Here is a 57,671-nt window from a genome sequence, read left to right as displayed (position 1 = left end):
AAAGGAAAAGCGCCTCAAGAAACAATAACGAAATGAGGCATTTAATAACATAGAAGCCGTTTTGGCCTTTGCTTTATTTTATTACTTTTGGGCTTTAACTTTCTGTTAACGCATGATCCATCATTTAAAGGGGCAGCTTATTGAAAAAAATCCTACCCATGTCGTTATTGAATGCGGCGGGGTGGGCTATTTTGTTCATATTTCCCTACATACATTTTCGCTTATTCAGGATAATGAAGCCATAAGCCTTTTTACCCATTTGCAGGTAAAGGAAGATTCCCATACCCTTTTCGGCTTTAAGGAAAAATCTGAAAGGCAAATTTTTCGTCTTCTCATATCAGTTTCCGGTGTTGGGGCCAGTACGGCCAGGACCATGCTGTCCTCCCTGGAGCCAGGCCAGATAAAGGATGCTATTGCTACGGGAGATGCGGCCACTATACAAAGCATTAAGGGAATAGGGGCCAAAACCGCGCAAAGGGTAATTTTAGACCTTAAAGATAAAATTCTTAAAGTTTTTGGCGAGGACGAAGTTTTTGTATCTGCAAACAATACTCACAAGGAAGAAGCGTTATCTGCACTGGAAACCCTTGGTTTTGCCCGAAAACAAGCTGAAAAGGTCATCGATAAAATTTTGAAGGAGAACCACGCCCCAACCGTTGAGTCTCTGATAAAACAGGCGCTTAAAAATCTATAACTACTTTGAAGAACAATTACTTGCAATTGCCAACATCGGGATGGTCTACCTTAGTGTTGCTATTGGTAATTTCTTTTAACCTCTCTGCCCAGGAAGAGGAGCAAACTCCGCAGGATAGTACGCAAACAGGTTATGTTCTGGGGGAAATTTCGCTGCCCGATCCCGAAAGCATTGTTACGAAGTATGAATACGATCCTGTTTTAGACCGGTACATTTACAGGCGCAGCCTTGGCGAGATCAATTTTTCGCTGCCCCTTATCCTTACTCCTCAGGAATATGAAGACCTGGTGCTGAAGGAGGAAATGCAGAATTATTTTAAGCTGAAAAATGATGCCCTTGCCGGCAATAAAGAAGGTGCAGAAGAAATTCAGAGAGATTTGCTGCCGGACTTTTATGTTAACAACAACTTTTTTGAAAGCGTTTTTGGCGGAACCGAAATCGACATTGTGCCGCAGGGAACGGTAGAGATGGACCTTGGCCTGCTATATACCAAACAGGATAACCCTGCTTTTTCCCCGCGTAACCGGAGCAACCTTAGTTTTGATTTTGACCAGCGGATAAGCCTGAGCCTCATGGGCCAGATTGGGAAAAGATTAGGAGTGACCGCTAATTATGATACCGAGTCTACCTTCGATTTTCAAAATCAGTTAAAGCTGGAATACACCCCAACTGAAGATGATATTGTAAGAAAAATTGAGGTGGGTAATGTTAACATGCCGCTTAATTCAGCTTTAATACAGGGCGCGCAGAGCCTTTTTGGATTTAAAACTGAACTGCAATTTGGAAAAACAACCATCACCGGGGTTTTTTCTGAACAAAAATCGGAGCGGCGCACGGTAAATGTGGAAGGCGGCGCTACGGTTGAAGATTTTGAGCGTTTTATTTTGGATTACGATCAGGACAGGCATTTTTTCCTGGCACATTACTTTAGGGATCATTATGATGAGGCGCTGGAAAATTACCCTTTTATCAATACCAATATCCAGATAAAACGTATCCAGGTGTGGGTGACCAACCGCACCAATAATGTGCAAAACCTTCAGGATACCCGTAATATTGTAGGGATACAGGATATGGGAGAAACCAATGTGCCTGGTAATATTGGCCTTTCTGGGGTGCCCGCCGGGTTTTTTAATGTGCCGCCCGGAGCTTTCCCCGATAACGATAATAACGATTTCAATCCTTTTGGGATTACAGGAACTTCCCAGTCTATACTTACCCCGGCAATACGAGATGTTGCCACGGTAGAACAGGGATTTGGCGGAGTGAACGTTTCCGAAGGCACCGATTATGTGAAGCTGGAAAATGCGCGGCAGCTAAAACCTAATGAATTTACCCTGAACACCCAGCTTGGCTATATTTCCCTTAATCAAAGGCTGAGCAATGACGAGGTTCTGGCGGTGGCTTTTCAGTATACCGTGAACGGAGAGGTTTACCAGGTGGGAGAATTTGCCAACGATGGTGTGAATGCCACAGGAGATATCAGCGTGAATGACGATCCTAATGCCAACCCCCGCTCTAACCGCAACCTGGTGGTAAAATTGCTGAAGAGTACCATTACCAACGTAAATGAGCCAATCTGGGACCTTATGATGAAAAACATCTACAGTCTTGGGGGTTATCAGCTGGAGCGGGAAGATTTCAGGATGAATATTTTATACACAGATCCCCAGCCGTTAAATTACATCAAACCGGCTGCCAATGCTTCGGTTCCTTTGCCTGAAGATGTACAGGAAACACCTTTGCTCAGGGTTTTCAGGCTGGACAAGCTTAATACGAATGGCGACCCGATAAACGGCGGGGATGGTTTTTTTGATTATGTGCCGGGAATCACCATAGACCCCGAAAATGGGAATATTATCTTTACCACCGTAGAGCCTTTTGGAGAATATTTGTTCAACAAACTGGATGTAACCCCCAATAACGGGAACGAACTTTATGATGTGCTTTCCACCTGGAACGAAAATCAGCAAAAATACGTGTTCCGGGCACTTTACCGTACTACAAAGACCCAGGCAGAGCAGGAAGAGGCCGATAAAAATAAGTTCCAGTTAAAAGGCCGTTATACTTCAGGGGAGATTGAAGGGATTCCTATTGGTTTTAACCTGCCACAGGGTTCTGTTACGGTTACCGCCGGCGGCCGTGTACTTCAGGAAGGGGTAGATTATGTGGTGAATTACGAGCTGGGAAGGGTGCAGATATTAGACGAAGCCTTGCTGGCTTCAGATATTCCCATTCAGGTAAATACTGAAAATAATGCGCTTTTTGGCCAGCAAACCAAGCGTTTTACAGGAATTAATGTGGAGCACCTCATCAATGAAAATTTTCTGGTGGGCGGGACTTTTCTTAACCTGAAGGAGAAACCACTCACCCAAAAATCCAGTTACAGCTACGAGCCTATCAATAACACCATTTTAGGCCTTAACCTTAATTATTCTACGGAAGTTCCTTTTTTAACAAGGCTGGTGAATAAATTGCCAAATGTAGATACCGATGTGAAATCCAATCTTTCCATTCGCGGGGAATTTGCCTATCTGCTGCCCGGGGCGCCAAATGCCAGCGATTTTGAAGGAGAAGTAACCACTTATGTAGACGATTTTGAAGCTTCCCAGACTTCTATAGACATTAACTCCCCCTTAAACTGGGAGCTTTCCAGTGTACCACTTGGTTTTGGAGGAGAACTTGCCAACGGCGCGATAGAATATGGCTACAAAAGGGCAAAAATGGCCTGGTACACCATAGACCCCATTTTCTACAGCAGCAACAGGCCGGATGGGATAAGCGATGCCGATTTATCCGACTTCAGGACCAGGCGGGTGGCGCTAAGCGAAATTTTTCCAAATACCGATGTGGTGCAGGGGCAGCCACAGGTGCTGTACACTATGGATGTTTCCTACTTTCCGGAGCAGCGTGGTTCCTACAATTACAATCCTGCGGCTGCCGGCACGGGCACTTTGCCCAATCCGCAGGGGAATTTCGGCGGAATTATGCGCGGCATCAACACCACCAATTTTGAACAATCCAACGTAGAATTCATAGAATTCTGGGTCATGGATCCTTATATCTATGCTGAAAACAGGAACAATTCCGGTGGGAATATTGTTTTCAACTTAGGGAATATTTCCGAAGATGTGTTGAAAGACGGGAGAAAACAATATGAGAACGGCCTTGCTGAAGATGGCGGTGCCGAAAATGCAATTCAGACCAATTTCGCGAAAGTCCCTGCAGACCAGTCGCTGGTTTATGCTTTTGATTCTGAAGGCCAGGCCCGCATCAATCAGGATGCCGGATATGACGGACTTTTAGATGCTGCCGAAGCAGAATTTTTCCCTGAATTTGCCGGCACCGGGGACCCTTCCGCAGATAACTACGAATACTTCCTGAACACTGAGGGAGGGATTGTGGAAAGGTACCTTAATTACAACAATCCTCAGGGCAACTCCCCTACAAACGTGGGAAATACCAACCGTGGGAACACCACCCTTCCAACTACCGAAGATATCAACAGGGATAATACCATGAATACGATAAACAGTTATTTTGAGTATGAAGTTCCCTTTTTTCCCGGTATGGGCATTGCCAACAACCAGTACATTACCGATGTGCGGGAAATTACCACTACCATGCGTAACGGGCAGGATTTGCCGGTAAGATGGCTTCAGTTTAAAATTCCTATTTATGAGCCCACCGAAGCATTGGGAGGTATAGCCGATTTTCGTTCCATCCGGTTCATGAGGATGTACCTTACCGGTTTTGAAGACCCCACATACCTTAGGTTTGGGACTATGGACCTGGTGAGGGGAGATTACAGGAGATATACTCAAAGCCTGAATGAAGAAAGCCCGGCCCCGGCCAATTCGAACACGCTTTTTGAAGTGGCCGCGGTAAATATTGAGGAAAACGAGAACCGGGAGCCGGTGCCGTATGTCCTGCCGCCCAGGGTAATTCGCGAGGAGCTGTATGAAGGAAATACCAATATCAGGCAAAACGAACAATCGCTTCTTATAAGGGTTTGCGACCTGGAGCCCCAGGACGCCCGTGCGGTGTACAAAAATTTTCAGCTGGATATGCGGCAGTATGAAAGGCTGGAAATGTTTCTTCATGCGGAATCATTTTTAGGCGAAATTCCTTTAAAAGATGGGCAGCTGGTGGCTTTTATAAGAATGGGAACCGATTTTACTGAGAATTATTATCAAATTGAAGTGCCTTTGTCCCCTACGCAATTTGATGCCGTTACTGCGGAAGAAATCTGGCCGGAGGTGAATAAGCTGGATTTATCTTTTGATTTGCTGCAGAAGGTGAAAACTGCAGTTTTAGGTGACCCTTCTTTAAATACTACTGAAGTTCACTTTTTTACTGAAGACGTACAGTTGACTGATGAAGAAGCCGATTATGAAGCGGGAAGGCTGCGCATTGGAATAAAAGGAAACCCGAGTTTTGGAAATATTCGAATGCTTATGCTGGGTGTTAAAAACGGTACGGGTGCGCAGGCAGTGCAGGATTTATGTGGGGAGGTATGGTTTAACGAATTGCGGCTTTCAGGATTAAATAATGAAGGCGGCTGGGCAGGAATAGTGAATATGGACACCAACCTGGCCGATTTTGCCAATGTTTCGGCCACCGGGAGAAGGAGCACCGTGGGGTTTGGATCTATAGAACAGGGGCCAAACCAGCGCAGCAGGGAAGACTTGCAGCAGTACGATGTGGTGACCAATGTAAATGTTGGGCAGGTGCTGCCGGTACAGTGGGGGGTAAAAATCCCGTTTAATTACAGCAGGGGGGAAGAACTGATTACTCCAAAATATGATCAGGAATATCTAGATCTGGAGCTGGATACAAGGCTTGCTGCTATCGAAAACGCGGCAGAGAGGGAACGGGTGAAGCAACAGTCGCAAAGCTATACCAAACGGGAGAGTATTAATGTAATCGGCTTGCGGAAAGAACGGAGGGGAGATGCCAAACCCATGCCTTATGACATTGAGAATTTTGCTTTTTCAACTTCCTATAATCAGATAGACCACCGGGATTTCGAAATTGAAGAGGGGCTGGACAAAAATGTTAGAGTGGGAGGAACGTATGAGTTCAATTTTGTTCCTAAGGAAGTAGAACCTTTCAAAAATATTGCGGTTTTGGACAGCAGCGATTATTTTAATCCGTTAAAAGATTTCAACTTTAACCTGTTGCCGTCAAACATTAATGCCAGCGCTACAATTTTCAGGCAGTACAACGCGCAAAAATTTCGTTCCCTGGAGCTTTCCGACGAAGATATTGGAATTCCAACCCTTTACCAGCGCAATTACCTTTTCGACTGGCAGTACGGTATTAATTATAATCTTACCAGGTCGCTTAGCTTTAACTTTAATGCCTCCAACAACAGGATTGTAAGGAATTATATAAATGATGAAGGATTTGTAGACAACAGCATTGGGCTTTGGGATGATTTCTTCAGTATTGGGGAACCTAATTTGCATTATCAAAGCTTGCAGGTAAATTATGATCTGCCCCTGGATAAAATCCCTGCCCTTAGTTTTGTTAAGGCTACCTATACCTATACAGGGGATTTCCAGTGGCAACGTGGTTCTAAAATTTTTGAAGATCTTGAAGGGATTCCCGATATAGGAAACAGTGTTCAGAATTCAAATTCTCACCAGCTAAATGCTAATCTTAGCCTGCAGAAGTTATATGACTATGTCGGCCTTGTAGAAAAGAAAAAAAATACTGCAAAGCGGAGCATAAGGGAACGAAGTGCCGGGGTGCCCACTCCCGATGCCGCGCGCGATCCCCGCCAGCAAAAGCCGGAACAGGAACAGCAGAAGGTAAAAGGCCATGAAGCCTGGAACACCTTTATAAACATTGCCACGGCTATAAAGACGATCCAGGTAAATTACCGCGAGAATCAGGGAATATTTCTTCCGGGGTATACGCAGAGTATCGGTTTTATGGGAACTTTAAAACCTACCACAGGATTTACTTTTGGATTTCAGGATGATGTAAGGTACATGGCTGCCCGTAAAGGCTGGCTTACCTTGTACCAGGAATTTAACCAGCAATATTCTTCCGTAAAAAACAGGCAGCTGGATATACAGTCTTCGGTAAGCCTGTTGCCAGATTTAACCATAGATATTAGTGCGAGAAGGGCTTATGCTGAAACTTTTACTGAAAACTATAAGGTAAATCCGCAAACTCTGGAATACCAGCCTTTAACTCCTTATACCTACGGAAATTTCAGTATTTCCACATTGCTTATTGGAACTGCCTTTAATCAGAGCGATGAGCAGTCGTCGGCGAATTTTGAAACTTTTAGGGAAAACAGGCTGGAAGTTGCAAGGCGCCTGGCGCAGGAGCGAGGACTGGATCCCAATGATGTTGATGAGGAAGGTTATCCGCTGGGAATTGGCAAAACCAATCAGGCAGTTTTGTTGCCGGCATTTCTCGCCGCCTATTCCGGAGCAGACGCGGGAGATGTAGATTTAGGAGCCTTTAGAAGTTTCCCGCTGCCTAACTGGGCAATAAAGTACACCGGGCTCATGAGGCTGGAATGGTTTAGGGATACCTTCAGAAGATTTTCCATGAGCCACGGCTACCAGGCCGATTATACTATTAATCAGTTCCAGACAAATTTGGATTATGATCCTGATAATATTGCGGAAATTAACCAGGCAGGAGATTTTAAAAATCCAATGCTTTTCTCTAACGTGGTATTAACAGAATTGTTTACTCCGCTCATCAGGGTGGATTTTGAAACCAAAGATGCTATCCAGGTTTTAGCCGAAATTCAAAAAGACCGTGCCCTTTCCTTCAGTTTTGATAACAATCTCCTCACTGAAGTGCAGGGAAATGAGTACACTCTTGGTTTGGGTTACAGGATCAGGGACCTTAAGATCGCCACCAAATTCGGCGGGCGTAACCGCATTTTGAGCAGCGACCTTATTATTAAGGGGGATCTTTCCCTTCGGAAAAATAAAACCATTATTCGTTACCTCGATCTGGAAGACAGCCAGGTGGTGGCGGGGCAGGATATCTGGGCCATAGGCTTTACGGCAGATTATGCCTTAAGCAGAAACCTTACCGCACTGTTTTATTATGAGCATAATTTTTCTGATTATGCTGTTTCTACTGCTTTTCCGCAAACCACTATTCGTTCAGGAATAACTTTAAGATATAATTTTGGAAATTAAGTATTGGGCGGTTTGAACAATTGCGGTAAAAAATTAACTTTGCGCATATAAAATCAAGCTATGAACATTCCACAAGAATTAAAGTACACCAAAGACCACGAGTGGGTGAAGGTTGAAGGAGACGTTGCAACTGTAGGGGTAACCGATTTTGCACAGGGGGAACTTGGAGATATTGTTTATGTTGAGGTTGAGACGGTAGACGAGACTTTAGACAGGGAAGAGGTTTTTGGAACGGTAGAGGCGGTAAAAACAGTATCGGATCTTTTTGCGCCGCTTTCCGGGGAAATAGTTGAATTCAATACCAGTCTTGAGGACGAGCCGGAAAAGGTGAATAACGATCCTTATGGCGAAGGATGGATGGTAAAGATTAAATTTACCGATGCTTCTGAACTGGACGATTTGCTTTCAGCAAAGGAATATAAAGAGATAGTTGGTAGCTAGGATTTCACTTTTAGCTTCGGGTGTCTATACCATAGCCCTTACCTATTTTTCCCTTATCCATTTGGGAAAGATAAGTGTGGGCTCTTTTAATCCCACCGATAAAATGCTGCATGCAACCGCTTACTTCCTTCTGGTAAGCATGTGGAAGCTTTACTTTATTATTTCTTCCAGGGATAGAGTTAATTACAAAGCAAATTTATTTTGGATTTCAGGACTTAGCATTCTCTTTGGTATGTTAATTGAGGTTCTTCAGGGAACCCTCACCAGCTACAGGGATCCCGATTGGTTCGATATTTTGGCCAATTCAACTGGTGTTTTACTTGCTGTCTTAATCTTTTTCCTTCTCCAGGGACCTTTACAGAGATTAAGGCGGAAGATAGACTAGTGCATATAACCAAATATTCCAATCTTATGAAACCCAAGAAAAATCCAAAGGCTGATCTAAGCCGTAAATGGGTATTGTTCCTGCAAATAGGGCTTATCCTCGTTTTACTATTAACATTTAATGCTATTGAATGGAAAACTTATACTTCAGAAAAAGACGGTGAAAAGTCTTTAGGAATGAAATTTGATACTTTTGAACTGGAGGAGACTCCGCCAGTAGTGACGATTAAACAGGAACTACCCGAACCTTTGCCAAAGGTGCCTCAGGAACCGGTTCAGGATAAGTATAAAACAACAGATGATGAGGATTCTGAGCCTGAAGATGATATGAAACCAACTGAAGTTGAACCTGCAGATCTTTCAGTTTTACCAGAAGTTGGAGATATTGAAGACCCGGATACTGAGGAGCCGGTTGAAAAGGTTCCTTTTGAAGTGATCGAGTTTGTGCCCATTTACCCTGGTTGTGAAAAACTGAATGATAATGCGGCTCGTAAAAGCTGTATGAGTTCAAAAATCAGTAACTTTATTAACCGTGAGTTTGATACCTCTTTAGGTGCAAAACTGGGGTTGAGCGGGATTAACCTGGTAATTGTTCAGTTTGTAATCAACGAAAACGGTAAAGTTGAACAAATACAAACACGTGCGCCTCATCCTGCACTGGAAGAAGAGGCGCAGCGGGTGATTGAGAAATTACCGGTGATGCAACCTGGAAAACAACGGGGCGAAGCTGTTCCTGTTTCCTATAGCATCCCGATCCGCTTTAAGGTGCAGGATTAACATTAACTTTCTAATTTCGGGGAAGAGAATTTTTTAAATAGTTTATTCTTCGGGATTAGTTTAGTTTTTTAGAAAAAATATTTATTTTAGCAATTCTTATTAATTAATAACCATGGAACCTAAGAAAAATCCAAAAGCAGATTTAGGCAGAAGAAGTGTTCTTTTCCTTCAATTAGGGCTGATATTAGTTCTTTTTATTACCTGGCAGGCCATAGAATGGAAAACCTATGACAGGGAAGATATTGATATAGGCCAGGTAAATATGGACGCTCTTGATGACGAAGAAGTACCAATTACAGAAATCCAGAATACACCACCTCCACCGCCACCACCGCCACCAGCACCGGAAATTATTGAGGTAGTGGAAGATGAGGAAGAAGTAGAAGAGGATGAGATCCAGTCTACAGAAACCAGCCTTGATGAGATCGTGGAAGTAGAGGAAGTTGTTGAGGCTCCTGTAGAAGAAGAGATTGATGATGTTCCTTTCGCGGTTATTGAAGATGTGCCAATCTTCCCTGGTTGTGAAGGTTTAAGCAACAACGATCAGCGTAAGCAATGTATGAGTGAAAAAATTAGTCAGTTTGTAAACCGAAATTTTGACAAGGATCTTGGTGGAGAACTTGGACTTTCCGGAATTAACCGGGTTATCGTTCAGTTTAAGATCGATAAAAACGGTAAGATTACTGAAATTCGTTCCCGTGCTCCCCACCCTAGGCTGGAGCAGGAAGCGGCAAGGGTAATTGGTAAACTGCCAAGCATGCAGCCCGGTAAGCAGCGTGGAAAAGCGGTAGGGGTAATGTACTCTTTGCCAATTGTATTCCAGGTTCAGGACTAGTTTTTACAAGCTATAAAGAATTGAAAATCCCGGTTTTAGCCGGGATTTTTTATTTTCCAAAAGTAAGACTATTAAAAAAAATGTATATTTCGCCGGTCTAATCTAATCGCCCCATAGATTTATGAAGTATATTGTACTTCTTTCGGTTTTGCTCCTATCCACTTCCGTTCTTAGCCAGGAAAACCTTAGTGGTTCTGAAATTCCTCCAATGTTCCCCCAATGTGCAAGTGTCAGTTTTCAGCAGCGTTCGCTGTGTTTCAGGAGTACGCTTAAAAACCTGGTTGTAGACAATTTTCAGGTGCCAAAAATGCTAGAGGAAAAGACTTATGAAGGGACTATGGTTGTCCTTTTTGAGGTCAACAGGCAAGGCAGGTTTGAAATTATATATATTGATGCGGCTTATAATGAGCTAAAGGAAGAGATGAGCAGGGTTTTTAAAAGCCTGCCCGAGGTGCAGCCGGCTACCTATAATGGGAGGCCTACTTACATGCAGTTTAGGATGCCGGTAAAAATTCCGTTGGAAAAAAATACTGAACCCACTGTTGTAACCATTGGGGAGGAACCTTCTGAAAAAGATTTGCCTTTAGCTAAGGAAGAGAAGATAGTTGAAGAAGAGCCTGATGTATTTAATGAATACGATTTGATTAAGCCAGTCGAATTTACGCATCCTGAGCTGGAGAGTGACCTTAATATTCCTCTTTCTCATGAGATGTACACTCGTTTTGATGCCGAATTAAACAGGATTGGAACAAACACCCATACCGCTTCCAAGCCTTTTTTATATTCTGAAGTTGCTCCCTATTATGATTTTAAAGCAGAACAGGAAAAGCTCCTGAAGAATACTTCCACCTGGGCGGGTAGAAAATTATGGAACGAGCATCTGGTGCAGTTCCAAACCAAAGATTACTGGTTTACCATAGATTTTGGGCTGGACCTTCAAATTGGTAAAGATTTTCAGCAAAACGCATATGACTTTACTTATAATAATTCCAGGATGGCCATTCTTAACGGAGGTTTAGGCGGTAATTTAAATTTTTATGCTGTCGCTTACGAGAACCAGGGCCGTTTTGCTGAGTATTATAATTTTTATGCTGAATCTATTCGGCCAGATGGTGGGGATCCGGCAATTATTCCCGGCAGGGGAATTGCAAAACCTTTTATGAATGGTGGCTACGATTACCCGGTTGCTGAAGGTTATCTCTCTTATTCCCCCAGTAAATATTTTAATCTTCAGCTTGGGCACGGGAAAACTTTTATAGGAGATGGCTACCGGTCTTTATTGATGAGTGATGTTGCTTCTCCTTACCCGTTTTTCAGGCTTTCCACCAGCTTCTGGAAATTAAAATATACCAACACCTGGATGTCTTTAAGGGATGTTCGGCCCGAAGTTACTGCAGATGGTTCCTTCAGGACTAAATATATGGCCAACCACTATTTAAGCCTTAACCTGGCAAAGCGCCTAAATATTGGCCTTTTTGAATCTGTGGTCTGGCAAAATGACAATGACCGGGGTTTCGATCTTAATTACCTGAATCCTGTTATTTTTTACCGTGCTATAGAATTTGCCACGGGAGCGCGGGGAGGAAACGCTATTCTTGGTCTTACTGCTAAATACAAGTGGAGCAATCAGGTAAACATGTATGGGCAGTGGGTGATTGATGAATTTTCTTCGGGGGATGTTTTTGGGACTTCCCAAAGCTGGAAAAATAAAATGGGCTACCAAATTGGAGTGAAATATTATGATGCCTTTAATATTCCTAATCTCTTTTTGCAGGCAGAGTATAACCAGGTGCGGCCTTACACCTATTCCCACAATAAAGAAGTAGTGCTTAATTACGGGCATAACAACCAGCCTATGGCTCATTTGTGGGGCGCGAATTTCAGGGAGATCATTGCAATTGCCCGGTATAAAAAGGAACGCTTGTATGGGAACGCCAAATTTATCTACGGGAAAAGAGGATTTGATTTTAATGATGGAAATGATGCTTTTTCCTACGGTGGCGATATCTACCGCAGTTATAACGAAAGGCCTTTTGATACTGGTGTTAAAATCGGGCAGGGGAATACCGCTAACTCTTTCTTTACTGAACTTGAAGCAGGATATATTATTAACCCCGCGACAAATTTAAAGTTCTACGGAAGTTTTATCTACAGAAACCTGGATACACAGGTAAAAACCCCTCTTCATTTTGATAATTCCACCACCTGGCTGAATTTTGGAATCAGGACCGATATTTTTAATTGGTATTATGATTATTAGGGAATAATTCCTCCTGAAAATTAACATTTTTCGACCCTTGCCAAAACCTAATTAAGGAGTATCTTTGCGCCAATTGAAAAATGCCCTTTTTGAGCAACGCGCGTACACATACTTCCTCTGTTTCGGTACTATCAGATTTTAAAGAAATTACAAAAATGCGGCTGGCGATAAGCGTAGTGTTTTCGTCTGTTGCAGGTTATTTTCTGGGTGCTGAAGTCATAGATTTTGTGACCGTGCTGCTGCTCTCCATTGGAGGTTATCTTATGGTTGGGGCGTCTAATGCTTACAACCAGATTATCGAGCGGGATTTAGATGCGTTGATGGATCGCACCAAAAACCGGCCGCTTCCGGCCGGGCGAATGTCTGTTACCACAGCTTTTACCATTGCCAGTGTTTTTACTATTCTGGGGTTGATTGTACTTTACATCATCAATCCTAAAACAGCTATGTTTGGGGCTATAAGTATTTTTCTTTATGTGAGTGTTTACACGCCTTTAAAAACAAAAACGCCGCTATCGGTTTTCGTTGGTGCTTTTCCGGGGGCAATTCCCTTTATGCTGGGCTGGGTTGCTGCTACAGGAGATTTTAGTATTGAACCGGGCACCCTTTTTATGCTTCAGTTTTTCTGGCAGTTTCCCCATTTTTGGGCGATAGGCTGGTGGTTGTACGACGACTATAAAAAAGGTGGTTTTTTTATGCTCCCAACGGGAAAAAGGGATAAAGGAACCGCGGTGCAGGTGGTGTTGTACAGTATCTGGACAGTGCTTGTTTCTTTAATTCCTGCTTTTGGGGTTACCGGAAGGCTCTATCTTACGCCGATTGCTGCAGGGTTTATCCTGCTGCTGGGATTGGGAATGCTCTACTACGCCTTCAGGTTGTACAAACAAAGAACAGCCCAGGCAGCCAAAAAGTTGATGTTTGCCAGTGTTTCCTATATCACACTGCTTCAGATAATATATGTTTTAGATAAATTTTTAAGACAATGGATTTAACAGAAGGATCAGAGAATAATAAACACAGCCGGGCAAAAAAAATGATGCTTTGGTTTGGTATTATAAGTATGGTGATGATGTTCGCCGGGCTTACCAGTGCCTATGTTGTTAGCAAAACCCGCCCGGACTGGCTTACCGAATTTGAAATGCCACAGGCTTTTTTATGGAGTACCCTTACCATTGCTGCCAGCAGTATCACCTTTTTCCTGGCAAGAACCAGCATAGCCAAAGGAAAACGTAAGAATGGCAGTGCTTTGCTTATAGGAACCCTTGTTTTGGCTATTTTGTTTGTGGTTTTTCAGTTTAAGGGTTTTACAGATATTGTGTCTATGGGGTATTACTTTACAGGCAGCGAAAGCAATATAACAACTTCCTTTATTTATATCCTTGTGGTGGCCCATCTTGCCCATCTGGCGGCGGGTTTAATAGTGCTTCTTGTTGTAATTTATAACCATTTTAAACAACGCTATCACAAAGGTCAAATGCTTGGAATAGAGCTGGGTGCGACTTTCTGGCATTTTGTAGACTTTCTGTGGATTTACCTGTTTGTGTTTTTATATTTCTTTAGATAATAAAAATGCGTATTTTTGCCGCATTACTAAAATTAAAATTCTTCTATGGAAGCTACTGTTGTTAGAACAGGCACCGAGGGTAAAACCTGGGGTGGTGGCAATGAGCCGCTTGGTGCTAGCTATGGGAAAATGATGATGTGGTTCTTCATCCTTTCCGATGCACTTACATTCTCAGGATTTTTAGCCGCTTATGGTTTCTCCCGATTTAAATTTGCCGATATATGGCCTATTGCAGATGAGGTGTTTAACCACTTCCCATTTTTACACGGGGTAGATGCTCCCATGTACTACGTGGCATTAATGACTTTTATTCTTATCTTTTCTTCTGTAACCATGGTGCTTGCCGTAGATGCGGGCCACCATATGAAAAAAGGAAAAGTTACTTTTTATATGCTGCTTACCATTCTTGGAGGGCTTATTTTCGTCGGTTCCCAGGCATGGGAATGGTCAAATTTCATCAGTGGGGAATACGGTGCGGTAACTACAACAGGTGGCAATATTTTGCAGATTGTAGATGGCGATGGGGAAAGGGTTGCCCTGGAAGAAATTGCCATAGACAGGGCTTCGGCGAGAATAGAGCATAATGAAAATGAGGGGGTTTGGTTTGAAGAAGGTCCTGGTTTGCCTACTTATTCCCTGGAAGAAGTGCAGGCAGGTTTTATGGCAAATGACAATTTGCTTATAAGAACAGGAAATATTGGTGAAGATGGTGAAAAGATTATCCTTTCCCGTGAAGAATCTTTAGAGAAAATGGCAACCGAAGCTATAGGTGTGGTAGAAGGAGCAAATCTTTCTCATAACGAATACGGCCCGCCACTTTTTGCAGATTTCTTTTTCTTTATTACAGGATTTCACGGTTTCCACGTATTCTCAGGGGTGGTGATCAACATTATAATCTTTTTTAATGTGGTCCTTGGAACATATGAGCGCCGTGGAACTTATGAAATGGTGGAGAAAGTTGGTCTTTACTGGCACTTTGTAGATTTGGTTTGGGTATTTGTATTTACCTTCTTTTATCTGGTTTAATTCTGAAGTAATAAAAAATGGCACACGATACAACACATGAACATAACCAGGATGCCGGTACCAAAAGAATCTGGTCGGTATTCATTATACTGTCTATTGTAACCACCGTAGAGGTTATTCTGGGGATTCTTAAACCGGAATTTTTGGTGGACAACCACCTGGTAAATATGTCTATCCTCAACTGGATATTCATAATCCTTACCCTTTATAAAGCCTATTATATTGTTTGGGCTTTTATGCACCTTGAACACGAAAAAAAATGGTTGAGGAGGGTTATCGTCTGGACCGCAATATTCCTGGTGATTTACCTTATTTTCATCCTTCTTAATGAAGGCTATTATATCTACCAGGTTTACCAGAAAGGATATATTGCCTGGGACTTTTAAAAGTTAAATACTGAAGAAAAGACGGTTTTTAAAAGCCGTCTTTTTATTTTTGCACACCTTTTGTGAAGAATATTTCTATGAAAAAATTTTTTGTGCTTGGGGTGCTTTTTGCGTTGCCAATAGTGGCTTACCTCTTTTTTTCTTCCGGGGTTAACCATTTTGCGAAATTACCGGTTCTTACTGAAGATATAGAAGACATTCACGGGCTTAAAACCCTGGATGGCAAAGAAGTTTCTTTTGAAGATAATATTACTGTCCTGGCATTTTTTGGAGACAATCTCCAGGAAATAAGAGGTAACACCTTTAACCTGGATCAAAAAATACTGGAAAAATATTACGAATTTGAAGATTTTCAATTCGTGATCCTTCTTCCTGAAACAGCCAGAGAACAGGCACAGGATTTTGTAAAGCAATTTTCCGGCATCAGCCATTCTGATAAATGGAGGTTTGTCTTTGCGTCTCCCCAAAAGATCCAGTCAGTTTTTAATAGTATTGGCTCTCCTTACAGCTTAAAAGATGGTAATTATTCCCCTTATGTGTTTATTGTAGATAAAGATGGGAATTTGCGCGGCCGTGATGAGGATAAGGATTATGGGAAATTGTATGGTTACGATTCTGCTTCAGTGGCAGAGCTTAGTAATAAGATGAACGATGATGTAAAGGTTATTCTTGCTGAATACCGGTTGGAATTAAAGAAATATAAAGCCAGGAGATAACACTAATTATTATGAATAGGAAGAATTATTCTTACATAGGAATTTCATTGATAATTTTAATTTTCGGGATCATTTTTATTCCGAAGATAATAGATCGTGTAAGTAATGAGGAAGTGGTTTCTTCAGACCGGCTTAACCGTAAAACTGATAAAAACAACAAGGATTCTTCTGAAGAACTTGCCTATGTGATTATGAACGGCAAGAAGAGAAAAGCGCCGGAATTTAAGCTTGTAGACCAGGATGGGGACACAATCACCAATGAAGACTATAAAGGCAAAGTTTATGTGGCAGAATTCTTCTTTACCACCTGCCCGAGTATTTGCCCTATTATGAACAGGAACCTTATTGAGGTTGAAGAGGAATTTGCCAATAATGAGAAATTCGGCATTGCATCTTTTACCATAGATCCCGGCCACGACACTCCACAAGTTCTTAAAGAATATGCCGAAGATCATAATATTACCGATCCAGACTGGCATTTTCTTACCGGGGACAGGAATGATATTTATGGCCTAGCCAATGGCGGCTTCAACATTTACGCCGGGGAAGATGATGCCGTGCCGGGAGGTTTCGCCCACTCCGGAATGTTCGCGCTGGTAGACCAGGAAGGATATATTCGTTCCAGGAATGACAAATTTGGAAACCCAATAATTTACTACAGAGGTTCTGTGCCGCGAAACACTTCAATTACCGAAGGGGAGCAGGAGCCGCAGGTGAACCTATTAATAGAAGATATTAAAAAATTACTGTGAGAGCTTTAACAAAATCAGATAAAATTGCCGTACCGGTAATCATTTCACTTTCCATTCTTGTGCCTTTAATTGTTCTGGTGCTTATGCTGTTGCCGGAGCGTTATAATATTTTTGGGATACAATCTGGTACGTTTCCACTTTTTCATGCGGTGCTTAATGGTTCTACTGCGGTTTTGCTGGTTTTTGGTTACTTTTTTATGACCATAAAAGAATACAGGCTGCACCGCAATATCATGATTACCGCTTTTTCCCTGTCGGCGGTGTTTTTAATCAGTTACGTGCTTTCCAAAATAAGCAACGATCCTGTGCCTTATGGCGGGGAAGGTATTATGAGGTACATTTATTTTTTTATTCTTATCAGCCATATCGTGCTTTCGGCCATTATCGTGCCGCTGGTGTTATTTACCATGTACCGCGGCCTTACCGGGGAATACCTTAAACACGCCAGGATTGCCCGGTGGACGTTTCCAATCTGGTTCTACGTGGCGGTAACCGGGGTGCTGGTGTATATTTTTATGCTGCCGTATTATTGATTTCTGCGGAAGGGATTTTAGATGTTGTTTTGTAAATTTGACGTATGAAGACGAAAGCGAAAAACCTGTTGATATTGTGCGTTTTAACGCTAATGCCTTTTTTTGCTGAAGCGCAATGTGCCATGTGCCGTGCGGTACTTGAAAGTGAAGCTGACCAAAGTGCGGCCAAAGGTATTAATGACGGAATCCTTTACCTGATGATTTTTCCATACCTGCTAATTGGCGGCGTGGGTTATTTTATCTACCGCTCCAGAAAAAAACGAAAAGCAACCTAAAATTTTTTCATAAGATAATATCCAGATAATCCTGGCGTTTACACCCTGCCCACCTTCCGAAATTTTTCCTGCTTCAATCTAATTTTTTGACATTTTTCTGGTTTCCCCCTCTTCCGGTGTAACTTTTTGCTTTAAAAGGAGTCTTATAAGGCGAAGCAGGAAAATGTCCTGCGGTAATTATATTTTTCCGGCCATCATGATTGAAATTCAGGATCTACACAAGTCGTATAAAATGGGGCACAATTCCCTGCACGTGCTTAAAGGAATAAACTTTAGCGTGAAGGAGGGGGAACTGGTTTCTATTATGGGATCTTCAGGTTCTGGTAAATCTACTTTGCTGAACATTCTTGGGATGCTGGATGAGGCAGACAGTGGTTCTTATACCCTGGATGGCCTGCCAATAAAAAACCTGAACGAAAAAATTGCCGCTCGCTACCGCAACAAATTCCTTGGTTTTATCTTTCAGTCCTTCAACCTGATTTCCTATAAAAGCGCTTTAGACAATGTTGCTCTTCCGCTTTATTACCAGGGAGTCAAAAGGGCAGAGCGTATAGATAAAGCTATGGCCTATCTCGAGAAAGTGGGCCTTGCGAAATGGGCCGGGCACCTTCCCAATGAACTTTCCGGGGGACAAAAACAAAGGGTGGCCATAGCCAGGGCGCTTGCCAGCGATCCCAAAGTGCTGCTTGCCGATGAGCCTACAGGGGCTTTAGATACTAAGACTTCTTATGAAGTTATGGATCTTATCCAGGGAATAAATGATGAAGGAAGAACAATTCTTGTAGTTACCCATGAGCCTGATATCGCCAACATGACCAAGCGAATCGTAAATCTGAAAGACGGATTAATAATTGACGACACTAAGGTTGAACAGGTAAGAGCGCTGAGCAATGTTTGATTTGGAAAGATGGCAGGAGATTTTTGAAACGATCAGCAAAAATAAGCTGAGGACGTTTCTAACCGGGGTTTCAGTGGCTTCGGGTATCTTTATTCTTGTGGTGCTCCTGGGCATTGGAAAAGGCATGCAAAATGGAATTTCCAGTGAATTTGAAAACGATGCCAGCAACATCCTTTATATCTGGACCGGTGTAACTTCAAAAGAATATAAAGGCCTCAACCCCGGCCGAAGGATCGTCCTGCATAATGAAGATTATAATACCACAGTGGCAAATCATCAGGACGAACTTGAGTATAAATCTTCTATTTATCGAATCTGGAATGGCTCTGTTACCTATAAAAAAGAAACCGGTTCCTACCGGGTGGAAGGAGTGTTGCCGGATTATCAGTTCCTCGAAAATGCCAGCATGGTACAGGGGCGGTATTTAAATGAACAGGATGTAAACGGCAGTGAAAAATATGTTGTTATTGGAAATAAAGTAAAGACAGATCTTTTTAAAAACGGACTGGATCCTATTGGCAAATACGTCCAGGTTTCGGGGATTAACTTCAAGGTAATTGGGGTATTTTCCGATCCCGGGGGCGAGAGGGAAGAGTCAAGGGTATTTATGCCTTTGCCCACGGCGCAAAGGGTTTTTGGTGGTTATGATGAACTGCAGAATTTATCTTTTACCCTTGAAAAAGAAGAAAACTTTGACGCGGCACTTGCAGCTTCCCAAAGATTTTCAGCGAAGTTGGAAAGTTATTTAAAAGATAAATACAATATTGCCCCCGATGATAACAGCGCCGTTACTGTGAATAATTCCCTGGAAAATGCCAAGCGTTTCTTTGACCTTATGAATATGATCAGGCTTTTCTTCTGGGGTGTGGGAATCTGTACTATCGTGGCTGGCGTGGTTGGGGTTAGTAATATTATGCTCATTATCGTGAAAGAAAGAACCAAAGAAATTGGGGTGCGCAAAGCCTTAGGGGCCCAGCCTATTTCTATAATAGGTATGGTGCTGCACGAATCTATTTTTGTAACCACCATTGCCGGTTTTGTGGGGCTTATTAGCAGCCTTGCCCTGTTGGAATTTGTAGGGCCTTTAATAGAAACCCAGTATATCACTAATCCTTCGGTGAATTTTAATGTGGCCCTTTCCACAGTATTCATCCTGGTTATTGCCGGGGCTCTTGCGGGCTTTTTCCCAGCGAGGCGTGCGGCTAAGATAAAACCCATTATTGCTTTAAGAGACGAATAATATGTTTAGCAGGGATAAATGGAGTGAAATAATTGAAGCTTTAAGTTCTAACTGGTTCAGGACTTTGCTTACCGCCTTTGGCGTGCTTTGGGGTATCTTTATACTGGTGATTCTTTTGGCAGCTGGGAAAGGTTTGGAAAATGGAGTAAAGCAGGGTTTTGGAGGGATGGCCACCAACAGCATGTTCATGTGGAGCCGCACAGCCTCCAGGCCTTACAAAGGAATGCCTAAAGGCAGGCAGTACAATTTTAAAATAGGCGATGTGGCCGCGCTTAAACAAAATGTGCCAAATCTTCGCTATGTCTCTCCCCGAAACCAGTTAGGAGGATTTGGAGGAGCAAACAACGTGGTAAGAGGACTAAACAGTGGTGCGTTTAATGTATATGGAGATTATCCAGATATCATTAACCAGGATCCCATGGATATTACTTCCGGCAGGTTTATTAACTATGCCGATATAGAAGACAAGCGAAAAGTTGCCATTATTGGGGAAGGAGTCCGTAAGGAATTGTATGATATTGGCGAAGAAGTAATTGGCACCTATATCAAAATTAACGGGGTAAACTTCATGGTTGTGGGAACTTACAAAACCAAGGGAAATAACAACGGAAATTCCGAGGAGGCCCAGAAGCAGATTTTTGTGCCTTTTACCGCCTTTTCCCAAGCCTTTAATATGGGGGAAACTGTTGGTTGGATGGCGATCACTGCGGAAGACGGTTCCTCTATAACTGAACTGAAATCCCAGGTATTTGATATTATAAAAACAAGGCATACCATTCACCCTGAAGATGACCGTGCTATAGGAAATTTTGATTTATATGAAGAATACAGCAAAGTAAACGGGCTGTTTATTGCGCTTAAAGGTGTGGCATATTTTGTTGGAATTCTTGTGCTGCTTTCGGGGGTGATTGGCATTAGCAACATTATGCTGATTGTGGTAAAAGAGCGTACCAATGAAATTGGCGTGCGGCGTGCCCTTGGCGCCACTCCGTGGATGATAAGGGGGCAGATCCTTATGGAATCGGTATTTCTTACCCTTATTTCCGGGATGGCAGGGATTGCCCTGGCCACCTCTGTTATCGCTATAATAAATATGCAACTGGAAGGCGTGGATACTTCAGAAATGATGTTTGCCAACCCAACGGTAAATCTGGGAGTGGTATTTACCGCCCTGGCTATTTTAATAATTTCAGGATTACTGGCGGGGCTTATTCCGGCGCAAAATGCCATTAAAGTACAACCTGTAGACGCATTAAGAACAGAATAAAAAGAAGAATAAAATAACGATCAAAAAATGAAAAAAGTTTTCACCATCATCATCCTGGCAGTAATAGCAGTTAGTTTTGTGGGAGCCCTGTATTACCTGTACCAAAAAAATCAGGAAGACCCCGTAACTTATGAAACTGAAACTCCTTCCGAACAAACCATTGTTAAAAAAACAGTGGCTACCGGTAGTATTGTGCCAAAGGAAGAAGTGCTTATCAAGCCTAATATTTCTGGAATTATCGATGAAATTTATATTGAAGCCGGGCAAAAAATTAAATCCGGGGATCTTATTGCCAAAATCAGGGTAATTCCTAATGTCTCTTCACTTCAAAGCGCGAAGGACCAGGTGGCTACGGCCAAAATTAACCTGGACAACGAACAGCAAAACTTTGATCGCCAGAAAGCACTTTTTGATAAAGGCGTGATTTCTGAAAATGATTACCAGAATGCAGAAGTAGCCTATAAAAGGGCACAACAATCTTACAAATCTGCCGAACAGAATTACGAAATCATAAAAACCGGTACCACAAGCGGCATAGGTACGGCAGCCAACACATTAATAAGATCCACTGTAGATGGAATGGTGCTGGATGTGCCTGTGAAAACAGGAAACCAGGTGATAGAAAGTAACAACTTTAATGATGGAACTACCATTGCAACCCTGGCAGATGTTGATAAAATGATTTTTGAAGGCAAGGTTGATGAAAGTGAAGTAGGAAAGATCAAGGAAGGCCTTCCGCTGGAAATTACCGTGGGTGCTATAGAAAATAAATCATTTGATGCAGTGCTGGATTATATTGCCCCAAAAGGTGTGGAGGAGAATGGTGCGATTCAGTTTGATATTAAAGGTAGCCTGCAAAAGGCCGATTCTACTTTTATTCGTGCGGGATTGAGTGCCAACGCTTCTATTATCCTGGCAAAGGCAGATAGTGTTTTGGCTATTAAGGAGGCCCTTGTTCAGTTTGATCCTAAAACGCAGCAGCCGTTTGTGGAAGTGGAAACAGGAGATCAGCAGTTTGAGCGTAAGGATCTTGAGTTAGGGGTGAGTGACGGGATAAATGTAGAGGTTAAAAACGGCATAGCAAAGGATGCCCAAATTAAGGTTTGGAATCAGTTGAAACCTGCACAGGCTTTTACGGCGAATTAAAAGGCCTTGAGTGTAACATCTTTAATTTTTAACAGACATATCTTTCACAACCAATATTATGAATAAATTTAAGCTTTTAGCCTTCCTTCTTTTTGTGAGTGTCCTTGCCAATGCCCAGGAGAAAAAATGGACCTTACAGGAATGTGTGAACAGGGCTTTAGAAAAGAATATTTCCGTAAAACAAACCGAACTGGATTTAGAGGCTGCAAAAATTGCACGGCTGGACGCTTTGGGCAATTTTATCCCTAATATTAATGCCTCAGCCAGCAATTCCTGGAATACAGGTTTAACCACAAACGTAACCACCGGAATCCTGCAAACACAAACCACCAGAAACTTTTCTGCGGGGGTTACCGCCAGTTTAACCTTGTTCGACGGACTGCGGAATTTTAAGCAGCTGCAAAGGGCGAAGCTTTCAAGGCTTGCTGCGGAATATTCCCTGGACCAGATGGAAGACGATATTACCCTTATGGTGGCAGATACCTATCTACAGGTGTTGTTTAATAAACAAACCCTTGAAGTTTTAAGGTCCCAGAATGAAGTTACCCTTGAACAAATTGAAAGAACCAGGGAGCTTGTAGATGCTGGGTCTGTGCCTCAGGGAGACCTGCTGGAAATTCTTGCCACTAATGCCGATGAAAAGCAGCAAATAATCATCGCCCGGAATAACGTGAAGATCTCCCTTATCAGCCTGGCACAAATGCTGCTGATTAAAGATTATGAAAGTTTTGATATTGTAGAACGGGATTACGATATTTTAGGAACCGAGGTTTTGGATAATTCGGTTTATGATGTTATCGATATGGCCAAGGAAGAACGGTCAGAAATAAAAATAGCTGAAGCCAACCGTGATTTAGCAGAAAAGGACGTAGAAATTGCCAAAGGGGCATACCTTCCAAGTTTTGGCGGGTTCTTCAACTATAATACCAGGGAATCCGGCGCGGGAAGAATAGTGAGTGTGGATGTAGATCCAGAGGATCCAACCCGGGAGATTGGCGTTGTGGAAGCTACCGGGGATGTGGTGGTAACTCCAAATACAGTGAGTACAATTGGGAATCCACTGCCTTTCTTTGAGCAGCTACAGCGAAACGACGGGATAAGTTATGGAGTACAACTTAATATTCCCATTTTTAACGGATGGGCTACCCGCAACCAGGTAAAGAGGAGCGAGATTGATGTGCAAAGGGCAAACTTTCAGTTAGAGCAGGCAGAGCTGGACCTCGAGGCAAATGTTTATCAGGCATACGTAGATGCGCAGGGAGCTAAGGAAGCTTATGAAGCTGCCCTTGTTGCTGTGGAAGCACAGGAGCAGGCTTACGAATATGCCACGCAGCGCTACGAAGTTGGGCTAAGCAACGCCCTGGATTTCAGCCAGGCGAAGTTGAGGTATGAAAATGCTGTAAGAGAAGTACTAAGAGCTAAATATGATTATATTTTCAATATAAAAGTTCTGGAATTATATTTTGGAGTACCGGTTTCCGAACTTAAATTTTAAAAAATGAAGAAAAAGACACTTTATATCATCATAGGAGTTGTAGTTGCCTTAATAGTTTTACTGGTTATTGGGAAAAAAGCCGGCTGGTTTGGAAAATCAGGGAATTTTAAACAGGTGGAAATTACTAACGTAGAGCCTATAGATATTACAGAAACTGTTTCTGCAACCGGAAAAATTCAGCCGGAAGTAGAGGTGAAGCTTTCTTCGGAAGTTTCCGGGGAAATAATAGAGTTACCTGTGGTTGAAGGACAAACCGTGGAAAAAGGAGATCTTTTGGTTAGGGTAAACCCAGATATATACCAGTCCAGCGTGCAAAGGGCGCAGGCAAGCCTGCAAAATATGAGGGCCAATTATGCCCAGACCCAGGCGAACCTCAAGCAGGCCACTGCTGATTATGAACGTAACAAAACCCTCTTTGAAAAAGGAGTGATTTCCAAGGCGGAATGGGACCAGGTCGTTTCCAATTATGAAATGGCTGAAGCCAGCAAGGAATCCGCTTATTACAATATGCAAAGTTCGGCTGCCACCGTTACCGAGGCACAGGACAACCTTAGCAGAACAAATATTTACGCTCCCATGACGGGTACTATTTCCAAACTGGACGCCGAACTTGGAGAGCGGGTTGTGGGAACACAGCAAATGGCCGGTACCGAAATATTAAGAGTGGCAGATTTGTCTAATATGGAGGTTGAGGTTGATGTAAATGAAAATGATATCGTAAAAGTTTCAGTGGGGGATTCTACCATTGTTGAAGTGGATGCTTATCTCGGAAAAGAATTTAAAGGCCTGGTAACAGAAATTTCCAATTCGGCCGATTCAGATTTAACTACAGACCAGGTGACAAACTTTAAAGTGAAAGTACGTATCCTGGAAGAATCCTATAAGGACCTTTTAGAAGGAAAACCTGAAAGCTATAGCCCTTTCAGGCCGGGAATGACTGCCACGGTAGATATTATTACCAATAAAAAGGAAAATGTGATTGGAGTGCCAATCAGCGCCATTGTGATAAAATCTGATACTACCGGGGCGGGTTCAGCAGATGTTGCAGGAGGCGGAGAGAAATTTGAAGCCGTATTTCTTAAAGAAGGAAGCAAAGCCCGCCTGCAACCTGTGGAAACCGGTATTCAGAATGATGCGAATATTGAAATTACCAAAGGCCTTGAGGCCGGAGATGTAGTAATAACAGGCCCCTATAATACCGTTACCAGAAGTTTGAAAGCAGGAGATGAGGTAGAAGTACAGGGAGCACCCGGAGGGGAATAAAAATTTGAATTTTGGCATTAATACTTTGTTTGGAAACAGCATCCACCAATTGCTCTGTAGCGCTTGCTAAAGATGGCGCGCTGCTCGACCTTAAGGAGGATAATGATAAAAACTATTCCCACGCTGAAAAACTGCATGTTTTTATAAAGGAAATCCTGGAAGAAAATGGGTTAAAACCGGAAGACCTGGACGCGGTGGCGGTGAGCAAAGGCCCTGGATCCTACACAGGGCTTAGAATTGGCGTGTCTGCGGCAAAAGGCTTATGTTTTTCTCTCGACATTCCGCTTATTTCCATCCCTACTTTGTACTCGCTTGCCCTTCAGGTAAAGCAAGAAACAAATTATATTGTTCCTATGCTGGATGCAAGGAGAATGGAAGTTTATTCTGCTGTTTTTGATCCCACAAAAATTCAGATCAGGGATACCAAAGCCGAGGTCCTGGAGGAAACTTCTTTTTCAGAGTATCTTGAAAAGGGAAAAATAATTTTTATTGGAAGCGGAGTGGAGAAATTTGAAAATATTTGTTCACAGGCGAATGCAAGGTATATAAAAAGCCTTCCTTCGGCCCGCGAGATGGCGAAAGCTGCCGAAAACAAATATCAAAAAAGCGACACCGAAGATGTCGCTTACTTTGAACCTTATTATTTAAAAGATTTTATAGCCGGTTAAAAAACGGGCTTTTTTATTTACTTATCCAGGGATTTTGGCTCTTTTTCCTTTTCAACCGTACCCTTCATCTTTGTCTGGTCGTAAAGATATACATCACGCTGTGGATAAGGAATAGTCATACCGGCGGCTTCCAGCCTTATTTTTCCTTCTTCAATCATATACCAGTGGATATCCCAAAAAACGCTGTTAGGAGCAAAATAGCGCACAAACAGGTTTACAGAATTGTCTCCCAATTCCCCTACAAGAATTTGCGGAGCCGGGTCTTCCAGGATGTCTTTTTGCTCTTTTACAAGGTTTTCCAGGACTTCTTTGGCCTTTTTAATATCATCATCGTAAGAAATTCCAAAGCTCAGGTTTTCCCTCCTGGTATCATTATGGCTGTAGTTGGTGATATTGTCATTACTCAATTCACCATTAGGAATTACCACCCGCTGGTTTCCAAATGTATTGATCTTGGTGTAAAAAAGGGAAATTTCCACCACACTGCCGGAAACACCCTGTGCTTCAATCCAATCCCCAATCTTAAAAGGCTTAAGCATAATTATAAGTACTCCGCCGGCAAAATTGGATAATGAACCCTGCAGTGCCAGGCCAATAGCCAAACCTGCGGCACCAATAGCGGCCACAAGGGAAGTGGTCTCTATGCCCAATTGGGAAATCACCAGGACAAAAAGCAGAATTTTAAGCCCCCAGTTAAGCAGGCTTACTATAAAGTTCTCGAGGGCAGGATCATAATTGCGGGTATCTGCAATTTTTTTGATGTATTTAATAATCACTTTGATTATCCATAGTCCCACAACCAGCAAAAGAATTGCCGCGATAAGATCAGGTAAAAAGTCTATGAATTTTTGGGTGTATTCTTTAGCATACCTTTCCCAGTCATTAAATTGCTCCATTGTTTTTGTAGATTTTCTACAAAAGGAAGATATAAATGAGAGAAATGGGAATTTTTATTGTTAATTTTTGTTAAGATTGTTTTATGTGTTCTATTTATTCTTCCACAGATGTTAATGGTAATTCACATTTGCCCTCTGAACACACATAGATTTGGTTTTTTCCCGTAGCAAAGCGTCCCTGAAGTAGCGGAAGCTGAGAATCTTTACAGGCGCCTGATACCATAACGTTGGGTAGGTAGTATTTGGCAAGTTTGTAGTTTAGTGGAATTACATCCTCCCCCATAACCACAACTTCATAAAAGGGATGAGTAAAATTCATCATGAGGTAAAGCCAGTTGGAATAGCCCCGGGGATAGCTCTTTATTTGCTCCCGTACTCCGTGAAGCATTTTTTCAGCGGTATCCCGGTACTTTTCTTTTGAAAAATGCCTGTAAAGGAGAAACAGGTTATTGGCCATAGCTGAATTGGACGCGGGGATCACATTATCTGTATTTTCAATATTGCGCGTGACAAGGGCAGGATCTTTTTCTGAAGTAAAAAAGAAAAACCCTGAATTTTTATCATGGAAATGGCTGAAGCAAAATTCAGCAAGATCATCTGCATGCTGAAGCCATTTTTCTTCCAGGGTAATTTCGTGCAGTTTAATAAATGCTTCTATGGTAAATGCATAGTCTTCCAGGTACCCGTTTATGGTACTCTGGCCCGACTTGTAATTGTGCAGAAGTTCGCCGGTTTCTTCAAGTTGATGTTTAAGAATAAATTCCGCATTGTTTAAAGCTGCCTCGAGATAGCCAGGATTTTCAAAGGCTTTGTAAGCTTCAGCATAAGCCGAAAGCATTAATGCATTCCACGAAGTGAGGCTTTTATCGTCCAGTCCTGGTTTAACCCTTTTTTGGCGTTGCTCCCTCAATTGTTCTTGCCATTCACTATGTTTTTCTACGATTTCCGCTTCAGAAAAGTCTAATTCATCAGCCAATTGTTTTGTATCCTTAGTTCTAATGAGCACATATTTATCATCTTCCCACTTTCCGTAGTCATTAATATTATAAAATTTTGCAAAAGTGGAAAATTCCTGGCCCAGGACCGATTTCAATTCTTCCTTTGTCCACACATAATAGGCTCCTTCTTCAGAATTACCATTTTCATCTAAACTATCTGCGTCCAGGGCCGAATAGAATGCGCCGGAAATATCGGTAAGTTCATTTTTTATGAAGTTCAGGGTTTGATGAACCACCACTTCGTACCATTCATCCCTGGTTAATTTATAGGCCTGGCTGTAGAGGTTAATCAGCTGCGCATTATCATAAAGCATTTTTTCAAAATGTGGAACATGCCATTTCTCATCTACCGAATAGCGTGAAAATCCCCCCTCCAGGTGATCATAAATGCCTCCATAGGATATTTTTTTTAGCGTAAATTGAACATAATCCATCAATTCCTGATCTTCTTCCTGGAAAGCATAACGCATTAAAAATTGTATGCTGTTGGGCATCATAAATTTTGGGGCGCCTTTGGGACCGCCATTTTTGAGGTCAAAGTTTTTTCTCCAGCCATCAACAACTTCTCTAAGGAAATCCCTGCTAAACTCCGCATTTTTTTCTGGCACGTTTATTAGCTGCAACTGCTGAAGACCTTCTTTTAAACGTTCGGCATAATCAAAAAGTTGCTCCGGCTTCTCTTCATATAGCCGGGAAATTTGAGTTAAAGCTTCTTTCCATTGCTCTTTTCTAAAGTAAGTACCTCCCCAAACAGGGCGGCCATCCGGAAGTGCGACTATATTCATTGGCCAACCGCCACTGCCGGTCATAATCTGTATCGCATTCATATAAACCTGGTCTACATCAGGCCGTTCCTCTCGGTCCACTTTTATGTTGATGTAATGCCTGTTCATTACTTCAGCCACAGTCTCATCTTCAAAGCTTTCATGTTCCATAACATGGCACCAGTGGCAGGCAGAATAACCAACGCTTATTAAAAGGAGCTTGTTTTCTTCTTCTGCCGCGGCCAGGGACTTATCATTCCATGCCCTCCAGTTTACAGGGTTATGGGCATGCTGTAGAAGATATGGGCTGGTTTCTTCAATTAACTGGTTGGTATATTTTGGGCTTTCAGAATTCATAAAAAGGAATATAAAAAACGCTCCCAAATAAAGGATATAGGGGAGCGCTCAGGTTAAAAATACTCTTGATCTAATCTACCTCAAAGGTGATTTTTACATTCACCCGGTAATCCACCAGGTTTTCACCTTCCACATTGGCGGTTTGTTCTTTTATATAAACAGATTTGATATTTTTAACGGATTTTGCTGCCTGCCTTACAGCATTTTTTGCGGCTTCTTCCCAGCTTTTATCGGAATTTGCCATTACTTCAATTACCTTTAGTATAGCCATAATTTAATATATTTTAATGGTTAATAATTTATAAGCCCTAAGAAGTTACGAAATATGCATTTGTTTGCTTGTTAAAGTTTTAATAACCTTTGTTCAGGAAAATATTGCTAAAAAAGATTCACTTTTGCTGGTTGAAAACAAAGTAGGTATATGGAGGATGTGTACATCGTAATGCTGGTGGCATTATTGGCCCTGGCTATTACAGATCTGGTTGTTGGGGTAAGTAACGATGCTATCAATTTTTTGAATTCGGCTATAGGTTCAAAGGCTGTTTCCATGCGAACCATTTTTATAGTTGCCAGCCTTGGGGTGGCTGTTGGGGCCATTTTTTCCAGCGGATTAATGGAAGTGGCCAGGAAAGGGATTTTTATGCCCGGCCAGTTCTATTTTGAAGAGATTATGATCATATTTATGGCAGTAATGATCACCGATGTTTTACTGCTGGATTTCTTCAATTCCCTGGGACTTCCCACCTCTACCACCGTTTCCATTGTTTTTGAACTTTTAGGTGCAGCCGTATGTATTGCGGCAATAAAAATCTTTGCAGATTCGGGCAGCCTTGCCGGTTTAACCAGCTATATTAATACTGCAAAGGCCACAGAAATTATCCTGGGGATATTCCTGGCGGTCTTTATCGCTTTTGTTGTTGGAGCGATTGTGCAATACGTTTCCCGGTTTATTTTTTCTTTTCAGTATGAGAAGAAAATAAAATATGTTGGGGCCATTTTTGGAGGAGTTTCCTTAACCGCTATTTTGTACTTTATCCTGATAAAAGGCTTGAAGAGCGTTTCCTTTATTTCTGATGGTACCCTGGATTTTATAAATGAAAATACTTTGCTGATTCTGCTGGGCGGATTAGTTTTTTTTACCCTGCTTTCGCAGGTTTTAATGAGTTTTTTAAAGCTTAATATTCTACGGATTATTATTGTTGTTGGAACCTTTGCCCTTGCACTGGCCTTTGCCGGGAACGATCTTGTGAATTTTATTGGGGTGCCCATAGCGGCATGGCAATCATTTGAGATCTGGCAGGCGAGCTACCAGGCCAGCGGAACACTGCCTTCAGAGCTGCTCATGACAGACCTTTCGGGAGAAGTTGCCACTCCTTCTTTTCTCCTTGTGTTGGCTGGGGTGGTGATGGTTGCAACTATCTGGTTTTCCAGCAAAGCCCGGGCAGTTGTAGATACAGGAATAAATCTTGCCAGGCAGGGAGATGGTGTGGAGCGCTTTGAACCAAATTTTCTTTCCAGGAGTATTGTGAGGTATTCCGTTATTTTTGGAAATGCTTTTTCCAGTATTTTACCAGCTCCTCTAAAAAACAGGATAGATAACAAATTCGATAAGCCTGCCACCCCCAGCCGAAGTAAACGTATTGATGCCCCCGCTTTTGACATGGTTAGGGCTTCTGTAAACCTGGTCGTGGCCAGCGTCCTCATTTCTATTGGTACAAGCCTTAAACTGCCTTTATCTACCACTTACGTAACCTTTATGGTAGCTATGGGTAGCTCGCTTTCAGACAGGGCGTGGGACCGGGAAAGCGCGGTTTATCGTGTTGCCGGCGTGCTCAACGTTATTGGCGGGTGGTTTGTTACGGCTTTAGTGGCATTTTCAGCAGCGGCAATCTTTGCGGCCATTATTTACTACGGCGGGGTTATAGCGCTGGCGGTATTAATTTTGGTAGCAGTTATCCTGGTGGTGAGAAGCGGCATTCTTCATTCCAGGAAAACCCGGGAAGAACAGAGCAAAAAGCGATATAACCGTGCAGATATTATTACTATAAATGAGATTACTGTAGAAACTTCAGAAAATATTTCCAGCGTAATAGGCGGGGTGAATAAAATGTTTACCAAAACAGTCGACAACCTGGGCTATCATGATTTAAGCAAGCTTAAAAAGAACAACAAAGCCATCAAGAAACTGGAGGACGAAATTGATGAATTAAAAGGCAATATTTTTTATTTCATCAAATCTCTGGACGACGATTCAGTGGAAGCCAGTAAATTTTACATTTTAATCCTGGATTATCTTCAGGATATGGTGCAGTCTATAAGTTTTATTACGCGAAATAGTTATAACCATGTGCATAATAACCATAAAAACCTGAAATTTAACCAAATTAGGGATCTTAAGAAGGTTGATGAAAGAATGCAGGTATTATTTGATGATATTGAGGACACTTTCAATAATCATGAATTTGGACAGATTGATCGCATACTTTCCGAAAAACAGGAGTTACTGGATTATGTATCTGAACTAATCCAGAAACAGATAAACCGGATACGGACTTCAGAAACCAGCCCAAAAAATACAAAATTATATTTTGGGTTATTGCTGGAAACCAAAGATCTTATTGGTTCCACAATGAGCCTGTTGCAGCTTTTTCAGGAATTTTATGCTGACGCGAAAAGCACCATATAAATGGCTGTGGAAGCCATAAGCGATTATCCGTTGATGGCTTCCACAGTTTGTACTTTATCCCTGAGCATATCCCTTAGCATGGTTTCTATCCCGTTCTTAAGAGTCATGGTAGAAGAAGGACAACCACTGCAGGCGCCCTGAAGTATTACTTTTACCATTTTATTATCAGGATCGTAAGAATCGAAGAGAATATTGCCGCCATCGCTGGCCACCGCAGGTTTAATGTATTCATCCAGGATAGCCATTATTTCCCGGGAGGTGTCATCTATCTTGTTAATATCAACCTTAGTTTCGGCAGATTTTTGCTCTTCTTCTTTTTTGGTTGCTGCTACTCTTACCGCTTCCGCAGAAATCACCTCATTGCCTTCCTGTAAGAAATTGGTAATAAATTCCCTTAGTTCCATGGCTACATCATCCCATTGCGCGATGTCATATTTTTGTATGGAAACATAATTTTCATCAATAAAGATTTCTTTTACAAAGGGGAAATGAAAAAGCTTTTGGGCAAGCGGGGCATCTTTGGCTTCATCAATATTTTTAAATTCCGCCGGATTGATCACCAGTTTCTTATTGGTCACAAATTTTAAAACCGCGGGATTGGGCGTACTTTCAGCATAAACCGTAACGGGGATATTCTTAGGTTTTTCTTCTTTGGATTTTATGATTTCTCCACCAGAATTCAGATAATTTTCAATTTGCTCAGCCACTTCTTTTTCAACTTCGGGCCACGCGACAATATCATATTTCTCAACAGCTATGAAATTTTGAGCTATATAAACCGTTTTCACAAAAGGCAGGTAAAATAATTGTTTTGCTAAAGGGGAATCGGCAGCTTCATCTATGTTTTTGAATTCATAGCTTTCATGGCGTGTTAGAAACTTATTAGCTTCAAACTTTACTATAGCTGGCTGATTGGTATGCTGAATATTAATATTGAAGTTACTCATGGCTAAATTTTTGGCAAAAATACTAAAGAAAAGTTACCTAATCTATATATTTACATCACATATGGGGACTCAATATTTTTTAGGCTGCCGGGCGGCAGCAGGTTTTTCTTTTCTTGGTTTTAAAGCATTTACAATTCGGTTAATTTTTTTTCTGATAATGTTCAATTTTGTGCTTCCGGTAGATGCACAGGAAGTTATTCCTACTTATTCAGATTATCTTACTGATAATCTTTATTTGCTGCATCCCTCTATGGCAGGAGCCGCAAATACTAACCAGATAAGGCTTACCGCAAGGCAACAATGGTTTGAGGTGGAAGATGCGCCAAGCTTACAAACTTTAAGCGTAAATGGCAGAGTGGGGGATAAGGTTGGATTAGGTGGAATACTTTTTAATGACAGTAATGGAAATTACTCAAAAAGCGGCGCCTATGCCACTTTTGCCTATCATCTTATGTTCTCCAGGAATGCCGTAAATCTAAACCAGTTATCCTTTGGTGTTAGCGCGGGAATTGTTCAACACCGGCTGGATGTAAGCAATTTTAGCCAGTATGATCCTTTAATAGGCGGAAATGAATCCGATTTCTATGCAAATATGGATCTGGGTGTTTCTTATTATCTTATGAATTTTTACGCTCATTTTGCAGCCAAAAATATTCTTTCCGTAAAACGGGATCTGTTTTATTCTGATGCAGTGCCCAGTAACCAGCGTAAATATCTTTTCTCCGCAGGATACGTTTTTGAAGATATCAGGCCATCCTGGAGCCTGGAACCTTCACTTTTATTCCAGTTAAGGGAGCAGACCGCTGAAAAATCCATTGATATTAACCTGAAGGCATATAAAGAAGTTAATTTTGGGCAGGCCTGGGGTGGGATTTCCTACCGGAACAGCTTTGAAGGTGCCGAATATACTACTAACGGAACTGAAGTTAAAAGCCAGAGATTAAGCTATATTACGCCTTTTGTAGGGGTAAATTACAAGCGTTTCCTGGTTGGATATACTTTTAGCTATCAACTGAATTCCCTGGTATTGAGCAATAATGGTTTTCATCAGATTACTCTTGGTTATAACTTTGGTGAAAACAGGAAACCTTATGACTGTAAGTGCCCTGCGGTGAATAACTAAAAATCCTGGAAATTAACCGCATATTTATTTCCTTCAGAATCAATAATATCCTCTAGAATGGCGGGATTTTTATTGCTGAAGAATTGCGGCTCTGGAAAATCTGTCGTAGTATTCAATAGGTTATTCTTTTCCAGAACAGCTTTTGTCTGCCTTGCCACTGCTTCCCCGGAATCTATAATATGAACATCTGCCGGAAGGATTTTCTTAAGGACTGGGATGAGGTAAGGATAATGACTGCAGCCCAGCACAAGGTGATCTATCTTCTTTAGCAGCATGGGTTGTAACAGTCGTTGCAATAGCTTTTCTGTTTCCACAGAATCTTTTTTTCCTCCTTCAATAAGTTCCACCAGGCCATTTCCTTCTACTTCTATTACATCAATGTCATTGGCATATAAACCTGAAGTCTGTGAGAAAAGCGCGCTGCTCAAAGTACCTTTTGTGGCAAGTATGCCTATAGCTTTGGATTTAGAATTAAGAGCAGCGGGCTTTATAGCAGGTTCTATGCCTATAAAAGGGAGGCTATAACTGGCTCTCAGTTCACGAATGGCATTTGTGGTGGCGGTATTACATGCTACTATAATAATTTTACAGCCAAGGGAAAGGAGGTATTCAGTATTTTTAAAACTAAGCTGCCTAATCTCTTCTACCGGTTTTTCACCATAAGGAGCATTGGTACTATCTGCCAGGTAAATTGTTTTTTCATGTGGAAGAAGTTGATTAACCTCTTTCCAGATAGAAGTGCCGCCTACACCAGAGTCAAAAATACCTATTGGGTGAATACTCATAACTGCAAAAATAAAAACTGCGCGGTATTAGCGCGCAGTTTTTGTAGTTATTAATAAATGGGGAGAATTAAATTCCTAATTCCTTCTTTACATCTGGCATAAGATCATATCCATCTGCAAGAATAACACCTGTTCCAGTAGTTGAGTCAAGAACATAATCGTAACCTTTGGCTCTTGCTACTTTTTGAATAGCCTGACGGGCTTTTTCAATAATTGGGGCAATAAGGTCACTTTGCTTTTTCTGAAGTTCCTGCCTTGCTTTCTGGCTGTGTTCCTGGATTCTTCTTTGAGTCATTTGCATTTCCTGAGAACGCTTCTGGTTCTCTTCATCGGTCACAGTTTCCACTTCTGACTGGTAACGTTGCATTGTTTTTTGAGCTTCAGTCAACATATCATTGATTTCAGCATCATAGGTTTTCTCCAGTTTTTCAAGCTGAGTCATAGCATCATTATATGCGGGCATAGACTCTACCAGTTCCTGAGTCGCAATATGAGCAACTTTGGTTTGGGCATTAGTAAAAGCGGTAGCTCCCAGGGTCAATGCTAAAGCTATAAAAAGTGTTCTGAATTGTTTCATTTTCAATTGTTATTAAGTGTTAAGTATTTAAGGTTTAAATTTTAATTTATAGTGTCTTTTCGTGCTCTTATAGCTCTTATGGAATCTATACGGCGCTGGCGTTCCTCAATTATCTTTGCACGCCGGGCTTCAAGTTCCTTTTGTTTGGCTGCTTTTATAGAATCCCGCTGTCTTTGTCTTTCGGCCAGTAGCGCTTCCCTTTCATTTCTTTTTTCCTGTACTTCCTGGTTTTCTTCAGCTATTTTGGCATCCTGCTCCACAGTTCGGTTTTCTTCTGCTTCCAAAGCTTGCCGCCCTTCGCGGGAATCGATTTGCCTCCTGTTGGCTGCGCGGTTTATACTTCTTAAAACCTGGTCGCTAATATCATATTGCCTGTCGGCATAGATCATTCCATTATTGGCAGTCCGGTCAAAAACCATGTCCAGATTCCTGTTTTCAGATATTTCCTGAACCGCAGTAAACACCTGATCCTGGATTGGCCTTATAAGCTGTTTCTTCTGAATCATGTAATCACCATTGGGGCCAAACCTTTTTTGCTGGTAATCCAGTGCCTGCTCTTCCTGGTAAGCAATTTCTTCTTCCCTTTCCTCAATCAGTTCTTTGGTCAAAAGTGCCCTTTCGTTTTCTAACTGATTTTTCATGTCCTCAATTGCGCGTTTCTTTTCTTCAACTTCCTTTCTCCATTCCTGGACTTTTGCGTCTAATTGCGACGAAGCCTGCTGATATTGAGGTACATTTTCCAGTATATATTCCATATCTACGTAACCAACCCTAAAAGATTTTTGCGCCGTGGCACTCCATCCAAAAATTGCGGTTAGAAATGTAAATATTAAAATTTTACCTTTCATATTTCGAATATAGAAAATACCGTGCCAAATTAAAATTGCTGGTTCAGGATAAAGTGGGTTTCCCATCCATTAGGCCCTGGTTGGCCTACAATTGGATCAAATCCATATCCAAAGTCAATTCCCAATAATCCAAACATCGGCATAAAAATCCTTATTCCGGCCCCGGCCGATCTGTTAAGCTGAAATGGGTTAAAATCCCTGAAATTGTCATAAGAAGCTCCTCCTTCTAAAAAGGACAATGCATAGATAGACGCCGATTGTTTAAGAGTAATCGGGAACCGTAGTTCCAGGGAATATTTGTTGTAGATCGTTGCCCCGTCATCGGTCGCTCCTGTAGCCCTGTCTATTGGCACAACAGACTGGTTTGGATAACCTCTTAACTGGATGGTTTCCCTACCGTCAAGACTGTAAGCGCCAAGGCCGTCTCCTCCAAGGTAAAAACGTTCAAAAGGAGGCACGCCACGATCATTATTATAAGCACCAAGGAAACCATATTCGGCGTTGGTGCGAAGCACAAGATTTTTATTGGTGCCGAAATTTGCTAAAGTAGTGTACCAGGTTCCGTTGAATTTCACCTTATAGAATTCAAGCCACTTGAATTTTTCCTGGTCTATTTTACTCTGGTCCGGAACTGCATTTTCCGGGCTTACCCTTGCCCCGGTTTGGTCAATAAGATTACCGTTTTCGTCTTCCAGTTGGAATTCCCTTTGCTCTCCTAAATTTTCATAATCAACTCCATTCCACAAGGAGTAAGGAGGTGTAAATTTGGCAGTTAAACGAAATTGAGAACCTCCTATTGGGAATACAGGATTGGTATAAGTATTATCCCTCGTTAAGCCAAAGGTGTAGGTAAGGTTGTTAGAATAACCGTCTCCAAAAGTAAACAATCCGGTGTTGTAATTATTAAGTTCATATCTCTGGAAACCAACGGCGTGGGATACAGTCATGTACCTGTCTGGTACGCTAAGGCGCTTTGCCAGTCCCACGCTTACTCCAAGGATATCAAAACTCCGGTCTTTGTCAGCTTCCCTGTTTACATAATCAAAAAGGAATTGGCGGGTGTAGCTAAAGGAAGTTGAAAAACTGACTGGTTTTACGCCTCCCAGCCAGGGTTCGCGAAAAGAAAGGCTGTAAGTTTGGTAATATGTACTGGCCTGCGCTCTTAAAGACAGGCTTTGCCCGTCTCCCATAGGCACGGGTCTGTAAGCGTCTTTATCAAAAATTCCGCTTAAAGAGAAGTTATTAAAAGATAGGCCCAGGGTACCAATAAAGCCACCTCCACCGTAACCTCCCTGCAGCTCAATCTGGCTCGCGCCCGATTCCACTACAGAATATTCCAGGTCCAGTGTCCCTGTATTTGGATTTGGATCTATAAACTGTGGTTCCAGTTGTTCCGCGTCAAAAAAGCCAAGCTGGCCTAATTCCCTTATAGTGGCAATAACATTGGCTTTGCTGTATTTCTGGCCGGGCTTGGTCAGCAGTTCCCTGTAAATCACATGATCTTTTGTACGGTCATTTCCGGTTACGCGGATTTCATCAAAATAAGCTTCTTTTCCTTCGGTGATCCTTACTTCAAAATCTATGGTATCATTTTCAACATTGGTTTCCACCAGGTTAATATTAGAGAAAAGATAGCCGTTGTTCTGGTAAAGGTTGGTTAAATCCTGTGCATCAGGTTTGGTGTTGTCCATTATCCTTTTATCCAGCAATACTCCGTTATAAACATCTCCTTTTTTTATTCCGAAGATCCTTGCCAGCTGTTCATCGGTATAAACGCTGTTTCCTATAAATTCAATGTCACCTATGTAATAGCGATCTCCTTCTTCAACTTCAAGTTCCAGGGCAATGTCTCCATCATCTTTTTTAATAAGCGTGTCTGAAACAATTCTGGCGTCCCTGAAACCACTTTCTTTATATTTATCTATCACAGAAACCTTGTCTTCCTGGTAATCGTCCCTTACGAATTTTGACCTTTTCCAGAAGCGGAATAAATTCTTCTGTTTGGTGTTTTTCATATTGCGCCTTAGCTTGGCGTCTGAAAATTCTTCGTTTCCTGTAAACTCAATTTCATCTATTTTTACCCGGTCCCCCCGGTCTACATTCACTACCATATTCACCTTGTTTGCATTGGTGCTGTCTTCAACAGGAATGGTGTTTATGGCTACCTTTGTATTTAAATAACCTTCTTTTTTGTACTTATTTTCTATGTAGTTTTTGGTAGTGGTAACAAGATTCTCGGTGACCTTGGTGCCGGTGGTAAGGTTGTTTTCTGAAACGAGTTCTTCCTTTTCCCTTTTCTTTTTAATCCCCTGGATGCGGGCATTGGCCAATTGTGGAACTTCCTGAACTTCAAGTTCAAGATCTGCAACATTTCCTTCAACATTGGTGATGTAAAAATTGATATCGCTAAAGCTGCCGATATCCCAAAGCTTTTGTACAATTTTACTTAAGCGCTGCCCGGGGATATAAATTTCTTCCCCTTCCCTTAGGCCGGTGTAAGCGATGATGGTCTGCTCGTTAAAAGAGGTGTTTCCGGTAACTGTTATATCGCCAATTACATATTTTTCGCCATTGGCAAGAGGTAAATCCTGAGCTTGTGTGGGTATGCTGAGTGTAAAAATGAATGCTAAAAGAGCCAGGGCCCTGTTTATGGTGAATGCATTAACCGAGTTGCTCACTAGTTTTTCCAAATCTTCGTTCTCTGTTTTGATAATTGTAAATGGCTTCAAAAAGGTTTTCTTTTCTAAAATCTGGCCATAAAATGCTTGTAAAATATAATTCGGCATAAGCAATTTGCCATAGCAGGAAATTGCTTATACGCTGCTCCCCGCTTGTTCTAATTAGCAGATCCACATCTGGTAAATTGCGGGTGTAAAGATGCTCATTAATAACCGATTCATCAATAGCATCAATAGATAATTCCTTATTTTTAACTTTATCGCTAATGGATTTAACGCAATGGGTTAACTCTTCCCGGGACCCGTAGCTTAGCGCAAGGGTAAGCACCATCCTTTTATTGGAAGCTGTTTTTTCTATGACTTCTTTCAGTTCTTTCCGGGCTTTCTTCGGAAGGGTTTCCAGGTTACCTATCGCGTTCAGGCGGATATTATTGTCCTGAAGGGTCTTTATTTCTTTCCGCAGGGAAGATACCAGGAGCCTCATTAGGGTGTCCACCTCCAGCTTAGGGCGGTTCCAGTTTTCAGTAGAAAAGGCGTAAAGGCTAAGGTTTTCAACTCCTATCTCGGCACAACCTTCTACCACATCCCTTACCGCGGTAGTGCCTTCTTCATGTCCTACAGCTCTAAGAAACCCTTTTTGTTTGGCCCAACGACCATTACCATCCATGATCACAGCAATGTGCCTGGGTAATTTTTTGGTGTTTATTTTCTCTTTAAAGGCCATCTATAAATTGCAATAACAAGGTTTTCTTCCAAAGTTAAATGTCAGGCTTACACCTGTAAAAACGTACCAATCTGAGGTATTCCTGTTCCCAAATTCAATAGGAGGATCTCTTCTTCCCAATAATTCTTCCGGCCAGCTGCCGTCCAGGTTGTCTGTAAAGGTATAGCGTGCACCAATTTCTAATGCTCCCACAATATGTTCAGTGATGGTTTCTTTATAGCCGAACACCATGGGAATGGCAAATTCCCAGTTCGAACCTTCATTTACAAGGTTGCCTGCGCGGCCGTTTTTAAGGTACATATGGTCGGCCCTAAAATAGGTTAGACCGGTATAGATATATGGGGAATTTTGAGGTGTCCCTGCATGAAGATCAAATTCGAAGAAGTTAAATTCTATTCCCAAAGAAGCTTCCGCAATGGAATTTTCAAAAGAATAACCACGCTGTTGTCTCCTGGTGTCGTTAGAATTGGCATCATCTGCGGCTATTTGTGCATATAACAGGGAGAGTCTCCAGGAATGCCTGGGGCTTCTGTTCCATTTAAATAATGCTCCTCCTACCAAAGTGTTGGGATTTATAAAGTTAGATTTCCCTACATCTCCTATGTAATTGGCACCACCAATAAAGGGCCCAACCTCAAAAGTTTGGGAATAGGAGGTGGTGGCAATTACCATAAAGACAAAAGCAAGTAGGTGCTTCATAGGTTTTTAAAAGTTTGCAAATATAACAATTATGTTTGCTCCACAATAATTTGAGCATTTTTGTACATAGTCATTAACACAATTTGAAACTTTTTATTGCTTAGTTGCGCTTATCTTCTCCCCAAAGCAGCTTTTTACGAAGTGTTTTTAAAAAGCTGTCGCCATGCAATTCCACAATTTTAATAGCGTAAGGTGCTTTTTCTATGGTGATCTCTGTCTCGTTGGTTAAAGTGGCAATGCGGGAATCCATAGAGACCAGGTAAGATTTTTCCCTTCCCGAAACCTTCATCTTTATTTTTGTGTTGTCCTTTATTACCAATGGGCGCGCATTAAGGTTATGAGGCGCGATGGGTGTGATTATCAGGGAACTCACGTTTGGAGTTATAACCGGGCCGCCGCAGCTTAAGGAATAACCTGTGGAGCCGGTAGGGGTGGAGATTATAACCCCATCTGCCCAGTAAGAGGTAAGATACTGGTCGTCCAGCCAGGTATCTACTGTAATCATAGAAGTGGTGTTCTTGCGGCTTACGGCAATTTCATTTAGGGCTACATGCCCAAAAAGGCCGTCGCCATTATCAGGATTAGTGGAAATTTGCAGGAGGCTTCTTTCAGAAACACTATATTCTTTTTTAAGAATGCTGTGGATGGTGGTTTCAATTTCCTCTTTTTGAATAGTGGCGAGAAAACCTAATCTACCGGTGTTTATCCCCAGAATTGGGATGTCAAGATTTCTTATGTAGTTTATGGACTTAAGAATGGTGCCATCCCCGCCTATGCAAAAAAACAGGTCGTAAGAATTGTCCAGTTCCTCGAAAGTGCGAAAATGGTTGTATTCTTTGGTGATGGTTTCATTCTTATTAATGAGATCAAGAAAGTTTTCTTCAATAATTACTTCAATATTCTCCCTGTCAAGCAATTCCAGAAGCTGCCCTATGTATTTTCCTGCATTGGCATGATAAAACTGTCCGTAAATCCCTATTTTCATCTACCCTTTTTTATTGATTTGTCTTTATGGTTTGGCCGAAAAAATTTTCCGCAGATTAAATATTCAGATATTTGTCTAAGTATTTCGACCTGTCCTTTATATTTCTCTGGAAAGTATCTTCCTGATGTTCAGAAATAATGTTGTAACCATAACGCCTGAAGGCCTGTATAATGGAATTCATGCCCATAGGACTGGTCTTGATCGTAATTTCAGCAATATCATTTTCTATCTTCGAAATAAAAGCGCCCAAAATATGGCCATTATTGGACTCCACGATCTGGCTTACTTCACTAAAGGAATAATCTTTAAATCCTTTGGCCACCACAAGGATGTTTCCCGATTCATTTAAAAAAGGAGTTTCATTAAAAAGGCTAATGATGTCATTAATTTCCAAATAGCCGCAATATTTGTTTTCTTCATCTAAAACCGGAAGCAAATTAGTGTCATTTTGAGCAAAGGCTTCCAGGATGTCCAGCCAGTAAGCTGTTTCTCTCACATAGAAGCCTTCCAGGGAATACTGGTAATCTTCCAGTGATTTTTCTGTATCAAAACAACGTATGTCGTTTTCTGAAATACACCCAATGTAGATTCCGTCTTTTTCAACAGGAAGATGAGTGTAAGTAAGATTGTTAAACAGGTCCTGGGTTTCTCCTATATTATCAGAAAGGTCCAGAATTGCGATGTCATTTAAAATATTTTCCTCCATACTCATAAGTGCTCCTTTTTCTGCAAATTAATCAAAATAATATTCAATAAGGCAGGGGCAACTTTGTATTTTTGCTACTAAAAGCGATAAATATGACTAAGTTAAGCGTAAATATCAATAAAATTGCAACCCTCAGGAATGCGCGCGGGGGCAATATTCCAGATGTGGTGCAAATGGCGAAAGATATAGAGACTTTTGGCGCTGAAGGAATCACTGTACACCCGCGGCCAGATGAGCGGCATATCACCTACCAGGATGTGCTGGACCTTAGCCCTGTGCTTACTACCGAGTTTAATATTGAAGGAAATCCAATTACAAAATTCGTAAACCTCGTTTTACAGGTGAAGCCTGCCCAGGTAACACTGGTGCCGGATGATGAAGATGCCATTACCTCTAATGCCGGTTGGGATACCATAAGGTACAGGGACTTTCTAAAGGAAGTGATCTCTGGATTTAAGCAGAATGGCATTCGAAGTTCCATTTTTGTAGATCCTAATCCCGATATGGTTAAAGCCGCAGTTGAAACCGGTACAGACAGGATTGAACTTTATACTGAAGCTTACGCGAAGGCTTATGCCAATGGAGATAAAAATGCGGTAAAGGCTTACGCTGAATGTGCAAAAATCGCTGATGATTTAGGAATGAAGGTGAATGCCGGCCATGACCTTTCTTTGGACAATATTGGTTACTTTAAAGAACAGGTGCCACACCTTGAGGAGGTTTCGATAGGCCACGCGCTTATCTCTGAAGCCCTTTACCTCGGGATGGAAAAGACAATAGGGGAATATTTAAAATTGCTGAAATAGATGGAATTACATTCAAAAATTCTTGGCGAAGGAAAGCCGTTTTTAATCCTGCATGGGTTCCTGGGTATGAGCGATAACTGGAAAACGCTGGGGAAACAGTTTGCAGATGCGGGATACAAGGTTCACCTTATAGACCAGCGTAATCATGGAAAAAGCCCGCATACCGATGACTTCAATTACAACCTGCTGGCGGAAGATATAGTGGAATATTGCAAAACTAAAAATCTTAAAGACATTATTCTTATGGGACATTCTATGGGGGGTAAAACTGCCATGTTAACTGCCGTGCTGCATCCCGAGCTGGTACGTAAGTTAATAGTGGTAGACATTGCTCCAAAATATTATGCGCCGCACCATCAGGATATTTTGGCCGGGTTAACCGCCTTAGATGAAGCCAAACTTGCCTCCCGTGGGGAAGCAGAAGATTTTCTTAAAAAATTTGTACCAGATACAGGAACGAGGCTTTTTTTGCTGAAAAACCTGTACTGGAAAACTAAGGAAAAACTTGCCCTGAAACTGAATTTAAATTCATTAAAAGACAATATTGAAGATATTGGAGCGGCCCTTCCTGCTCAATATGTTTATGATAAACCCACGCTCTTTATAAAAGGAGAAAAGTCAGGTTACATAAAAGAAGAAGACTGGGCAGGAATAAAAGATCAGTTTTCCAAGGCAGAGATGGTTAGCATTCCTGGAGCAGGGCATTGGGTGCATGCAGAGAAAAGGAAAGAATTTTTTAATGCTGTAAAAGACTTTGTTTAGATAATTGTTAAATTTATTATGTATGCATAATAAAACTGTAGGAAATCTTGGTCAATATTAAATTTCTTTTAATTTTGACGGGTGAATTCTAAAGTATATAAAATTTAACCCAATCTAAACTATGAAAAAAATAATCTTGCTCGCGCTTTGCGGGTTGGCTTCTTGTGTGATTTATGCGGGCGGTTACCGGGTGAGCCTTCAGGGCCAGCGCTCGCTGGCAATGGGCCACACAGGGGTGGCTTTGGTTAACAATGCTGAACTCGCTTTTTTTAACCCCGCGGGCCTGGTGTATCTGGAAAATAAAATTAATGCGGCAGTTGGTGTAAGTGCGGTTTTTTCTGATGTTACCTGGCAAAATGAAGAATTTGGGCAGATGGCACAAACCGATAGCCCTGTGGGAACACCATTTTATGCTTATTTTTCATATAAGGCTAATGACTGGCTTAGCCTTGGGTTAAGTGCCTACACTCCCTACGGAAGTTCTGTGGAATGGCCGGAGGATTGGGCAGGCTCCCATTTGGTAAATAATATAGATCTTCAGGCAATTTATATTCAGCCCCTTGCTTCTGTTAAGATTTCCGATAAGCTTAGCATTGGCGGAGGTCCTATTTTTGTGACGGGAGCAGTAAATTTCAACAGGAATCTTTCCCGTAATTTAACAAATATTGAAGGAGAGCGTTCAAACGTAACTGTGGATGCTTCTGGCGTAAATGCCTGGGGCTGGTCCCTGGGAGGAATGTACAGTCCTACCGAGAACCTTAGGTTTGGTGTTAACTATCGTTCCGAAGTTATTTTAGAAGCTGAAAATGGGGATGCCGATTTCCAAAATGTTCCTAATTCTCCTCAAACTCCCTTTGAAGATACCCAATTTGACGCGTCTTTACCAATGCCTGCCGAATTAACCGTTGGTGCCTCATACCACTTCCTGGATAAATGGACCGTGGCTTTTGATTACAATCGTACTTATTGGGGCGTTTACGAATCTTTGGATATTGATTTCGCAAATCCAGACATTCCGGATTCCTACAACCCGCGGAATTATGAGGATGCTTCAATTTACAGATTTGGTCTTCAATATGTGGCGAATGAAACATTCACACTTCGTGCCGGTTATTATTTTGATGAATCTCCTGTGCAATCCGGTTATTTTGCTCCTGAAACCCCCCGTAATGATTCCAACAATTTTACAGGTGGTTTATCTGTAAAGATCAATGATATGTTTGCGATTGATGCTTCCTTCCTTTACAGCAGGTTTAAGGAGATAGACGAAAGCTATAATCATTATGCTGAAGGAGAAGGAGAAGCACGCGTGGAGGTGCCTTTTGGTGGAACTTATAAATCCTCTGCTTTTGTGCCGGGACTCGGACTAACTATCAAAATTTAATTACAGCAAAATGAAGAATTATTTTAAATATATCGCGATTCTGGCTTTAGGAATGGTGGCCTGTGAGCCGGAATTAGAAAATCCAATAGATGAACAGGGGTTTTACAGCAATGGTGAGGCAGATTTTTCAAACTATGTCGCCCTTGGGAATTCCTTAACCGCAGGTTATGCTGATGGTTCCTTATATCTTAGCGGACAAAAGAATTCATATCCCAATATTCTGTCGCAACAGTTTTCTGTAGTTCAGGATATTGAGGAATTTCGGCAGCCCTTGGTAAATGATAATGCAGGTGGTTTACTGGCAGCAGGACAACCTATACCAGGTTTTGATACGCGTCTTGTACTGGCGTTTGATGAAGAAAGAAACCCCAGTCCGCAGCGATACCGCGGGGCAGATCCTACCACAGAAGTTTCTGCCGTTATGGAAGGGCCTTTTAACAATATGGGGGTTCCTGGAGCTAAAAGTTACCATTTAATCACTCCCAATTATGGGAATTTAAGTGGACTTACAAACCAGCCGGCTACAGCTAATCCTTATTTTGTAAGATTTGCATCTTCGCCTGAAACTACGGTGTTACAGGATGCTTTGGCTCAAAACCCCAGCTTTTTTACTTTATGGATAGGAAATAATGATGTGCTTGGTTATGCAACTTCCGGGGGAACAGGAGTAGATCAAACAGGAGCTGGAATTTCTCCTGCTGAATACGGAATGAATGACATTACAGATCCTATGGTTTTTGCAGGAGCATATTTACAGATGGTGGAAGCGCTTGCGGGAACAGCTTCCGGGGGAGTGTTAATTAATATTCCCGATGTAACCACGGTGCCTTATTTTACAACCGTGCCTTACGCTCCTTTGAGCCCTGCAGATCCCGACTTTGGTCCGCAGATTCCTACTTTAAATGCGACTTTTGCCGGTTTGAACCAGGCTTTCCAGGCGCTGCAGGTGCCGGAGCGTATGATATCTTTTTCTGAAACTGCGGCCAGTCCTGTACTTGTTAAAGATGAATCTCTTACAGATTTGTCCCAGCAAATAACCAAGGTGCTAACCGAGTCTGGTGCTGTAGATGCGGCCACCGCTGCGCTCTACGGGATGCAGTTTGGCCAGGTGAGACAGGCTACTGCTGAAGATCTACTGGTGCTTACCAGCTCTGGCGTAATTGGAAATATTAATCAGCAAAGAGTACAGGAGTTAATGAATTTTGGGTTGGATCAAACAACTGCAGCCCAGCTTTCTGTAAACGGAGTAACTTTTCCACTGGAAGATCAATATGTGCTAATTCCTGAAGAGCAGCAAACTATTGAAGCTGCCACTACTGCTTATAATCAGGCTATAGCAAATGCTGCCAACCAATTCGATCTTGGCCTGCTGGACGTAAACGCCATGTTAACGCAGCTGGCAAACGGCGGGATTCCTTATGATGCGGGTACAATTAATGCTACTTTCGTTACCGGTGGGGCATTCTCCCTGGATGGAATTCATCTTACCCCTCGTGGCTATGCTGTAATCGCGAATGGCATAATAGAGGAGATAAATGAAACGTATAATGCTGAAGTCCCAAAAGTAAATCCCGGTAATTATGCTACGGTTACTTTGAGCCAGGAGGTTCAGTAATATTAAAATTCACCCAAAGTTTAAGCGCCGGATAATCATCCGGCGTTTTTTTTGCAATTTTGTGGGGTAACCAATGCTACAAAAATTATGAAATTTATTCTCCGCATCCTGCTTTCTGCAGTTGCCGTTCTTGTTTTAGCTGAAATATTGCCCGGCGTGGCCGTAGATAATTATGGCACCGCCATTATCGTTGCGCTGGTGCTGGCTTTGCTTAACCTTATTGTGAAGCCGTTGCTCATATTGTTCACCTTGCCCGTGACCATTCTCACCCTTGGGCTTTTTCTGCTGATTATCAACGCAATAATTATTCTGCTGGCAGATGGATTTGTATCCGGTTTCGCGGTAGATGGATTGTTTATGGCGATAATTTTCAGTTTGTTATTGTCTCTTTTCCAATCCCTGCTTTATTCCCTTCTGGATTCAGATTAGAAGCCTGCTGAAATTCAGTAAATTGAAACTTTGCGGGCTTCCGAAAAAAGTGTAATTTTGCACTCCAATTTTTATAATAAGTCAAGATGAATATTACCAGAGAGAATATTGATGAATTAAACGCGGTAGTAAAAGTAGATATCGCTAAAGACGATTATCAGGAAAAAGTAGATAAGATTTTAAAAGATTACCGCAAAAATGCCAATATCCCCGGCTTTAGAAAAGGGCATGTACCTATGGGAATGGTTAAGAAGCAATACGGGAAAGCCGTATTGGTAGATGAGGTAAACAAACTGTTGCAGGACGCCCTCAATAAATACCTTACGGAAGAAAAGCTTGATGTTCTTGGGAATCCGCTGCCAAAAGAGCAGGAAAATTTTGACTGGGATAAGGAAAATTACACTTTTGAATTTGAGTTAGGGCTTTCTCCCGATTTTAAGGTAGATCTTGATGTAAAGGAACCTGTAACTCATTATAAAATTGTTGCAGATGACGAGATGGTGGAGAGCCAGATCAAAAACATGCAAAAGCAATACGGAAAACTCGTATCTAAGGAAACTGCGGAAGAAGGCGATATTGTTGCCGGTACCTTTAAGAATGAAGAAGAAGGTATAGATAACAACACTTCTGTAGAGCTTGAAAAATTAAAAGGAAAAGAAAATCTTGACAAATTTATAGGTGCAAAAGCAGGGGATACCATCAGCCTGAACACCAAAGGACTTTTTGAAGATGATCACGACTTGATCAAGCATCTTAAAATTGAACACGATAAAGCCCACGATCTTGATATAGAAGTTGAATTTACTGTAACTGAAGTGAACCATCAGGAACTGGCAGATCTGGACCAGGAATTATTTGATAAACTTTTTGGTAAGGATCAGGTAAAAACGGTGACAGAGCTTAAGGAAAAGATCAAGGAAGATGCAGCAAAGCAATTTCAGCAGCAAAGCGATCAGCAGTTGATGAACGATATTACTGAAAAGCTGATTGAAAATACGGAATTTGACCTTCCAAAGGAATTTCTTCAGAAATGGATTCAAACGGTCGGGGAAGAACCAATGACGGAAGAAGAGGCGGCTGAAGAATACGAGAAGAGCGAAAAAGGGCTTCGTTACCAGTTGATTGAAGGAAAGATTATGAAAGACAATAATCTTGAGATCAATTTTGAAGACCTTAAAGCTTTTGCAACAGATAAGATTAAGGCGCAAATGGCACAGTTTGGGCAAATGGATCCTTCAGAAAAAGAATTGGACGATATTGCGGCCAGGATCCTTTCCAATCAGGATGAAGCCAAGCGTTTGTCTGAGCAACTGATGAATGAGAAACTTCTTGAATTTTATAAGGAAAATATGAAGTTCAACGAAAAAGAAGTGACTTACGAAGAATTTGTGAAAGAAATTTATGAGTAGGCCTTTTTTATAATTTATACTTATCTTTAAGGCGTTAAACCATTTGGGGTAACGCCTTTTTTAATAAAAATGAACCTGAGGTTTTCAGGTTAAAGCAAGGCCAATCGAACTTTTTCTACTTAAAGTTTTATTGGCTGATATTTTTAAATGGATTTCTTAATAGAAAGAATTAAAAAATAAAATTGATGGATTACGGAAAAGAATTTGAAAAATATGCCACCAAACATCATGGGATTAACAGTATGTACTATGATAAGCTGGTGAGCGCGGTAACCCCGCCAATGGGAATGACCCCCAATATTATTGAAGAACGCCAGATGAATGCTGTGGCAATGGATGTTTTTTCAAGGCTAATGATGGACCGGATTATATTTATGGGAACCGCAATTAGTGACCAGATTGCTAATATCATCCAGGCCCAGTTGTTGTTTCTGGAAAGCACAGATTCTTCTAAAGATATTCAGATTTATATCAATTCTCCGGGTGGAAGCGTTTATGCCGGGCTGGGAATTTATGATACCATGCAGTTCATAAAGCCAGATGTTGCGACTATTTGTACAGGAATGGCGGCATCAATGGGAGCAGTGCTTTTATGTGCCGGGGAAAAAGGAAAAAGAAGCGGTTTGCCTCATTCCCGTGTGATGATTCATCAACCTCTTGGAGGGGCTCAGGGACAGGCCAGTGATATTGAAATTACCGCGCGTGAAATCCTACTTTTAAAGGAGGAACTTTATAAAATTATATCCAAACATAGCGGCCAGACTTACGAGAAAGTGCATGAAGATAGTGACCGTGATTACTGGATGAAGGCAGATAAGGCGAAGGATTATGGAATGATTGACGAAATATTACAAAGAGAAGGATAAATTGGAATTCAGGATTGCTTTTTTATATTATAGTCCTGAAATACAAATAGGAAAACCAAAAAAATGGCTAAAGAGGATTTAGAATGTTCATTTTGCGGGAGAAAGAAACCGGAAACGAGTTTGCTTATTGCCGGGCTGGACGCGCATATATGTGACAGGTGTATAGAACAGGCGCATGGGATCGTACTGGAAGAATCCCGGCAGGGAGAGGCTAAAGAGCTTTCCTCAGATTTAATGCTGAGCAAACCAAAGGCTATTAAAGCTTTCCTGGATGAATATGTTATTGGCCAGGAGGCTACGAAAAAGGTGATGTCTGTGGCCGTGTACAACCACTACAAAAGATTGTTGCAGCCTAATTCTGAAGATGATGTGGAAATCCAGAAGAGTAACATCATTATGGTGGGGGAAACCGGTACCGGTAAAACTTTGATCGCCAAAACCATCGCCAGAATGCTCAATGTGCCGCTCGCGATTGTTGATGCTACGGTTTTAACAGAGGCGGGATACGTAGGGGAAGACGTTGAAGGGATCCTTACACGTTTGCTTCAGGCTGCCGATTATAATGTGGATAAAGCCCAGCGTGGAATTGTTTTTATTGATGAAATTGATAAAATTGCCCGTAAGAGCGATAACCCATCCATCACCCGCGATGTTTCCGGGGAAGGCGTTCAGCAGGCTTTGCTGAAGCTGTTAGAAGGGACCACGGTAAATGTTCCGCCCAAAGGAGGAAGAAAACACCCGGACCAGAAGTTTATAGAAGTTGATACCGAAAATATTCTTTTTATTGCCGGTGGTGCTTTTGATGGAATTGAAAGGAATATCAGTAAAAGGCTGAATATGCAGGCAGTTGGCTTTAGCGCTTCCAAAGGAGAAGATGCTATAGAGCGTACCAACCTGCTAAAGTATATTATTCCGAAGGATTTAAAAGATTTCGGTCTGATTCCTGAAATTATCGGGCGTCTTCCGGCTTTAACTTATATGAATCCTTTAGATAAGGATACTCTTCGTGCCATTCTCACCGAGCCAAAAAATGCTATTATAAAGCAGTATAAGAAGCTCTTCGAGATGGACAATATTGAATTTGAAATGACCGAGGAAGCTTTGGATTATGTGGTGGAAAAGGCTGTGGAATATAAACTTGGCGCCAGGGGATTACGCTCGCTTTGCGAGGCTATTCTAACCGATGCCATGTTCGAAATGCCGGAAGGTAATGAAAACAAGCTGGTGGTAGATGCCGAATATGCTGAAGAAAAGCTGAATAAATCCACTATCAACAAATTAAAGGCGGTTTCTTAAAACAACATTTCTGAAACCAAAGCTAAGATTTAAGCCATTCTGAAAGGGATGGCTTTTTTTAGTTTGATACTTGTTCTTTTCAATATTTATCGTATTATTGCAATATAACATAAGGAAATGGGAGTTACTAAGTCTGAAATATTCACCGATTATCAAAATGAACTGGCGGTGGCTTCAAGGGTCTTCGGTCACCCCGCCAGAATCGCCATTCTGCAGCACCTCATAAAAACGCAGACTTGTGTTTGTGGAGATCTTGTGGAAGTAATCGGCCTGGCGCAACCCACCATTTCACAGCACTTAAAAGAGCTTAAAAACCTGGGGCTCATAAAGGGAAATATCGAAGGTGCCCGCGTGTGCTACTGTATAGATGCGGTGCGCTGGGGAGAAATTAAAAAGCTGTTTGAGAGTTTTCTGGGCCAGCAGGTTTCTGCTTCAGAAGAATGTTGCTAAAAAATTTGGAATAGTACATCGCTATATTGCGATAAAACAATAAATGAAATTATGAAAATATCAGAAATCAAAGAGCATTTGGTTCAGCTTGATCAAATAGCATTCAAACTGCCGAATGGAGATTTAGTGCCCCGGCACTTTCATGTCACGGAAATAGGCAAAATCAATAAAAGATTTATTGACTGTGGCGGAACGCTGCGAGAGGAAGAAATAGCCAACTTTCAATTATGGGAAGCAAGTGATTATGATCACCGGCTGCATCCTGAAAAGCTCATTTCTATTATTGAACTTTCAGAAAAGCTGCTGGAATTGGGAAATTTGAATATTGAGGTGGAATATCAGGGGGAAACCATCGGAAAATATGATTTGGGGTTTGATGGTAAAGAATTTCTGTTGTTGAATAAACAAACCGATTGCCTTGCCAAAGATAAATGTGGTGTACAGGAGAAACCAAAGATGAAAATGAGTGAACTACAGTCATCATCTTGTGAATCCGGCAGCGGCTGCTGTTAACGCTATAGATATGGAAGCAAATATTAGAATTTTACCGAAACTTCAGCAAAAAATTGAAACTCTTGAGGTTTCTTCAGTTTCAGAAGAAAGAAAGGAAATTTTAGCTCCTCTTGTGGAGTATATTAAGGAGAAAGCTGAGAGAAACGAGGTGGCAAATATCAATTTTATTTGTACCCATAATTCAAGGAGGAGCCAGTTTGCGCAAATTTGGGCACAGGCGATAGGGCAGTTTTATGATATTCCTGTTCAGGCTTTTTCCGGCGGAGTAGAGGTTACCGCTTTTAATGAAAAGGCAGTTAAAGCTATAAAGGATGCAGGTTTTAAAATTTTTGCGGAAGGAGAAGAAAACCCGCTGTACTCTGTTCATTATGCTGAGGAATTAACTCCGGTAAAAATGTATTCCAAAAAATATGATGATAAAGTGAATCCGCAGAAGAATTTTGCGGCCGTCATGACCTGTTCGCATGCAGATGAAACCTGTCCTTTTATTCCGGGAGCCGAAAAACGGATTGCGGTAAAATATGAAGACCCAAAAGAGTTTGATAACACTCCGGAGCAGGATCAAAAATATAAGGAAAGAAGTGAGCAAATTGCGGCAGAGATGAAATACGTGTTTTCTTCTTTATCAATTAAAAATTAGATTATGGCTGCAGCAGCTAAACGGCTAAATTTTCTAAATGCATACCTAACGCTGTGGATTTTCATGGCCATGGCTGTGGGGGTGGGGCTGGGGTATTTTTTTCCCTCAGTGCCCGCGCAAATCAATTCCTACAGTAGTGGTGCCACTAACTGGCCAATTGCGGTTGGGCTGATTTTAATGATGTATCCGCCCCTCGCAAAAGTGAATTACCGCTTGCTCCCTAAAGTTTTGCAGAATATAAAGATTCTGTCCATTTCCCTGTTGCTTAATTGGGTTATTGGCCCTGTGTTGATGTTTGCGCTTGCCATGATTTTTCTTCAGGATTATCCCGAATACCTGGTGGGGCTTATTTTAATCGGCCTGGCGCGCTGCATTGCAATGGTGCTGGTGTGGAATGATCTTGCAGAAGGAAACAGCGAATATGGTGCTGCACTGGTAGCCCTGAATAGCATCTTTCAGGTTTTTGGTTACAGCTTCTATGCCTGGCTATTTATTACAAAATTGCCCCCGCTCTTTGGTTTTGAAGGAGCAATCGTAAATATTTCCATAGCAACAATTGCAGAAAGTGTGGCTATTTACCTCGGTATTCCTTTTTTAGCGGGTACTTTAAGTAGATTCCTGCTGGTTAGGATAAAAAGTAGAGAATGGTATGAAGAAAAATTTCTTCCTGCAATTTCGCCATTAACGCTTATCGCTCTGCTCTTCACTATTGTTGTCATGTTTTCCTTAAAAGGAGAATTAATCGTAGAAATCCCTTTTGATGTGCTGGTAATTGCGGTGCCGTTATTGGTCTATTTTGCCTTTATGTTCCTGATTGGCTTTTTTATAAGTAAGGCGATGGGAGCTGACTATGATAAAAACGCTGCAATTTCTTTTACCGCTGCAGGGAATAATTTTGAACTGGCTATTGCCGTGGCTATTGCGGTTTTTGGTTTGAATTCCGGCCAGGCCTTTGCCGGGGTGGTAGGGCCGCTAATCGAGGTCCCCGCGCTTATTCTACTTGTGCGGGTGGCATTCTTGCTAAGGAGAAGGTATTATTAGATTACAATCCCATACATTGGATCAATCTCAAAAGTTGTGGAGGAATTAAATCAACAAAAAAACCCGCAACATCGTTACGGGTTTCTTGGGTGGTGCCTCCAGGAATCTTAAATTATAGTTTCATTTTTTTTCAATTTGATTCAAATATTTACAAACACTGTTGATATGCAGCTATTATTGTAAATAACTACATTTCATTTCTATCCAATTTTTTACTTTTGATACCACGAAAAAACACAGTAAAAAACACAGTCATTTGAAGCCGCCTAAGTTTAGATTTTATTTAGAACCTAAAAATAAGGACCCGAAAGAGAGAACCGAAGAAGAGTTAATCATGGTTAGTATAAGTTATGGGTATTCAAAGAAACAGGCGAATGGGAAAAACAGAGCCATACCATGTCGGATAGCCGTGGAGGCTAAAATGAAGCCAAGTAATTTCGGTAGGATTGAAACTGGATATAAGTTTGACCCGAATGTATTTCAAAGATATAGTCGTTCCAATAGGACCATTGAAAATAAAATGAACCGCATCAAGGAAGAGGTGTGGAAACTTGAATCTAAATACGTTTCAGAGGGTAAGATGCCAACTCCTGAAGAATTAAAAGAAGAATTGTTAGTCAGGTTAAAGCGAAAGGAAAGAACTGATGTGATGTCTGTTTCGATTTTAGAATTCTTAAAAGAGGATATTAAAAGGTATGAAAGTGGAACTGGGCGTAATTCCGTTGACAGAATAAAAGAAAACACCATCAAAACCTATAGGACTTTAAAGACACTGCTGGAAGAGTATCAAATCACAACGGGAAAAACAATTTATTTTGATGGTTTTGATGAGGATTATTATTGGAATTTTTGGGATGTCACAGATGAAATACTCAGAGGTGTACGTGAAGTTGATAATCCCAATAGAAGTAAAAGGCAAACCAAAAATAAAAATGGATACTCAGTAAATTCAATCCGTAAATATCAGGACGCATTTATAAAAACGTTGAATAGAGCTAAAGAGCAGGGTTTCAAATCCTCGTTAGATACAACTAAAAAAGGGTTAAAATTACCTGGTGCGGATTCTTCCAAAAATATATTTGTGACCATTTCCGAATTGAAGCAAATCATTAAAGCAGATGTTAGTTACGATAATTCTTTACAAACTGCCAAAGACTATATTATAATCAGTTGCCTTACGGGAATGCGATATCAAAGTATGAGTGATACTTCAACACAGCAAATAGAATTATATGTTGCTACTAGTTATAATTTTAAATATATATTAAGTAGGCAGGCTAAAACAGGAACCGAAGTTTATATGCCGCTTTTAAAACCCGTTCGTCAAATTCTTGAATCCTATGACGGGGTATTTCCAAAATGGCCCGCCAATGGAACCATCAATAAGAAATTGAAACAATTATTTGAGTTAATAGGTATAGATGCTATGAGTGAAGAGAAAATTACTACCTATAAATTTGGTGAGATAATCAAAAAAAGACCTAAGTATGAACTTATTTCAGCTCATGATGGGAGAAAGTCATTTATATCGAATTTGGAAGAATTAAAGGTCAATAGGGACGTGGTTGACCAAATGACACATCCTGATAAAAAACCTAAGAACCCGATGCGGAAGATTTATGATAAGAGGGATTTAATATCTAAAGCGAAAGATTTTGTTGATGAAGTAAGTAAGTTAGACTGCGATTTGTACAAATTATAGAAGAAGCACGGGTGCTGATTAGTAGCGAGTAATTTTGAAATGTCAAACCAATTTCTTGGAGATTTGTAAGCTATTTCTTTATTAATACCATAACGAACTTAAAATCGAATAGAAGAAAACCACCTTAAATCAATGAGTGGACCCCACATACTCTAATAGTAATTCTTCAATTCGTGCCTTCGTAAGTTCTTTATTTTGTTTATTCCTAATTATATATCCACTAGAGCTCTTGAATTCAATATGGTCAAAAAGTTTGGGAGGATAATATCTCAGCACATAATTTTTATACACCCTAAAACGGGAAGTATTATTATATGTGCCATCGGGATTTATATTCTCACCATTTAAGGTTTTCATCCATTTCTAATAGCTTAGGAGCGCCAATGAAACCGAAAGAGGCATCAGGAATTTTCTTATAGTATGCCTTACTAATCATAAGTAAGGTATTCATGACCAATAAGAAATTCTGTGCTCCAGTGTGCTTTCCGTCCTTATCCCTATTATCGGTGGAAAGCAATAAGGAATAACGGTGGTCAGAATGGCGGTGTGACTTGAGATAAAATTTAACTACGTAAATTTTATTTTCTCTCTTTTCGACCTCCACAATATAAGCATGATTATACATGCATTTGAAGGAATAAAGTCGTCTTTCATATCCATCTACAACCTTACTCCCTTTAGGACCGTAATGATAATAATTTAAACTTATTGTGATAGATGTTAAAATGCATAATTATAGGCACTGGACCTATTCATTTCAACTTCTCTTTTGGTAAGGACATGAGCTTTATGGATAACCATAGTAGCAGATTTGCCGCTTGCAGATATTTTGGTAGCGGCTTTATTCACTTTATAAGTGTTATTTTTTAAAACTCCCATAATTTACGTCTAACGAGTGTGCAAAAATAAATTAAATTAAAGAGCCGTATCATACAACTCTTATTCTTTTAATTTATAGTGTGATAGGGACGCATAAATTATTCTTATCAACAATTATATGTTGAAAAATAGGAAATATTCTTCCAAATTTCCCAAATTTTAACAAAAATTAATAGTAGAACTTGCCCTAGCTCAGAAACTTTTCCCTTAAAATTTTACTGATTCTTTGGACAGTTCCCACACTCACCCCAGTAATCTTAGCTAATTTTCTAATTGATAAATCGGGATGTTGATTAATTTCTTTTACCACAGATTTATGCTTTTCTAAAAAATCTTCTTTACTCATTGATGAGCCACGAACACGGCCTTTGTAGACTCCCTTGGCTTTAGCGATTGCAATACCTTCCCGTTGTCTTTCTCGAAGGTTTTCCCGCTCCATTTCAGCGACATTTGCAAGAACACTAAGGATTAATTTAAAAACTTGATTAGTCTTATTATCAACCATACTTTCAAGACCAAGATTATCTACTCGTAACACCACGTTCTTGTTGGTAAAGTATTCCAATGTTTGGAGCACATCTACTAGATTTCTTCCCAAGCGGTCAACAGCCGTCACCGAAACGAAATTTACTTCGCCTTTTTCGATGGCCTCCACCAATTCCTTTCCTTTGGGCCTTTCTAAAAAAGCTACTGAACCACTGATGACATCATTAAAGATTAATTCATCTGGGTGGTTTCTTACCAATTGGCGTTCTAATTTTTGGTTTGCAGAGGAAATTCTATTATACCTGGCTTTTTTCATATTGGTTGGTTTTCTCCACAAATATAGTGTATTTATAAAGATCGTACAAAAATAGGGTAGTATCAAATGAACATTTATAACAGCAGTAAAACCATATTATAGAGCAAACTGATTCCCTACATGAATAGGGTTTAGTCTAAATATGAACAAACCATTATTAAAGCTCTCTTTAATTTCTATTGAAGGTGGGAAATTATTATCATTATTCTAAAAAATCTTAAATTTGCCAAAATTGCAAATCATCTGTTGACTTATGGCAAAGAAGTACAAAACAAATCATCAACTCATAATAGGGGATAAATTCGAGGATATAGTGTTGGAAACTTTTAGAGATATTGGCACCACTAGACCTAGAGTGCGCCCTGTAGAAAATTTTGACCCTAATATTAGAGTAGAATTTCCAGTTCATCTAAGGGAAGAAAATCCCGTAGGTACAAGATTTAAAGCTAATGTCAAGGTTTCACAGAAAACCAGAGAGGGAGAACCCTTTGGCCCACCATACCTTGTTGCTGATGTGAATTCTATAGAACAGTTAACATAAAGTTTAAACCATCAACCTCTTCAATCTATCCTTAGTTTCCCTCCAGTTGGGATATAATTTTCCCAACAACTCATAAAAGGCTGAACTATGATTAAGGTGAGTCAGGTGACACTATTCATGCATAATTGGGTACTCTATACATACTTTAGATTACAAATATTTAATTTTTGAACGTGAGAAACACAGATACTTAATTATATACTTCCACTGCTCTTTGTTGTAAACATATAAAAGGGATCTTCCCAACTTACTACTCTCTTGTTAGTTAAACATAGCTTTAAACACCTTAGAAAATTTCTGGATAAATAAACGTGGTTCAAATACAAATAGGTTTTTGTTCAAAAGGAGCCTATCGAAAGCCAGGAAAGTGACAAATGACTGAAGAACTGCCGTATTCAAACCGTAACCTTCTAACAGGGGAGTATTATTAAGAGTAGTGGATGCAGTTATTATAAGAAAGACAAAGTAGGATAGATAAATGAGAAATCTAAACCTCTCCCTATTCATTATCGATAACACCAAATCAAATTGAGCCTTTCTTACTTCGATTGGTTTGTCCAGACTCAGTTTTTTATTCCACAAGAATATCAATCGTTCCCCATATATCATCACAAATATAAATTGAAACGTGAGGTAAATGTAAATCTTTAATGAAGCTGTCAAATCATAACCGAAGATAATCTCAGGACCTTGAAAAATAAGAAAAAAAAGGATGAGGCTAGAAGGAGCTATAAAACCGAGGAAAATTAGACCAAAGCTTTTTAGGATAGGTTTTAAACTAATGATAATGTACCCAGGCAAAAGTAAAATTACTTTAATTGGATTTAAAAACCTCCAATCGGGCAACTGTAGTGTTACTATAAATATTCCCAAATATAAGGGAAATATTGAGAGGTAAGGCTCGAAATCCTTAACCCAAAAAAATAATAAAAACAGCATAACTGAAAAACCGAGAAGAAATATCT

Annotated in this window: 55 protein-coding genes (1 of these 55 running past the window's edge); 39 read left to right on the top strand and 16 right to left on the bottom strand. The window is 41.1% G+C overall.

Translation table 11 applies throughout. The features are described from left to right. From RM553_RS11050 to tsaB, 23 genes are all read left to right on the top strand, one after another. Positions 1 to 28, top strand: the 3' end of a protein-coding gene (locus tag RM553_RS11050; protein WP_311534989.1) for an NADP-dependent malic enzyme. 2,264 nt of this gene lie to the left of the window's left edge; only the last 28 of its 2,292 coding nucleotides appear in the window; its start codon lies beyond the left edge, outside the window; the stop codon is at positions 26 to 28. 84 nt (positions 29 to 112) lie between these two features. Further along, positions 113 to 694, top strand: coding sequence for a Holliday junction branch migration protein RuvA (gene ruvA / locus RM553_RS11045; RefSeq protein ID WP_311534988.1), 582 nt, complete (start codon positions 113 to 115; stop codon positions 692 to 694). 5 nt (positions 695 to 699) lie between these two features. After that, positions 700 to 7,872, top strand: a complete 7,173-nt coding sequence (gene sov, locus RM553_RS11040; RefSeq protein ID WP_311534987.1) for a T9SS outer membrane translocon Sov/SprA — start codon at positions 700 to 702, stop codon at positions 7,870 to 7,872. Positions 7,873 to 7,932: 60 nt separating this feature from the next. Then, complete coding sequence (gene gcvH, locus RM553_RS11035; RefSeq protein WP_311534986.1) at positions 7,933 to 8,313, top strand: glycine cleavage system protein GcvH; 381 nt, start codon at positions 7,933 to 7,935, stop codon at positions 8,311 to 8,313. Beyond that, entirely contained in the window at positions 8,303 to 8,698 is a 396-nt protein-coding gene (locus RM553_RS11030) for a VanZ family protein (RefSeq protein ID WP_311534985.1), read from the top strand. The genes gcvH and RM553_RS11030 overlap by 11 nt, the downstream gene beginning before the upstream one ends. A gap of 26 nt (positions 8,699 to 8,724) precedes the next feature. Next, positions 8,725 to 9,474, top strand: coding sequence for an energy transducer TonB (locus RM553_RS11025; protein WP_311534984.1), 750 nt, complete (start codon positions 8,725 to 8,727; stop codon positions 9,472 to 9,474). A 112-nt stretch (positions 9,475 to 9,586) separates the two neighbouring features. Further along, entirely contained in the window at positions 9,587 to 10,309 is a 723-nt protein-coding gene (locus tag RM553_RS11020) for an energy transducer TonB (RefSeq protein WP_311534983.1), read from the top strand. A gap of 121 nt (positions 10,310 to 10,430) precedes the next feature. Continuing rightward, positions 10,431 to 12,569: a gliding motility protein RemB gene (locus tag RM553_RS11015; RefSeq protein WP_311534982.1), complete on the top strand. Its 2,139-nt coding sequence runs from the start codon at positions 10,431 to 10,433 to the stop codon at positions 12,567 to 12,569. Between the two features lie 89 nt (positions 12,570 to 12,658). Continuing rightward, positions 12,659 to 13,561: a heme o synthase gene (gene cyoE, locus RM553_RS11010; RefSeq protein ID WP_311534980.1), complete on the top strand. Its 903-nt coding sequence runs from the start codon at positions 12,659 to 12,661 to the stop codon at positions 13,559 to 13,561. Next, positions 13,552 to 14,133, top strand: coding sequence for a cytochrome c oxidase subunit 3 (locus tag RM553_RS11005; protein WP_311534979.1), 582 nt, complete (start codon positions 13,552 to 13,554; stop codon positions 14,131 to 14,133). The genes cyoE and RM553_RS11005 overlap by 10 nt, the downstream gene beginning before the upstream one ends. 45 nt (positions 14,134 to 14,178) lie before the next feature. Beyond that, positions 14,179 to 15,159 carry a cytochrome c oxidase subunit 3 gene (locus tag RM553_RS11000; protein ID WP_311534978.1) on the top strand — a complete coding sequence of 327 codons (981 nt, stop codon included), beginning with the start codon at positions 14,179 to 14,181 and terminating at the stop codon, positions 15,157 to 15,159. A 17-nt stretch (positions 15,160 to 15,176) separates the two neighbouring features. After that, positions 15,177 to 15,545, top strand: a complete 369-nt coding sequence (locus RM553_RS10995) for a cytochrome C oxidase subunit IV family protein (RefSeq protein WP_311534977.1) — start codon at positions 15,177 to 15,179, stop codon at positions 15,543 to 15,545. A gap of 77 nt (positions 15,546 to 15,622) precedes the next feature. Next, the gene (locus tag RM553_RS10990; protein ID WP_311534976.1) at positions 15,623 to 16,261 is read left to right on the top strand and encodes a hypothetical protein; all 639 of its coding nucleotides are present in this window, start codon (positions 15,623 to 15,625) and stop codon (positions 16,259 to 16,261) included. Positions 16,262 to 16,272: 11 nt separating this feature from the next. Then, complete coding sequence (locus tag RM553_RS10985) at positions 16,273 to 17,013, top strand: SCO family protein (protein ID WP_311534975.1); 741 nt, start codon at positions 16,273 to 16,275, stop codon at positions 17,011 to 17,013. Next, complete coding sequence (locus RM553_RS10980) at positions 17,010 to 17,546, top strand: DUF420 domain-containing protein (protein WP_311534974.1); 537 nt, start codon at positions 17,010 to 17,012, stop codon at positions 17,544 to 17,546. Before RM553_RS10985 ends, RM553_RS10980 begins: the two co-directional genes overlap by 4 nt. 44 nt (positions 17,547 to 17,590) lie before the next feature. Beyond that, positions 17,591 to 17,821, top strand: a complete 231-nt coding sequence (locus RM553_RS10975; RefSeq protein WP_311534973.1) for a hypothetical protein — start codon at positions 17,591 to 17,593, stop codon at positions 17,819 to 17,821. 196 nt (positions 17,822 to 18,017) lie between these two features. After that, entirely contained in the window at positions 18,018 to 18,719 is a 702-nt protein-coding gene (locus RM553_RS10970) for an ABC transporter ATP-binding protein (protein ID WP_311534972.1), read from the top strand. After that, positions 18,712 to 19,959, top strand: a complete 1,248-nt coding sequence (locus RM553_RS10965; RefSeq protein ID WP_311534971.1) for an ABC transporter permease — start codon at positions 18,712 to 18,714, stop codon at positions 19,957 to 19,959. Before RM553_RS10970 ends, RM553_RS10965 begins: the two co-directional genes overlap by 8 nt. 1 nt (position 19,960) lies before the next feature. After that, positions 19,961 to 21,226 carry an ABC transporter permease gene (locus RM553_RS10960; RefSeq protein ID WP_311534970.1) on the top strand — a complete coding sequence of 422 codons (1,266 nt, stop codon included), beginning with the start codon at positions 19,961 to 19,963 and terminating at the stop codon, positions 21,224 to 21,226. Positions 21,227 to 21,253: 27 nt separating this feature from the next. Further along, complete coding sequence (locus tag RM553_RS10955; RefSeq protein ID WP_311534969.1) at positions 21,254 to 22,372, top strand: efflux RND transporter periplasmic adaptor subunit; 1,119 nt, start codon at positions 21,254 to 21,256, stop codon at positions 22,370 to 22,372. 58 nt (positions 22,373 to 22,430) lie between these two features. Further along, positions 22,431 to 23,867, top strand: a complete 1,437-nt coding sequence (locus tag RM553_RS10950; protein ID WP_311534968.1) for a TolC family protein — start codon at positions 22,431 to 22,433, stop codon at positions 23,865 to 23,867. Positions 23,868 to 23,870: 3 nt separating this feature from the next. Further along, entirely contained in the window at positions 23,871 to 25,130 is a 1,260-nt protein-coding gene (locus RM553_RS10945) for an efflux RND transporter periplasmic adaptor subunit (protein ID WP_311534967.1), read from the top strand. Positions 25,131 to 25,141: 11 nt separating this feature from the next. Further along, a complete protein-coding gene (gene tsaB / locus RM553_RS10940; protein WP_311534966.1) occupies positions 25,142 to 25,798 on the top strand; it encodes a tRNA (adenosine(37)-N6)-threonylcarbamoyltransferase complex dimerization subunit type 1 TsaB in 657 nt (218 codons plus the stop codon). 17 nt (positions 25,799 to 25,815) lie between these two features. On the opposite strand, the gene RM553_RS10935 is transcribed toward tsaB, so the two are convergent. The 3 genes from RM553_RS10935 to RM553_RS10925 all read right to left on the bottom strand — a co-directional run bounded on the left by RM553_RS10935 (position 25,816) and on the right by RM553_RS10925 (position 29,084). Then, positions 25,816 to 26,694, bottom strand: a complete 879-nt coding sequence (locus RM553_RS10935) for a mechanosensitive ion channel family protein (protein WP_311534965.1) — start codon at positions 26,692 to 26,694, stop codon at positions 25,816 to 25,818. A 94-nt stretch (positions 26,695 to 26,788) separates the two neighbouring features. Beyond that, positions 26,789 to 28,813 (bottom strand): thioredoxin domain-containing protein, encoded by a 2,025-nt coding sequence (locus RM553_RS10930; protein WP_311534964.1) that lies wholly within the window; start codon positions 28,811 to 28,813, stop codon positions 26,789 to 26,791. 70 nt (positions 28,814 to 28,883) lie between these two features. Then, entirely contained in the window at positions 28,884 to 29,084 is a 201-nt protein-coding gene (locus RM553_RS10925) for a dodecin family protein (protein ID WP_311534963.1), read from the bottom strand. A 150-nt stretch (positions 29,085 to 29,234) separates the two neighbouring features. On the opposite strand from RM553_RS10925, the gene RM553_RS10920 reads away from it, so the two are divergent. Beyond that, a complete protein-coding gene (locus RM553_RS10920; protein WP_311534962.1) occupies positions 29,235 to 31,499 on the top strand; it encodes an inorganic phosphate transporter in 2,265 nt (754 codons plus the stop codon). Between the two features lie 23 nt (positions 31,500 to 31,522). Here RM553_RS10920 and RM553_RS10915 read toward each other — a convergent pair whose 3' ends face one another. After that, positions 31,523 to 32,446: a NifU family protein gene (locus tag RM553_RS10915; protein ID WP_311534961.1), complete on the bottom strand. Its 924-nt coding sequence runs from the start codon at positions 32,444 to 32,446 to the stop codon at positions 31,523 to 31,525. Between the two features lie 61 nt (positions 32,447 to 32,507). Here RM553_RS10915 and RM553_RS10910 point away from each other — a divergent pair, with 61 nt between their 5' ends. Beyond that, on the top strand, positions 32,508 to 33,569 hold the full coding sequence (locus RM553_RS10910) for a PorP/SprF family type IX secretion system membrane protein (protein WP_432271459.1): 1,062 nt from the start codon (positions 32,508 to 32,510) through the stop codon (positions 33,567 to 33,569). Here the strand turns inward: RM553_RS10910 and murI are convergent. The 8 genes from murI to RM553_RS10870 form a co-directional block, all read right to left on the bottom strand. Continuing rightward, positions 33,566 to 34,354, bottom strand: coding sequence for a glutamate racemase (gene murI / locus RM553_RS10905; protein ID WP_311534960.1), 789 nt, complete (start codon positions 34,352 to 34,354; stop codon positions 33,566 to 33,568). The two genes, RM553_RS10910 and murI, sit on opposite strands and share 4 nt — an antisense overlap. 67 nt (positions 34,355 to 34,421) lie before the next feature. Then, positions 34,422 to 34,931 (bottom strand): OmpH/Skp family outer membrane protein, encoded by a 510-nt coding sequence (locus RM553_RS10900; protein WP_311534959.1) that lies wholly within the window; start codon positions 34,929 to 34,931, stop codon positions 34,422 to 34,424. 41 nt (positions 34,932 to 34,972) lie between these two features. Next, a complete protein-coding gene (locus RM553_RS10895; protein ID WP_311534958.1) occupies positions 34,973 to 35,779 on the bottom strand; it encodes an OmpH/Skp family outer membrane protein in 807 nt (268 codons plus the stop codon). Positions 35,780 to 35,808: 29 nt separating this feature from the next. Continuing rightward, the gene (locus RM553_RS10890; RefSeq protein ID WP_311534957.1) at positions 35,809 to 38,469 is read right to left on the bottom strand and encodes a BamA/OMP85 family outer membrane protein; all 2,661 of its coding nucleotides are present in this window, start codon (positions 38,467 to 38,469) and stop codon (positions 35,809 to 35,811) included. Then, a complete protein-coding gene (gene uppS, locus RM553_RS10885; RefSeq protein WP_311534956.1) occupies positions 38,441 to 39,181 on the bottom strand; it encodes an undecaprenyl pyrophosphate synthase in 741 nt (246 codons plus the stop codon). The genes RM553_RS10890 and uppS overlap by 29 nt, the downstream gene beginning before the upstream one ends. Continuing rightward, positions 39,182 to 39,880: a type IX secretion system protein PorG gene (gene porG, locus RM553_RS10880; protein WP_311534955.1), complete on the bottom strand. Its 699-nt coding sequence runs from the start codon at positions 39,878 to 39,880 to the stop codon at positions 39,182 to 39,184. A 100-nt stretch (positions 39,881 to 39,980) separates the two neighbouring features. Then, positions 39,981 to 40,865, bottom strand: coding sequence for an NAD kinase (locus tag RM553_RS10875; protein ID WP_311534954.1), 885 nt, complete (start codon positions 40,863 to 40,865; stop codon positions 39,981 to 39,983). A gap of 55 nt (positions 40,866 to 40,920) precedes the next feature. After that, positions 40,921 to 41,577, bottom strand: a complete 657-nt coding sequence (locus tag RM553_RS10870) for a CBS domain-containing protein (protein ID WP_311534953.1) — start codon at positions 41,575 to 41,577, stop codon at positions 40,921 to 40,923. A gap of 86 nt (positions 41,578 to 41,663) precedes the next feature. Here RM553_RS10870 and RM553_RS10865 point away from each other — a divergent pair, with 86 nt between their 5' ends. The 13 genes from RM553_RS10865 to RM553_RS10805 all read left to right on the top strand — a co-directional run bounded on the left by RM553_RS10865 (position 41,664) and on the right by RM553_RS10805 (position 54,484). Beyond that, positions 41,664 to 42,377 (top strand): pyridoxine 5'-phosphate synthase, encoded by a 714-nt coding sequence (locus RM553_RS10865; RefSeq protein WP_311534952.1) that lies wholly within the window; start codon positions 41,664 to 41,666, stop codon positions 42,375 to 42,377. Continuing rightward, positions 42,378 to 43,139, top strand: a complete 762-nt coding sequence (locus RM553_RS10860; protein WP_311534951.1) for an alpha/beta fold hydrolase — start codon at positions 42,378 to 42,380, stop codon at positions 43,137 to 43,139. It abuts the gene before it with no gap. Between the two features lie 121 nt (positions 43,140 to 43,260). Next, positions 43,261 to 44,523 (top strand): OmpP1/FadL family transporter, encoded by a 1,263-nt coding sequence (locus tag RM553_RS10855; protein WP_311534950.1) that lies wholly within the window; start codon positions 43,261 to 43,263, stop codon positions 44,521 to 44,523. Positions 44,524 to 44,533: 10 nt separating this feature from the next. Continuing rightward, on the top strand, positions 44,534 to 46,138 hold the full coding sequence (locus RM553_RS10850; RefSeq protein WP_311534949.1) for a G-D-S-L family lipolytic protein: 1,605 nt from the start codon (positions 44,534 to 44,536) through the stop codon (positions 46,136 to 46,138). 87 nt (positions 46,139 to 46,225) lie between these two features. Next, positions 46,226 to 46,567 (top strand): phage holin family protein, encoded by a 342-nt coding sequence (locus RM553_RS10845; RefSeq protein ID WP_311534948.1) that lies wholly within the window; start codon positions 46,226 to 46,228, stop codon positions 46,565 to 46,567. A gap of 86 nt (positions 46,568 to 46,653) precedes the next feature. Next, entirely contained in the window at positions 46,654 to 47,976 is a 1,323-nt protein-coding gene (gene tig, locus RM553_RS10840; protein WP_311534947.1) for a trigger factor, read from the top strand. A gap of 185 nt (positions 47,977 to 48,161) precedes the next feature. Further along, complete coding sequence (clpP, locus tag RM553_RS10835; RefSeq protein WP_311534946.1) at positions 48,162 to 48,842, top strand: ATP-dependent Clp endopeptidase proteolytic subunit ClpP; 681 nt, start codon at positions 48,162 to 48,164, stop codon at positions 48,840 to 48,842. 63 nt (positions 48,843 to 48,905) lie between these two features. Further along, the gene (gene clpX, locus RM553_RS10830) at positions 48,906 to 50,138 is read left to right on the top strand and encodes an ATP-dependent Clp protease ATP-binding subunit ClpX (RefSeq protein WP_311534945.1); all 1,233 of its coding nucleotides are present in this window, start codon (positions 48,906 to 48,908) and stop codon (positions 50,136 to 50,138) included. Positions 50,139 to 50,255: 117 nt separating this feature from the next. Beyond that, positions 50,256 to 50,588 carry an ArsR/SmtB family transcription factor gene (locus RM553_RS10825; protein WP_311534944.1) on the top strand — a complete coding sequence of 111 codons (333 nt, stop codon included), beginning with the start codon at positions 50,256 to 50,258 and terminating at the stop codon, positions 50,586 to 50,588. A gap of 51 nt (positions 50,589 to 50,639) precedes the next feature. Further along, complete coding sequence (locus tag RM553_RS10820; RefSeq protein WP_311534943.1) at positions 50,640 to 51,101, top strand: DUF6428 family protein; 462 nt, start codon at positions 50,640 to 50,642, stop codon at positions 51,099 to 51,101. Beyond that, positions 51,055 to 51,741 carry a low molecular weight phosphatase family protein gene (locus tag RM553_RS10815; protein WP_311534942.1) on the top strand — a complete coding sequence of 229 codons (687 nt, stop codon included), beginning with the start codon at positions 51,055 to 51,057 and terminating at the stop codon, positions 51,739 to 51,741. Before RM553_RS10820 ends, RM553_RS10815 begins: the two co-directional genes overlap by 47 nt. Positions 51,742 to 51,744: 3 nt before the next feature. After that, the gene (arsB, locus tag RM553_RS10810; protein ID WP_311534941.1) at positions 51,745 to 52,782 is read left to right on the top strand and encodes an ACR3 family arsenite efflux transporter; all 1,038 of its coding nucleotides are present in this window, start codon (positions 51,745 to 51,747) and stop codon (positions 52,780 to 52,782) included. Between the two features lie 256 nt (positions 52,783 to 53,038). Beyond that, entirely contained in the window at positions 53,039 to 54,484 is a 1,446-nt protein-coding gene (locus RM553_RS10805) for a site-specific integrase (RefSeq protein ID WP_311534940.1), read from the top strand. A 720-nt stretch (positions 54,485 to 55,204) separates the two neighbouring features. Here RM553_RS10805 and RM553_RS10800 read toward each other — a convergent pair. Both RM553_RS10800 and RM553_RS10795 read right to left on the bottom strand, forming a co-directional pair. Beyond that, the gene (locus RM553_RS10800) at positions 55,205 to 55,363 is read right to left on the bottom strand and encodes a hypothetical protein (protein WP_311534939.1); all 159 of its coding nucleotides are present in this window, start codon (positions 55,361 to 55,363) and stop codon (positions 55,205 to 55,207) included. A 187-nt stretch (positions 55,364 to 55,550) separates the two neighbouring features. Beyond that, the gene (locus RM553_RS10795) at positions 55,551 to 56,165 is read right to left on the bottom strand and encodes a recombinase family protein (protein WP_311534938.1); all 615 of its coding nucleotides are present in this window, start codon (positions 56,163 to 56,165) and stop codon (positions 55,551 to 55,553) included. A gap of 253 nt (positions 56,166 to 56,418) precedes the next feature. On the opposite strand from RM553_RS10795, the gene RM553_RS10790 reads away from it, so the two are divergent. Beyond that, on the top strand, positions 56,419 to 56,706 hold the full coding sequence (locus tag RM553_RS10790; protein ID WP_311534937.1) for a hypothetical protein: 288 nt from the start codon (positions 56,419 to 56,421) through the stop codon (positions 56,704 to 56,706). Positions 56,707 to 56,709: 3 nt separating this feature from the next. Here the strand turns inward: RM553_RS10790 and RM553_RS19735 are convergent, their stop codons facing one another. Both RM553_RS19735 and RM553_RS10785 read right to left on the bottom strand, forming a co-directional pair. Then, positions 56,710 to 56,811, bottom strand: a complete 102-nt coding sequence (locus RM553_RS19735) for a YgjP-like metallopeptidase domain-containing protein (protein WP_432271460.1) — start codon at positions 56,809 to 56,811, stop codon at positions 56,710 to 56,712. A 156-nt stretch (positions 56,812 to 56,967) separates the two neighbouring features. Then, the coding region (locus RM553_RS10785) for a hypothetical protein (protein ID WP_311534936.1) at positions 56,968 to 57,671 on the bottom strand (704 nt) is incomplete at its 5' end.

The organism is Autumnicola tepida (genome assembly GCF_031846485.1).
Taxonomy (GTDB): Bacteria; Bacteroidota; Bacteroidia; order Flavobacteriales; family Flavobacteriaceae; genus Autumnicola; species Autumnicola tepida.
The sequence above is the reverse complement of the archived record's forward strand: the minus strand, read 5'-3'. Positions and strand labels throughout refer to the sequence as shown.

Coding starts and splice junctions, on each gene's coding strand:
- RM553_RS11000 (WP_311534978.1), top strand. CDS start 14,179: ATGGAAGCTACTGTTGTTAGAACAGGCACCGAGGGTAAAACCTGGGGT.
- RM553_RS11015 (WP_311534982.1), top strand. CDS start 10,431: ATGAAGTATATTGTACTTCTTTCGGTTTTGCTCCTATCCACTTCCGTT.
- RM553_RS10945 (WP_311534967.1), top strand. CDS start 23,871: ATGAAGAAAAAGACACTTTATATCATCATAGGAGTTGTAGTTGCCTTA.
- tig (WP_311534947.1), top strand. CDS start 46,654: ATGAATATTACCAGAGAGAATATTGATGAATTAAACGCGGTAGTAAAA.
- RM553_RS11020 (WP_311534983.1), top strand. CDS start 9,587: ATGGAACCTAAGAAAAATCCAAAAGCAGATTTAGGCAGAAGAAGTGTT.
- RM553_RS10855 (WP_311534950.1), top strand. CDS start 43,261: ATGAAAAAAATAATCTTGCTCGCGCTTTGCGGGTTGGCTTCTTGTGTG.
- RM553_RS10845 (WP_311534948.1), top strand. CDS start 46,226: ATGAAATTTATTCTCCGCATCCTGCTTTCTGCAGTTGCCGTTCTTGTT.
- RM553_RS10975 (WP_311534973.1), top strand. CDS start 17,591: ATGAAGACGAAAGCGAAAAACCTGTTGATATTGTGCGTTTTAACGCTA.
- RM553_RS10900 (WP_311534959.1), bottom strand. CDS start 34,931: ATGAAACAATTCAGAACACTTTTTATAGCTTTAGCATTGACCCTGGGA.
- RM553_RS10820 (WP_311534943.1), top strand. CDS start 50,640: ATGAAAATATCAGAAATCAAAGAGCATTTGGTTCAGCTTGATCAAATA.
- RM553_RS10920 (WP_311534962.1), top strand. CDS start 29,235: ATGGAGGATGTGTACATCGTAATGCTGGTGGCATTATTGGCCCTGGCT.
- RM553_RS10910 (WP_432271459.1), top strand. CDS start 32,508: ATGGGGACTCAATATTTTTTAGGCTGCCGGGCGGCAGCAGGTTTTTCT.
- RM553_RS10965 (WP_311534971.1), top strand. CDS start 18,712: ATGTTTGATTTGGAAAGATGGCAGGAGATTTTTGAAACGATCAGCAAA.
- RM553_RS10795 (WP_311534938.1), bottom strand. CDS start 56,165: ATGAAAAAAGCCAGGTATAATAGAATTTCCTCTGCAAACCAAAAATTA.
- RM553_RS10870 (WP_311534953.1), bottom strand. CDS start 41,577: ATGAGTATGGAGGAAAATATTTTAAATGACATCGCAATTCTGGACCTT.
- porG (WP_311534955.1), bottom strand. CDS start 39,880: ATGAAGCACCTACTTGCTTTTGTCTTTATGGTAATTGCCACCACCTCC.
- murI (WP_311534960.1), bottom strand. CDS start 34,354: ATGAGTATTCACCCAATAGGTATTTTTGACTCTGGTGTAGGCGGCACT.
- RM553_RS10850 (WP_311534949.1), top strand. CDS start 44,534: ATGAAGAATTATTTTAAATATATCGCGATTCTGGCTTTAGGAATGGTG.
- RM553_RS10985 (WP_311534975.1), top strand. CDS start 16,273: ATGAATAGGAAGAATTATTCTTACATAGGAATTTCATTGATAATTTTA.
- RM553_RS10995 (WP_311534977.1), top strand. CDS start 15,177: ATGGCACACGATACAACACATGAACATAACCAGGATGCCGGTACCAAA.
- RM553_RS10930 (WP_311534964.1), bottom strand. CDS start 28,813: ATGAATTCTGAAAGCCCAAAATATACCAACCAGTTAATTGAAGAAACC.
- RM553_RS10860 (WP_311534951.1), top strand. CDS start 42,378: ATGGAATTACATTCAAAAATTCTTGGCGAAGGAAAGCCGTTTTTAATC.
- RM553_RS10915 (WP_311534961.1), bottom strand. CDS start 32,446: ATGAGTAACTTCAATATTAATATTCAGCATACCAATCAGCCAGCTATA.
- RM553_RS11025 (WP_311534984.1), top strand. CDS start 8,725: ATGAAACCCAAGAAAAATCCAAAGGCTGATCTAAGCCGTAAATGGGTA.
- gcvH (WP_311534986.1), top strand. CDS start 7,933: ATGAACATTCCACAAGAATTAAAGTACACCAAAGACCACGAGTGGGTG.
- RM553_RS10990 (WP_311534976.1), top strand. CDS start 15,623: ATGAAAAAATTTTTTGTGCTTGGGGTGCTTTTTGCGTTGCCAATAGTG.
- RM553_RS10960 (WP_311534970.1), top strand. CDS start 19,961: ATGTTTAGCAGGGATAAATGGAGTGAAATAATTGAAGCTTTAAGTTCT.
- RM553_RS10875 (WP_311534954.1), bottom strand. CDS start 40,865: ATGAAAATAGGGATTTACGGACAGTTTTATCATGCCAATGCAGGAAAA.
- RM553_RS10825 (WP_311534944.1), top strand. CDS start 50,256: ATGGGAGTTACTAAGTCTGAAATATTCACCGATTATCAAAATGAACTG.
- RM553_RS10935 (WP_311534965.1), bottom strand. CDS start 26,694: ATGGAGCAATTTAATGACTGGGAAAGGTATGCTAAAGAATACACCCAA.
- RM553_RS10800 (WP_311534939.1), bottom strand. CDS start 55,363: ATGGGAGTTTTAAAAAATAACACTTATAAAGTGAATAAAGCCGCTACC.
- RM553_RS11005 (WP_311534979.1), top strand. CDS start 13,552: ATGGATTTAACAGAAGGATCAGAGAATAATAAACACAGCCGGGCAAAA.
- arsB (WP_311534941.1), top strand. CDS start 51,745: ATGGCTGCAGCAGCTAAACGGCTAAATTTTCTAAATGCATACCTAACG.
- clpP (WP_311534946.1), top strand. CDS start 48,162: ATGGATTACGGAAAAGAATTTGAAAAATATGCCACCAAACATCATGGG.
- RM553_RS10865 (WP_311534952.1), top strand. CDS start 41,664: ATGACTAAGTTAAGCGTAAATATCAATAAAATTGCAACCCTCAGGAAT.
- uppS (WP_311534956.1), bottom strand. CDS start 39,181: ATGGCCTTTAAAGAGAAAATAAACACCAAAAAATTACCCAGGCACATT.
- clpX (WP_311534945.1), top strand. CDS start 48,906: ATGGCTAAAGAGGATTTAGAATGTTCATTTTGCGGGAGAAAGAAACCG.
- RM553_RS10955 (WP_311534969.1), top strand. CDS start 21,254: ATGAAAAAAGTTTTCACCATCATCATCCTGGCAGTAATAGCAGTTAGT.
- RM553_RS10950 (WP_311534968.1), top strand. CDS start 22,431: ATGAATAAATTTAAGCTTTTAGCCTTCCTTCTTTTTGTGAGTGTCCTT.
- RM553_RS10790 (WP_311534937.1), top strand. CDS start 56,419: ATGGCAAAGAAGTACAAAACAAATCATCAACTCATAATAGGGGATAAA.
- RM553_RS10895 (WP_311534958.1), bottom strand. CDS start 35,779: ATGAAAGGTAAAATTTTAATATTTACATTTCTAACCGCAATTTTTGGA.
- RM553_RS10970 (WP_311534972.1), top strand. CDS start 18,018: ATGATTGAAATTCAGGATCTACACAAGTCGTATAAAATGGGGCACAAT.
- ruvA (WP_311534988.1), top strand. CDS start 113: ATGATCCATCATTTAAAGGGGCAGCTTATTGAAAAAAATCCTACCCAT.
- RM553_RS10925 (WP_311534963.1), bottom strand. CDS start 29,084: ATGGCTATACTAAAGGTAATTGAAGTAATGGCAAATTCCGATAAAAGC.